Annotated in this window: 30 protein-coding genes; 7 read left to right on the top strand and 23 right to left on the bottom strand. The window is 40.7% G+C overall.

Going from position 1 to position 47139, the window contains the following annotated elements; translation table 11 throughout:
- The 23 genes from QVP90_RS04340 to QVP90_RS04450 form a co-directional block, all read right to left on the bottom strand.
- Window positions 1-2537 (bottom strand): rhamnogalacturonan lyase (locus QVP90_RS04340; protein ID WP_288203952.1); only part of this gene is annotated, 2537 nt, incomplete at its 3' end.
- 6 nt (window positions 2538-2543) lie between these two features.
- Window positions 2544-4256 (bottom strand): RagB/SusD family nutrient uptake outer membrane protein, encoded by a 1713-nt coding sequence (locus QVP90_RS04345; protein WP_007478932.1) that lies wholly within the window; start codon window positions 4254-4256, stop codon window positions 2544-2546.
- 17 nt (window positions 4257-4273) lie between these two features.
- Window positions 4274-7411 (bottom strand): SusC/RagA family TonB-linked outer membrane protein, encoded by a 3138-nt coding sequence (locus tag QVP90_RS04350; RefSeq protein ID WP_021935747.1) that lies wholly within the window; start codon window positions 7409-7411, stop codon window positions 4274-4276.
- A gap of 17 nt (window positions 7412-7428) precedes the next feature.
- Window positions 7429-9048 carry a fasciclin domain-containing protein gene (locus tag QVP90_RS04355; RefSeq protein ID WP_005926585.1) on the bottom strand — a complete coding sequence of 540 codons (1620 nt, stop codon included), beginning with the start codon at window positions 9046-9048 and terminating at the stop codon, window positions 7429-7431.
- A 5-nt stretch (window positions 9049-9053) separates the two neighbouring features.
- On the bottom strand, window positions 9054-10607 hold the full coding sequence (locus tag QVP90_RS04360; RefSeq protein ID WP_007478935.1) for a fasciclin domain-containing protein: 1554 nt from the start codon (window positions 10605-10607) through the stop codon (window positions 9054-9056).
- 19 nt (window positions 10608-10626) lie between these two features.
- Window positions 10627-12111, bottom strand: coding sequence for a RagB/SusD family nutrient uptake outer membrane protein (locus QVP90_RS04365; RefSeq protein WP_007478936.1), 1485 nt, complete (start codon window positions 12109-12111; stop codon window positions 10627-10629).
- Between the two features lie 14 nt (window positions 12112-12125).
- Complete coding sequence (locus QVP90_RS04370; RefSeq protein WP_007478937.1) at window positions 12126-15398, bottom strand: SusC/RagA family TonB-linked outer membrane protein; 3273 nt, start codon at window positions 15396-15398, stop codon at window positions 12126-12128.
- Window positions 15399-15414: 16 nt separating this feature from the next.
- Window positions 15415-17673, bottom strand: a complete 2259-nt coding sequence (locus QVP90_RS04375; protein WP_021935748.1) for a fasciclin domain-containing protein — start codon at window positions 17671-17673, stop codon at window positions 15415-15417.
- 15 nt (window positions 17674-17688) lie between these two features.
- Window positions 17689-20607 (bottom strand): LamG-like jellyroll fold domain-containing protein, encoded by a 2919-nt coding sequence (locus QVP90_RS04380; RefSeq protein WP_021935749.1) that lies wholly within the window; start codon window positions 20605-20607, stop codon window positions 17689-17691.
- A gap of 152 nt (window positions 20608-20759) precedes the next feature.
- A complete protein-coding gene (locus QVP90_RS04385; protein ID WP_021935750.1) occupies window positions 20760-22757 on the bottom strand; it encodes a T9SS type A sorting domain-containing protein in 1998 nt (665 codons plus the stop codon).
- Between the two features lie 439 nt (window positions 22758-23196).
- Window positions 23197-23820, bottom strand: a complete 624-nt coding sequence (locus QVP90_RS04390) for a hypothetical protein (protein WP_021935751.1) — start codon at window positions 23818-23820, stop codon at window positions 23197-23199.
- A 24-nt stretch (window positions 23821-23844) separates the two neighbouring features.
- The gene (locus QVP90_RS04395; RefSeq protein WP_005926610.1) at window positions 23845-24108 is read right to left on the bottom strand and encodes a glycoside hydrolase family 38 C-terminal domain-containing protein; all 264 of its coding nucleotides are present in this window, start codon (window positions 24106-24108) and stop codon (window positions 23845-23847) included.
- Window positions 24102-25112 (bottom strand): hypothetical protein, encoded by a 1011-nt coding sequence (locus QVP90_RS04400; protein WP_021935752.1) that lies wholly within the window; start codon window positions 25110-25112, stop codon window positions 24102-24104. The genes QVP90_RS04395 and QVP90_RS04400 overlap by 7 nt, the downstream gene beginning before the upstream one ends.
- 330 nt (window positions 25113-25442) lie before the next feature.
- A complete protein-coding gene (locus tag QVP90_RS04405; protein ID WP_021935754.1) occupies window positions 25443-25769 on the bottom strand; it encodes a hypothetical protein in 327 nt (108 codons plus the stop codon).
- A 311-nt stretch (window positions 25770-26080) separates the two neighbouring features.
- Complete coding sequence (locus QVP90_RS04410; RefSeq protein ID WP_005926618.1) at window positions 26081-27379, bottom strand: glycoside hydrolase family 88/105 protein; 1299 nt, start codon at window positions 27377-27379, stop codon at window positions 26081-26083.
- A gap of 23 nt (window positions 27380-27402) precedes the next feature.
- Complete coding sequence (gene rhaD, locus QVP90_RS04415; RefSeq protein WP_021935755.1) at window positions 27403-28212, bottom strand: rhamnulose-1-phosphate aldolase; 810 nt, start codon at window positions 28210-28212, stop codon at window positions 27403-27405.
- A 236-nt stretch (window positions 28213-28448) separates the two neighbouring features.
- On the bottom strand, window positions 28449-29480 hold the full coding sequence (rhaT, locus tag QVP90_RS04420; protein WP_005926624.1) for an L-rhamnose/proton symporter RhaT: 1032 nt from the start codon (window positions 29478-29480) through the stop codon (window positions 28449-28451).
- 92 nt (window positions 29481-29572) lie between these two features.
- The gene (locus QVP90_RS04425) at window positions 29573-30829 is read right to left on the bottom strand and encodes an L-rhamnose isomerase (protein WP_187373825.1); all 1257 of its coding nucleotides are present in this window, start codon (window positions 30827-30829) and stop codon (window positions 29573-29575) included.
- Window positions 30823-32283 carry a rhamnulokinase gene (gene rhaB / locus QVP90_RS04430; RefSeq protein ID WP_025819182.1) on the bottom strand — a complete coding sequence of 487 codons (1461 nt, stop codon included), beginning with the start codon at window positions 32281-32283 and terminating at the stop codon, window positions 30823-30825. The genes QVP90_RS04425 and rhaB overlap by 7 nt, the downstream gene beginning before the upstream one ends.
- 98 nt (window positions 32284-32381) lie before the next feature.
- Window positions 32382-33911 carry a glycoside hydrolase family 28 protein gene (locus tag QVP90_RS04435; RefSeq protein ID WP_007478946.1) on the bottom strand — a complete coding sequence of 510 codons (1530 nt, stop codon included), beginning with the start codon at window positions 33909-33911 and terminating at the stop codon, window positions 32382-32384.
- A gap of 69 nt (window positions 33912-33980) precedes the next feature.
- Window positions 33981-35816, bottom strand: a complete 1836-nt coding sequence (locus QVP90_RS04440) for a rhamnogalacturonan lyase family protein (protein ID WP_021935756.1) — start codon at window positions 35814-35816, stop codon at window positions 33981-33983.
- A 9-nt stretch (window positions 35817-35825) separates the two neighbouring features.
- Window positions 35826-38570, bottom strand: a complete 2745-nt coding sequence (locus QVP90_RS04445) for an alpha-L-rhamnosidase (protein WP_264380790.1) — start codon at window positions 38568-38570, stop codon at window positions 35826-35828.
- A gap of 33 nt (window positions 38571-38603) precedes the next feature.
- Window positions 38604-41132 carry a glycoside hydrolase family 88 protein gene (locus tag QVP90_RS04450; RefSeq protein ID WP_021935758.1) on the bottom strand — a complete coding sequence of 843 codons (2529 nt, stop codon included), beginning with the start codon at window positions 41130-41132 and terminating at the stop codon, window positions 38604-38606.
- A gap of 365 nt (window positions 41133-41497) precedes the next feature.
- Here QVP90_RS04450 and QVP90_RS04455 point away from each other — a divergent pair, with 365 nt between their 5' ends.
- The 7 genes from QVP90_RS04455 to QVP90_RS04485 all read left to right on the top strand — a co-directional run bounded on the left by QVP90_RS04455 (window position 41498) and on the right by QVP90_RS04485 (window position 47029).
- Window positions 41498-42742: a hypothetical protein gene (locus tag QVP90_RS04455; protein WP_227096847.1), complete on the top strand. Its 1245-nt coding sequence runs from the start codon at window positions 41498-41500 to the stop codon at window positions 42740-42742.
- Window positions 42743-42748: 6 nt separating this feature from the next.
- Entirely contained in the window at window positions 42749-43510 is a 762-nt protein-coding gene (locus QVP90_RS04460; protein WP_021935760.1) for an RHS repeat-associated core domain-containing protein, read from the top strand.
- Between the two features lie 242 nt (window positions 43511-43752).
- Window positions 43753-44184, top strand: a complete 432-nt coding sequence (locus tag QVP90_RS04465; RefSeq protein ID WP_005926654.1) for a hypothetical protein — start codon at window positions 43753-43755, stop codon at window positions 44182-44184.
- Window positions 44185-44197: 13 nt separating this feature from the next.
- Window positions 44198-44428 carry a DUF7336 domain-containing protein gene (locus tag QVP90_RS04470; RefSeq protein ID WP_224203749.1) on the top strand — a complete coding sequence of 77 codons (231 nt, stop codon included), beginning with the start codon at window positions 44198-44200 and terminating at the stop codon, window positions 44426-44428.
- Window positions 44429-45085: 657 nt separating this feature from the next.
- A complete protein-coding gene (locus QVP90_RS04475) occupies window positions 45086-45586 on the top strand; it encodes a hypothetical protein (protein WP_005926662.1) in 501 nt (166 codons plus the stop codon).
- A 287-nt stretch (window positions 45587-45873) separates the two neighbouring features.
- Window positions 45874-46776, top strand: a complete 903-nt coding sequence (locus QVP90_RS04480; RefSeq protein WP_229103545.1) for a hypothetical protein — start codon at window positions 45874-45876, stop codon at window positions 46774-46776.
- 58 nt (window positions 46777-46834) lie between these two features.
- On the top strand, window positions 46835-47029 hold the full coding sequence (locus QVP90_RS04485) for a hypothetical protein (RefSeq protein WP_224203747.1): 195 nt from the start codon (window positions 46835-46837) through the stop codon (window positions 47027-47029).
- Window positions 47030-47139: the final 110 nt, after the last annotated feature.

Genomic DNA, 47139 nt, shown 5'->3' on the forward strand with positions numbered 1-47139 from the left:
GGAATGTCCAGATTGGATTTCGTAACATCGTCATCGATGCCGAATGTCAGATTTCCATTCTTATACTGCAATCCCATCCACTTTCCGGTAGCACCGGTCGAAGCATTCTTTGTGTGGCTGCCTTTATGGAACAGATACCAGTCGACACCGGTACCGCCGTCGGAACGGAACCACAACTCAACACTGAAATCCTTAGTTCCCAATTGCAGGTCATCATAAGAGGCTTGTTCCATTCTGCGGTTGGCAGGAGTTGCAGGCAACTCCAATGCTTGTTGGCGAACACCGCTTATCCATGTAGGAGTGAAATTAACCGCTTCGGCCCTTCCATATACCGAATTGACAGCCGATGTACCGGTAGTCTCATCAAACGGGAAATAAGCCAGTTCGTTCAATACCACCGGAGCTTTCACCTTAATCGTTCCGGAAAGGGTTGCCACGGTAAGCCCGCCGACACTCTCTATAGTATATGCATAAGTACCTGTTGCTCCCGGAGTTCCCTCAATCGTAAAAAGGCACTCTTCTTTATCCACCGTAGCGGTAAGCCCTTCCGGCAACCCGGTAATTTTTACATCTTCGGCATTCTTCCAAGAATATGAAATAGGAGAAATCGCTTCGCCCAATTCTACCGACTGATTCAAAAAGCCGATTCCTTTCTTTGCAAATGAAGCATTTTCCGTGTCCCAATCTCCTAAGTAATAGCCTAAATGAGGAGGTTGATTGTAAGCAACATTCTGCCAGGCAACTCCCATACGATAAACGTGATCGTGCATCAGAGTCGTTATTTTATATTCAGTAGGTATCACCGTTGTGAAAACCAACAGGTCGGAACACGTCTTCGAATCCCACAGAATGACCTCTTCGCGCCAGTCGCCAAAGATATCGGCACTCAGGTTGGGAGTGGCTTTGGTAGAATTGCAAGAAGCGGCATTGCTATAATCGGACAGAGTAATCATACGATTCACTTTCGTACCGTTCCACTTGTCTATCTTCACCCCATCCAGCAATTCATCCTGCAAATCACCGTCCCAATATACTCTGAAGTTCACTGAAGGACGATTCTTAGTCGCGATTATATTTCCTTTGCAATCGTACACATTTCCATTGGCCGTAGACCACATTTCAAACCCACGATAGTTCGGGTCGATATCCGCAGCAATGCCACGTCCCACATCCGTTCCGGTCTTCTCGCCGAAGATGACTTCACCCGTTCCGGCGGAATGCATCTCATATCCATAAGCAGCCGTTTTTTCTTCATGAGGTGAAAATACTTCCAGTCCTTCCAAATCGGGATCCAGATCGGAAAGATGAATGGCATCTCCATGCCCTAACCCGGTGCGATAGAGTGTTTTTCCATCATGATCGATGACACAGGCACCATAAACGATCTCATCACATCCATCGCCGTCCACATCGGCTACCGACAAGTTATGGTTTCCCTGTCCGAAAGCACCCGAACCGGATACTTTGGAGTCATGTGCCCACCGCATCGTCAGTTTCGTTCCGTCAAAGTCGTATGCAGTCAGTGAGGTACGTGCATAATATCCACGACACATCACCAGACTCGGTTTTACTCCATCAAGGTAAGCGACACATGCCAGATAACGTTCCGAACGGTTCCCGTATCCATCGCCCCAATCGTTGATATTTCCGCGAAGAGGACTATAGGCAATTGTTGAAATCTCTGCTCCCGTCTGCCCGTTAAAAACAGTCAGATATTCGGGACCATCCACTACGATCCCGGCCTTGCTTCCGGAAGAGCGGTAATCGGCATTAGGATCATCACTGCCCATAATTACAAATTTGCCCTGACCATCGATTGTTCCCGGTGCCGTCTTACAAGCAATTTCGGCCTTGCCGTCACCGTCCAGATCGTATACCATAAACTGAGTATAGTGGGCACCGGCACGGATGTTCTTTCCGAGATCAATTCTCCACATAAAAGTGCCGTCCAATTTATAACAGTCCAGATATACATTTCCCGTATATCCATAGAAAGAGTTATCACGCGAATTGGTAGGATCCCATTTCACTATAATTTCATATTCTCCGTCTCCATCCACATCGCCTACGCTGCAATCATTCGGAGTATATGTGTACTCCTGCCCGTCGGGATACGTTTCACGGGTTTTATCTTTATCTGTCTGAACCACATCATAGGGCAGAGTCACTCCGCCTTCCGGACGTTTCAGAGGAATTTTCTTAAATTGCTCTGCCCATACGGTCACTTCTTTCGTTGTCTCGGTCGTTGTACCATCCAATATTCCTTTAAGGACATAACGGGAATCGACCGTACCGTCTTTATCGACATAATTAGTAGTGGTTACTACCGGAGCAGCCGTAATCTTCACGCCATCCCGGTAGATATCGAAACCTAATTTTCTTGTATCCGTGGCCAGACTGCGCCAAGACAGGAACACACCGTCGGAAGACTTCACGGCAACAACGCCTCTCCCCAACTTTTCCTGGGCCTGCCCCCAAAGAGGCATCATCATGCCTCCAAGGAGCAAAAACCATAATACTATGCTTAATTTCTTCATTCGATCTTACTTATTCAACTTCAAATCATATTTTATAAACCAGTTCTCCTCAGTTGCTTCCAGATTGCTGCCTACAGAAGTCGCAGTAGTATATTTCTCAGCAACCTTATCCGCCCATATCTTACGTGCCTTGTCGCCCCAGCGTCTTGCCGAACGCAACATCGTGTAATAAGTACGTGCTTCACCGGCAGACTCCAATCTCGATTCTTCTACAAGCAGCGAGTCTACCATCCAATGGGCATATTCGGGTTCAACAATCACATCGTTGGTGGTTTCGTCTTCTCCCAATATCCATTCTCCCACAGCCGGTACATTCACACGACCACGAACGCCCTGACAATTCAACTGACTTTCTTTACCTACACACTGATAAAGGCAAATAGGATAGTCAGAGAATGGAGGATCGAACATATTAGCATTCTTATTATAGAGCGAGCCGAAATTCTGTCGGGCAGAAGACTGACCGTTAAGGAATTGCAGTGCTTCGCGATAACGTCCCAATCCGGCGCAGGCTTCGGCCAGCCATAAGTGAATATCAGCAGCTTTATAGTAACACAAGGGTACGTCATTACGATAAATATAATCACTGGTAGTATGAGCCCCCAGGAATTTATAAAAAATCAATCCTTCCGTACTTTCTTTATAAGACTTATTGATACCCCGATATTTCTGGTCATTAGCTCCGCTCTTTTCCCAACGGGTTACGGCAGCCGCAGCCGGACGCAGATAATATTTATTGGGATAAGTATTAGAGAAATACTCAATTACATGGTTCGTCTGCTTTTTGCTATAATCATAGAAAGCAACGGAGATATGGTCCTGACGATTATACGAGGTCGTTGAAAACAACTGACTCCATGATCCCTCATACTTTGACTTATTCAAAGTAAAACTGGCCTCTTGAGTTCCCCCTGTACGAATGATACTCACACAGTTATCCCATACCTTCTGATAATAAACAGCGTTCTCCTCATCAGTATTCTCTTTTTTAGTCTTATACAAATACAATTCTGCCAACAAACACTCGGGAGTGGGACAAATACGGTTCCATTCCAATGATTCGGGAGAGTCGCCTTGACCCGGATATAAAGTATTAGACCAACGGATATCTCCTTTCCCATTGACACCATTCATACCCGTTTCAATCAGATCGATGCATTTATCGATAATTCCATCAAACTTAAGCACCGGATATTGAGACAAATCCTGATAAGTGGCCAAAGGATCATCCAGATAAACCGCTTCTCCATAAATTTTAGCAAGCATCAGATATGCCCAAGCTTTGTATCTCAATGCTCCACCTATAATACCATTATAATCACTTGTCGACAATACAGTAGGATACTTCTCTTTATATTCAAATACATGCTCCAGATAGTCATTACTATTCAATATCACGGCATAAAACCCTTTAGGATCAGCCAATGCATTATCAGAGAACGGCTGTTGCAAATCCTTGTAATTATAAACGTCCCACATTTCTACCGGAGCATTAGTAGTAGGTTCCAACAGGTCTCCACGAAGGCCTTCCAAGAACATTGCCTGATCTACTACATCCTGCACACAGGCAGCCAACCCCATATATCCGGTATACAACTCATAAGAAGTACCGATATAATCTTTTTCCAGCAATGTATCATCCGTATTAGGTGCAAAGAAATCATCGCACCCGGACAACAGGGGAAATAACAAAGCCAGGAAATATATTTTCTTTTTCATAATCTTCACCTTTAATATTAGAATTGAACTTTAAAACCTAACTTCACAGTGCGTGGAGAAGCTATCTTACCGTAATCAAAGCCACGCATAGAGCTATCATAAGAGTACATTGTTTCCGGATCCATACCCAGATATTTGGTAGCAGTAAATAAGTTCTCGGCAGCAACAAACACGGTAGTCCCGGCAAACAGATTAAACTTATAGCTTACCATCAACTCTTTCAGTTTCAAATAAGAAGCATCCTCTATCCAGCGATCAGAAAAGCGACTGTTTTCCATCGGGTCACCGTATACGGCACGAGGAATATCCGTTATCTGGCCTTCATACATCCACCGCCGCGTTACGGAAGTCAACTGATTGGAAAAATCAGACATGGATTCCATGGTACGTCTTACGGCATTATACATTTTATTTCCTTTGCTATAACCAAATACGGCTGATACTGCCAGCCCCTTGTATTGGAAATTAGTATAGAAAGTTCCATAAAAGTCTGGAAGGGCGTTACCCAAATTCACGCGATCCTCCTTATCTATCTTACCATCACCGTTCTGATCGACAAAACGCATATCACCGGCGGCAAAAGCAACCCCGATAGCATTAGTCAATGCCTGTCCGTCTTTTCCGGCAGCAACAACAGCGTCATCCGTTGCAAACACACCATCCGTCTGATAGCCATAGAAAGAGTACAACGGTTGTCCCACTTCAGAAATAACGGCAGAGCCATCACTCATGGAAAGAATCATCGAATTCTCTCCGCCCAAACTCTTCACTTCATTCTTATTGGTAGAAATCGTACCACCTACATACCATTTGAAATCGCGATTCTGAATCAAAGCAAGCTGTGCACCAAATTCGATACCTTTATTAGAAACTTCGCCTAAATTACGGTACATGCAATCCGTTCCATATACCGAAGAAATCGTTACAGGCATAATCAGGTCTTTGCTTCTGCTGTCGAAATAATCCAAAGAGAACGTCAAACGGTTATTAAACATAGCCACATCCAAGCCTAAATTCCAGGTATTTGTTCTTTCAGGGGTAATTTTCACACTGGGTATCCCTGCGCGTACCAATCCGGAAAGCCCTTTAAATACTCTGTTCAAATAGTAATATTCGCCGATAGAAGATGCAAAGCGGCTATTACCGGTCATCACATATTCCGTACGTAAATTCACATCGTTCAAGAAAGTAACATTCTTAAACAATGTATTGCGGATGTTCCAAGCTGCATTGACAGCCGGGTAAAGATAAATACGAGCCGCGTCAGCCCCCACTGCAGATGAACCGTCTGCTGCCAGATTGGCGCCAGCAAAGAATTGATTATTATAATTATACTTCACAGAAGCATTATAATTCATCCAATTCCATTTATTTATATATCCAAAATAGTTACGTCCGATAGATTGCACATTGTTCAGTGTCTTATAATAGTCATTTGCGGTGTTGTATCCACTTCCTGCGTTATAATCAATGCTATTCATTGCAATTTGTCCACCCAAAGAGGCGGCAATTGTATGTATATGGGCAATCTTTTTAAGATAAGATAAATTCAAAGCATAATATGTGTTCAATGTCGTTCCTTCTGCCGAACGTACTGTGTTTTTGGCTAACTGATTATCCAAAGGCATGATTGTCATAGAACTCATCCCGGGAACAAATGCATCTTCCTGTTTCAAATTATAATTTAATCCGAAGGTGGCTTTCAGTTTCCAATTCTCATTGATGCGGTATTGCAACCCGGCATCAAGAAGCACATCATAAGCGTGCTCTTTCATTTCGACATCGTTAACGACTGCCAACGGATTACTTACACTATTGTTCACAATCAATGCTCCGTCTTCGTCACGAATGGATGCAAAATCGGGCAAAAGGTTATTCTTGTCATCTTTGTTATAAGGCGAAAATAACGGACCTTTGCGTAAAGCAGTCAGAAGAGGATTGGTTTCAAGCACCATTCCCTGCTCGGCCACCCGATTATTAGTATAAGCAAACGAAATGGTCGAGAACAAAGAAACGTTTTTACTCAATGTCACATCCGCATTCATACGGGCATAATATTTCGACGAATTCGTCTCTTCCACTGTTCCTTGTTTATTTTTTACTCCAATAGAAAAATCATATTTAGCAATAGCATCACCACCCTTAATTTTCAATACATTATCCGTAACAAAAGCATTCCGATAAATCAAATCCTGCCAATCGGTATTGTTATTATACAGATACTTGTAATAAAATTCAGGATCATCTTTCAAATACGGAAAAGCATTCAACGCATCAGACATATCTTCATATTTCGTCAAAGCCACATTTCCCATCAAGCTTTTATAATCGTCTACGCCCAATACCGGCAATGTAGAAGTATTCCAGGATAATCCGTATTGGCCTATAAACTCTACTTTAGTATCCAAATCGGCTGCTTTATCCGTTTCAATCATTATTACTCCATTGGAACCTAAAGAACCATACATGGCGGCATCGGCACCTTTCAAAACCGTTATGTTTTCTATATCCTGAACATTCAGAATATTAAAAATATCCTTAGAGTATCCACCGATAATACCCGATTCATTCATATCAGGCATATAAGGTACTCCATTAACCACGATCAACGGAGTAGAATTGGCAATCATCGTATTCACACCACGGATACTAAAGAAACTGCCTTCCTGGCTCTGTCCGCTTTTTGATATCAATTGAAGCCCCGGAATGTTTCTAAACCCCTCCTCAACGTCTGTCAAGTTTAAGTTCAACCCATTCTTACTTACCGAACTCAAGTTTGTCGACTTATTCTTCTGAACGACCATTCCGCGAAACGGTAACGTCACTTTCTCGGAATACCCCTCCATGTCTTCGGGTATCATTACAATCTGTACCTGTTCACGATTAGCAACCGGTTCTTCTTTGGTATAGAAACCGGGACACCATACCGAAATTGTGGCTTTTGCCGGTACGCCATCTACAGAGAAACGCCCAAGACTGTCACACTCCACAGTTTTGTCCACACCCGATATGGTAATTATTGCATCAGGCAAGGGCCGGTTAGCATAGGAACTAACCACTTTACCCGAAACTTTTATTCCACCTTTCTGTGCCATTAAATTTGAAAGGCTCAGGATGGAAAAGAATATTATCAATATAATTTTATACTTATTCATTGCTCTAATGCTTAAGATTAATAATTATTAGCCGAAGGCTTCAATGCCCAGTGATAAATGCGTAACTTTTTACTATCACCTTTATAGAACTCTACACGAATTCGGAAAGAGCTCATACCATCACCTTTGACAGTCACAGTACCGACCAATCCACCTAATCCGTCCCACTTCACTATTTTATCACCGTACAGGTCGGCCGTTGTCTCATTTACACGGTCAAAATTCCACGGAGTAGATGATACGATAGAAAGATTAGAACCTATTAATTGCATATTAGCATCCGGTGAAGAAGTCGTTCCATCCGTATCACCGTCAAAATAAACATTGACATACGGGTGACCGCTACTATGGAATCCCATATATAAATCGTATTCACCACAAGGAACTTGCATAATTCGTGCCCGATAAGGATCCGTATCTTTATCTCTATATCGTTCCAACGGAGGAAATTCCACCCAGAAATCAGAAGCTTCTTCATCTCCATTCAAATCCAAAATGTAATAGTTCGACAAAATCTCCGGTTTCGGAGTCGCAGAATCCTCAAAAATAGAAATCTTAGTCGTATTCATGAAAGTATAATACTGTTGCTGTTCCGCTTCAGTCAGATATTCATAATAATGTACCAACGATTTAATACGAGTCAAAATATAATTAGTAGGAATCTTTACCTCTGTCATCTTATACAAAATACCATTACTTAATTCTTCCATACTACTTTGATCAATCTCTTGAATTCCAGGCCGCCATATTCTTCCAAAAGCAGAAGAAATATCAGCATCAGTGAAGGTTTTCAATTCTCCGGTGTAGAAAGCCGCTTCTTTTATCCAAGTCATAGCATTAGCCGAATCTACTGCCGTAACCGTTTTTCCCATTGCTTTATACTGTGTGTTCAACTTTGTAAAGCAATCTTTCAACACCTCATTATCCGGAAGAAATAAAGTAAACTGCTTAAACTCTGAATTGAACTGTGCTTTCTCAAACAAGGGATTATAAACATAGAACACAGAATCGTATACCGTATTACCGGTTATATCTACTCCTGTTGGAATTGAGTTGGCTTTATCAAAAAGCATCTCATTATTTTTCATTATAGAATCACGGAACATAGAATATTCATCCGGTAATGATTTAATGTAATCAAACATATTTATTTTTGATTTCATCAATTCACTGATTACATGCACTACGCCGTTCTTCAAACGGTAGGAAGACTCCACCTTCGAACGGTTTACGTACACTTCTTCTCCTTGTCTGGTTATTTGCAGATAAATATTGTTCAAAGTAGGAATGCGAAGCCCGTCCTTTAAATCACTTTGCAGAAAAGGCAGATAATTCATGTGGTATTTCATACGTAAAGTATCATCCTTTTCTATACCCGAAGCCGCCATAGCATCGTCATTTACTACCCAAAGGGTTAATTGCTGATCTTTTGTCAGCTCTTCATCAAGACCGCACAACTCCAGTTCTTTGTAAAATGCATTATACTCATTGTGTTCTGCAAAAAACTCCTGAAGGGTCTGATCCAATTCTTCTTCCTTGGATCCGTCATTGCCATTATAATATTCATCCCATTTATCTCCGCAGGAAATGAATACCATTGCAAACAGCATACATAAATATATGATTGACTTATTCATAACTTTTATTCTTTAACAGGTTCGAAGATTAAACAATCCAAATAAGACGTTTCGGTACTTCCCGAAAGGAAACGTACTGTATGCGTCACAGATTCTGCGAATTCCACTTCACCGACCTTTACAGTAGAATAGGAACTTTTAGAGGTAGACTCACCGGTAGTAGTTACCTGTCCGCCCACATATTCACCATCAATGATAACAGCCCATTTTCCACCTTTCTCTTTGGCAGCGACATTATAATGCGCTAAAGAAACAGTGTATTTGCCTGCAATAATCATCGGAGTACGCATTTGTATCCATCCATATTTGGAGAAACGGAAGCGCAGGCAATCATGATTTACACATTTATAAGCTACCTCATTCTTATTGGCCAGATAATAGTCAAAATTGGAAGAGGAGTATGCATAACATGAAGGATAGTCAAATCCCAAATAATTGTAAAGGTAAGTCGCAGATAAATTGGCCAACTGGAACTTCTCACAGATGGCTCCTAACTCTTCATAGTCCGTCAAATCCCATTTCACGGTAGTAGCTTTCGGAACAACTTCTTCCAACAGCCCGTCTACTACATGAATTACACCATTCTTACAATTGATATTCTTCTCTGTAACAGTAATCCCTTTCTGCGTCCCTTTATCATAGTTCAAATAAAAAGCATCATTCACCAAATTACAGCTCATCAATGAATTCGAAGCAGCCATTGTGATATTTTTAGAGGTATTGTTATCAATATCCGCATTCAAGTCAGCATATGAATAAGCCGTAGTAGCAATGTGATAAGCGACATAACGGGACACAAGGTTTTGTTCCTCATCGTAATTTGTATCGGTCTCTCCTAAATATGCAGCTAACGAAGCAATATTTAATTCAATTCCAGCTTCGGTAAATACAGCATTGGGGACAGCAAAAAGCGTATAACGTCTTTTCACGTCATTCACATAAAGAGTTGACAGCATATCCTTATATCCGGTCACTTCCAACAAATTCTTCATAAACGAAAACTCTCCTCCCAAATTATCCACAATCATACCTGTAACAGGGGTCAGCACCGACTCTAACGTATGGATTACCGCGTTGGTCGTCATCGTATTTAATCTCTTAATCCGGGCTTCGTTGTTAATATACATCGCTTCAAGTCCACCGTCGCGCATATCCAAGCTTAGATAATCACCACTGGCTGTAGAATCAGGAAACATCCCGTCAGAGAAGTCTGAAGAGGTATACTGATGAGATGCGATAGTATGATAGCGCACCAAATTTGCAGCCTCTTCCTTGTTCAATCCCTGAACCGATGAAATTCCTTTCTTTTGTAGAAAAGCGCTCATTGCGTCATTGTCGGGAACAAAACAAGTATAATCCATTTTCAAATTGACTGTATTAAACAGTCCTGTATAGTTCAATAGATCGACCCACAAAGAATAAGTCGAACTGTTAGCTTCCATATAACTGGCTGCCGGCATCTTATCTGTTTCTCGGAAGGCCTGGTTCTCGAATGGATCGGAACATCCCCCCCATATCAACGAGAATACTGCAGCAAATAAAATCATTATGCGTTTCATATCGCTATTTTATATTATATTAGTTACTAATACTCTGATAATAATCACTCTGCTCCAATAAAGGATTTTTGCTCAACTCATCCTCCGAATAAGGTAAATACCAAGAGCCCGAGTTTGCTAAAGTAGCACGTCCTAACGACTGTCGAGAAGCACCCACTGCCTTTAAAGCTTGTTCGACAAAAAGCGTCTTATATTGGGTATCATTCAATTGTTCACTTCTTAATCCGATACGCAATAAGTCAAACCAGTTTTTACCTTCACCAAAAAACTCTTTCTGACGTTCTACTAATAAAGTCTCCAGCATTACCATACGATCATCACTTAGGGTTGTCTCTCCCAAACCTGCACGTTCGCGAGTACGATCTATCAAATCGGCAGCATCTTCGTTGTGTCCTTGCATGATAAGTGCTTCCGCTTTCATCAACAACACATCCGCCAAACGATAGATGATATAATTCTGATCATTTTCGGAAGCTGCCCGTGCAGTCGTTTTATCCACACCCAGATATTTCCAGATATATCCGTCCGCATTATAAGTGTAATTTAATCCACGAATATCATTGGACTCCATATCGAACAGTCCGTTCACATACTCTGTTATTTTATAATAGCCGTCACTTGAACTTTTAAACCAAGTTTGAAAACTATTGGTCTGGCTTTTCGGATTGCTGTATTGTATCTCAAAAATACCTTCATTACTATTGCCCGGGAAAAAGTTCATAAATCCGTTATTAATCAAACCGACTCTACCGGAACTAATGACAGAATTACAATGTGAAATACAATTATCATAATCACCCATCCACAAATACATATCGGCCAGCAATGCATGAATACCCCACTGCGTAGCACGTCCTTTGGTATTAATCGGATCATCATTATCCACTTCCGGAAAAAATTCTTTTGCATTAGGCAAGTACGTTTCCAAATCACTGATACATGATTTCAGAATGGTAGTGCCATCGGTCTTACCCATCACATACGGTGCACTGTCATCTACATAAGGTTCAACAACAAACGGAGTATCCTTAAAGGTGCGTACCAAATAAAAGTATGCCAATGAACGTTGGAAGAAAGCTTCCGCCATAAATGAGCGACACATATTCCTATCAAAAGAAGGGTCTTTCTCTACAACGTCCGATGCATATTTAATAACGGCATTCGCCATTGCAATTGCAGCATACGGTTTACTATAATCACATAATTTGTTATCAGGCAAAATATCGAAGTCACGGAGTTTACGACCTGCTTTTTGCAAATCTGAACCGGATGTTGACAGATAATCCAAACCATTGCCACGGGCTTCGCCCCACAATAAAAACGTTTCGACACAACTTCTAAGATTCACATACCCGGCAGCAAGTACCGCCTCCACGTCTTCTTTTGTTTCCCAATACTCAAAGCTACTTTGATTGTTTTCCGGAAGCACCGTCAGATAATCCTCGCACGATGAAACGGAACATGTAACTAAAAGTCCTAAAATATAATATTTAATCTTTTTCATCACTTCTTCCCTATTTAGAAATTCAAATTTAAGCCGAACGCAATCTTAAATGGTTTTGGTGTATTATTTGAGTCAATAGCCACCTGCGCTACTGTACCGTCATTGGCAGCCTTTAAGTTAACCTCCGGGTCCTGTCCTTTATATTTTGTCCAAACAAACATATCATAACCGGTTGCATAGAGTTCCAACTTATTCACTCCTATCGCTTTCATCCATTTGGCCGGCATTTGGTATTTCAAAGTCACAGTCTTCAAACGTAAAAAAGAAGCGTCTTCAACAAAACGGTCTGAACCTAAATAGTTATAGCCTTTGTCATACAAAGCTCTTGGAATATCTGTATCATCCCCCTCACTTCTCCAACGTCTCAATACAGCTACACTCTGATTATTCTTTCCACGCATATTTTCCATATCCATACGGGCCTGGTTGATAACCTTCTGCCCGGCACGCCCATGGAAAGCAGCTACTAAGCTGACTTTTTTATAACGAAGAGTAAAATTAAGACCGCCGGTCAACGTCGGATTACTATTACCCAAATACACAATATCGTTTTCATCGATCACACCGTCACCATTCACATCTTCATATCGTGCATCACCCGGATAAACTTTCTGGTCACCATTCTTCATTACCACCGGATTACCATCAATATCCAAAATACGCTGTCCACTGGTATTTACAGCATAGGTTTCTTCTACATTCTGGTATACACCTTTATATCTATATCCATAGAAAGAACCCAGCGGGTCACCCATCATTACACTGTATGCATAGTTTTTATTTCCGAATGTATATAGTTCATCATTTTTATTTTCGGGTAGTTCCAGAATTTCATTCTTATTTTGTGATATATTAAATCCAAAATTAAAACTCCAATCTTTCGTTTTAACAGCTGCAATGTCAATATTAAACTCCCAACCTTTATTCTGAATCTTACCGGAGTTATACCAAGCAACAGTGGAAAGTCCTGTTGAGCTGGGCACTTTCATTTTTTTCTGCAACAAATCATCCGTGACTTTCTTATATAATTCAAATGTAAAGTTCACTTTATCAGAAAATAAGCCAAAGTCCACACCGATATTGTTAGAAGTAATCGTCTCATACTTCAGATGAGTTAAATCCGGACTTGCAGGTTTTACAGCATTCATATCGCCATAACCGGGAGTCACCGCTTCGAATGTTCCGATATACGGAGATGTTCCGGAAGGTGCATTACCAGACTGTCCCCAACTATAACGTATTTTGATTAAAGAAATAAATCCTAAACGCTTGATAAACTCTTCTTCACCCAAATGCCAAGCTACACCGAATGTCGGAAATCCTTTCCAACGGCTACTTGCATCCATAGCAGAACTGGCTTCCATACGATAACCACCGTTAAACATATACTTCCCTTGCAGAATATATTGTGCATTCAGCGTACCTCCCATATCGCGATTTACCGTACGTCCGGAACCACCTTTCAAGATAGTACTACCTGCAATGGGCGATGTTATCCCCGAAGAAGCTGTATTGGCAGCCTTACTACTATAAGTACTGGTCGTTTTATCTCCTGTCTGGAAAATAGCACTCACCAAGAATTTATGATCATCGCTTACTGTCTTATTATACACTAAACGGTTTTCAGTAGTTAAGTATAAAACATCTTTACCGATATCATAATTCAGTGCAGAAGAACTGTGCTCAAACGCAACTCCCGTTACACTTTGAGGTAAGAAACGATTAATTTTCGAAAACTGTCCATTGAAACCTACCGTCCCAAAATAATCCAGATCTTTAAATAATTTTGCATGCAAAACGAAAGTCATACGACTGTTTGTTGCAATTGTACGATTAGTGGCCTCATTAACCATCGCTACCGGATTATATACTTTATCATTAGCAAAAGTCATACCGAATGATTCATAAGGAGTGAAATATTCACCGGTACGCTGTCCGTCTGCACCAATCACATAAGGACTCATATTGGGCATTTTCGTCAAAGCATGTCCACGTACAGATGCTTTTTTCAATTGATCGGTGTCATCTGTATAAGCTGCATCTGTCACTCCGCGTGAGAAGCTATATTGCAAAGAAATATCCAACTTGTCAGAAAAACGGTAATCCGTATTGAATGACGTACTAAAACGCTCGAAAGCAGTACCGATTGTCGTACCTTCCTGATTTAAATATCCCAATGAAAGACGATAATTTGCTTTATCACCACCACCGGATACAGAAAAAGTATTATCTGTAGTATAACCGTTTTGAGTTATTTCATCCAACCAGTTAACATCTTGATTGTATTCATTAAAATATTGCCATGCAGGATCAAAACCAATTTCTTTTGTATTGTATAAAAGTTTCAGATACTCTTGTGACTTAGAAGACTGAGCTCCTAAATCGGATACTGTATTATAAATAGCATCCTGAATCATCGAAATGTACTGATTTGCATTCAGCATCTTCACTCCGGTACGCTCCTTGCTAAATTCATATTTTGTATTGAAGTTAAACTGCAAACGTCCTTTACTACCTCTCTTCGTTTTAATCAGTAAAACACCATTAGCACCTTTAGACCCCCATACCGCAGTTGCAGCAGCATCTTTCAACACCTCAATAGACTCTATATCTGCCGGAGATATATTCAGTAACGAACCGTAATCTTCGGAGTTGGCCGAAGCAAAACTAAAATCATCGTCTACATCTACAGGCAAAGGTACACCATCTACCACAAACAAAGGTTGACTGGAAGCATTCAATGAAGAAGTACCGCGAATACGGATTGAACTACCGGAACCCGGATCAGCACCAGTCAAAATATCCACATTCGCCATTGCTCCTTGTAAAGCTTCGGTTACAGAAGTTACCGGAGCCGTATCCAAACTACCCAAACTTAGTTTTTGCGTAGCCGATATCATTTCACGGGCAGACTGTCCCATTGAATTTCGTTCTATCTTCTTTGCTGTAATTTCTACAGCATCCAAAGACATACCTTCTTCATCCAAAGTTACATTAAGCTCTTTTTGCCCGGTATATTTAATCGTTTGTGTTTTATATCCTATAAAAGAGAATACAATAGACAACCCTTTCTGATCAGGGATAGACAATCTGTATTTACCATTGATATCGACGATGCAACCACCCAAAGAACGGTTCGAAGCATTCGTGACATATACATTGGCCCCCATCAACGGTTCATTAAAAACTTTATCCATTACTGTACCCGTCAACACTTGTTGCGCCCATATCGATTGTACGCAAGCCAACAGTAGCAATGTCAAGATTATATTTCGATTCCTTTTCATTTTTCTCTATTCTATATTAATTCAATAAATCCAATACACCATCTATCACGTAAGCTGCACCGTCAGCATAGATATAAGGGAAATAGGAAGTTACATTCACTTCATTGCCTTTCGCATCCCTCAACTTCATACTGCCATCTGCTTCATTGATTAGTGTAACTGTAATGCTTTCTTTCTTCCCATTTACAGTTTTGGTTCCAAATGTCGTAAGTACTTTTTCTGTCCGCTTACCTGTAACAGGGAAAGGATAATCTACTAATCCACTGGAAGAAACATCAATAAAAAGGCTGGTCACATACATATTTCTTTGATCCATAGAGCCAGTTACAGGAAATCGTTTGGGACCGGTAGTCATATCTGCCATTACTGCTTCATTGGTTGGGATAAAAATGATAAAGCGGTTACCTTGTATAAAACTAAACGCATTATCTCCTTTTCCAACGTTTGATGCATTCAAATACACATTGATCCCTTTATAATCATTCATGTTTTTGTCTTGCATGACACGATCTTTAAAGTTCGCCTGTTCCGGCAATAAGGCAACCGTCGTATTATCTCCTTCCAAAGCATAGGATGCCCCGAATTCTCCGTAATCTTTTATCAGCTTCGCAGTGGGTACAGATACTTCATTACCTAATGCTTTTGAATTCCATGTAGCCGAAGAATAGATTTCATCATTAACTCTATACAGATATTCGAAATCATTATAAGAGCCATAAATTATCTCTGTACCACCATTACGAGTAGAAAGCACATTATCCATTACATGTGCACCTGCTATTTCCTGTGCCTGAGTAGTATTCAGATTACCCAATGTCCCGTCTTCAGCATTAGCAACTTGTATTTGTTCATCATTAATTATATAAGGATTTCCTTTCAAGTATTGGATGAAGTCACCATTATACTCGGTTCTTTTCAACATGTCGTCACTCGGAAAAAATATATTAAATTGAGTCTCGTTTATCGATTGGATCTTACTTATAAGACCACCCCTATGAGCTATTAAAGCAAAAATATTATAATCCTTATTACAAAGAGCCGGAGCCATCGGAGATTCAAAAGGCTCAGGAGTGATCACATTGCCCTTCATTCCCCCCAAAATACCATTTGTACAAACTTTCACATAGTCAGGTTCTGCTATTGTGACACCGTCGTAAAGATCATTCATATTAATAATCGCAGACAGAGCAGTCGATGTCATCATTTTACCCCTATACTCTCCGGCATGCGCACTCATAAAATAATATAAAGGAACATAATTAACCTCCTCCAATGAAGAAAAAGAATTTGCCCAATATTTTCGATAGAATTCATCAATTGCTGCATTATCAGGGGCCAACACTGTAAAAGAAATAGAAGACAAATAATTTAGCTGAGCATAATCAGGAATAGAATATTCTGACAAATTCGTCCATTCACATGCTATGGAAGGTAAAGAATAATGAGAATGTACAAATAAAGAATCACCATTACCATAATCAGCTGTAGCATCTTCATCGTATTCATATTTCACAAAGCGATCATACATAGCAGCGAACTTGGTGTATTCCGAACCTTCGTGGCTCATTTCCGTATACAAAGTTTCAAGAGGTTCAAGTACCTGATCGACTACATATAAATAACCGTTATCCGTTACTATTTCATCACCGACAATGCCGGCATTAGAAATATTAAAATTATTCGTTCCACCGCCATAAGTCGATCCCGGGAACATTTTCTCATACTCATCTTTAGGCGAGCTACTCCAACCGGACAATGAATAATTTGAAATGACAGGAATAAAGCGATCCTTATGCATAATCTTACGAATAACACCGCCGTTCGCATAATCCTTCACTGTAGAGATAGCATCGCGACTTTTAGTTCTAAACTTAAAATAAGTCCCCGGATTTTCCAATTCGGCATCTATCCCATTCGGATTATAAAACATAAAGTTTTGTTTCGTATATGAATAGTAAATCAAATGATACCCTATCAACTTATCCAGTTCTGTTTGAGAAATATCCTCTACTGAACCATAATTATGTTTAGTCAAATAAGCACTAAAAGCATCATCGGTAGGCGCCATTACGGTAACAATACCTTTCCCTTTTACCAGGCTTGCATAACTACTCCGATCCACCGCTTTCATGAAAATAGAGAAATTACCTCTATCTTCCATCACTTCATAAGCATTTCCTTTCAACCAATCCGGAATCTCATAATACTTATCGATTTCTCTCTGGCAAGAGACCAGAGAGAAAAAGAAAAGACCCATTAGAAAATATTTCTTCATCTTATCGCTATTTATTTATTTCACAATTTTACCAACCCATGTCTTACCATCCAGTTGCAACATGTAGATATAGTATCCAGCCGGGAGTTTACCCACATCCTTCACGTGAGCCATTCCGCCCTGAACCATTACCTCTACTTGGTGAACAACCTGCCCGGAAGCATTCATTATCGTTATTTGAGCAGGCATATCTTCTACATTAATCACAGGAATATAAAACTCGTCAGCAAACGGCATCGGATAAGCCAATCCCGCTGCAGGAGTATCCATTCTATTAGAGTGTATGCCCGTACCCGTGTTATAGTGATCTGCAATTTCCTCTGCAGTCAATACTTCATTATAGATAGAAAGCTCATCCATCAATCCTTGGAAACCATTTTCGTAAGCTGTATTACAGTTTCCAATCGCCATTCTTTCTACCGTACCGATATTACCGGTTTTATCTGCGCCGGATGCAACTAAGGAACCATTTGCATACATTCTCAACTCCTTGGCATCAACATCGCGTACACAAACCAGATGTACCCATTCGTCATTGAAGAATTTAGCTGTAGCCCCAGTTACATTTACATCCGTCTTAGTTACATTATCATCGATAGCCCAAGTCAAACGGTCATTTTTTGAATTCTTTTGATACTGTATACCGAACCATCTGCCTGTTGCACCTTCATAACTATTATCCGCATGACTACCTTTGTGTAACAAATACCAATCGACAGAACCACCTGCCGACTTAAACCAGCATTCAATACTAAAAGATTCGTTTCCTAACTCCAATGCATCATAATGCTCTTGCACAAACGATGCATTCACAGTATTAAAGTTCACAGCATTATTCCGAACACCTGTCACCCATTCCGGAGTAAAGTTCTTGGCAACTGCTGCTGTTCCGAATTCGTTATTCAAAGAGGCACCTTCCGTTTCATCAAACGAATAATAAGCTACCTTTCCACGTTTAGGTTTTGTACCCGTAGTAAAACTCCATACATCTCCTTCATTCGCTCCTAATGCATTTTTGGCATCAATGCGCCAATAATAGGTAGTCGCAGGCTCTACATTTACAGTCGCTACCATCTGGGTAGTAGCGTCTACCACCTTCTCCATTGTAGTAGCCGATTTTCCAAGATAAACAGAATAAGATACCGTACCAGCCCATACTCCCGTTTTATTTTCCCACGAAAGACGTACCGTACTGTAATCTGAAATGGTAGAAGCATTTTCCGGAACAGGATTGATAGAAGCGACCGGCGGAATAGGAACTCCACGTGTAGTTACTTCCAATACGGAAGAGTATAATGACTCTAATTCTCCATTAACAGTTTTGAGACGAATATAATAAGTCGTATTAGGAGTTAGTGATTCTAATTTATAAGTAGTTACATCTGTATTCAGCACAACCGGAGTAAAGGTTTTATTATCTGCAGAATATTCCAAGATAAGAGCAGTTGATTCCGATGCGTTATTCTGCCATTTAATAGAAACATTATCAGTTCCTAAACTGGATAATTGTACATTTGTAGGATATTTTACATAATCCATTACCGGACCATCAATACTATTTATGTAATTTTCAATATTCAAATATCCATTAGCGGCCATTTTTACCGCATCAGTAGGATCATTTTTATCCAACCCGTTAGCTTCTTCCCAAGCATCAGGTATTCCATCATTATCAGTATCCAGAGGACGGTTTCCTGCAAAAATATTCCCTACACCATTTGTCAATCCAACTTCCGATTCCGAATTTAACAAAGCTCCTTTAGTTCCTAAAGAAAGTAGTTCATCGACCATATAGCCATCTACTTCGTCGCGTGTCGGCAAAGAAGCTCCTGCATTTTCCACAATCCAATTATAAGCTTCTACGGCAGTAGTTTCTCCCATAATAACCGGATGCTTCTCCGCATCAGTCGACACCACTATTTTCTGATCTCCTTCCAGCTTTCGTCTGGAATAATTAGAAAAATCAAAATCTTCAGGAGATTTTACGAAAGTAACATTCAAACTCGTAGGATCACTCCCATCTCTGAGAAAATCCTCCTCCGTTGCCTCATAACCATTTAAGACTCCGTCAACATTATAATCAATCATATTGCCTTTCTGATAAACTTGAAAAGCAGGTTTAGCCCTTACAAAAGCTTTTGTTCCGGCTACCGGACCTTTTATAAAATAATTATTAGTAATTACTCCCCAAGAAGAAGCATCTGTATCACCCAGGATATAACATCCTCCATCACCCCAGTTATACACTACATTATTAACAAACTGGTTTAATCCCTTTACCTTCGGATTGCGAGTTTTATTGTCAATATATAGATTTCTATACAAACTGATTCCACCATTAGACTGTATCAATCCACCGCAAGCATGTGGCATAATTCCTTGGCCGATTATAGAGTTTTGAATCGTTATATTATAAGGTTCATACCCTTTGTCGTCCCAGTTTATAGAGAAATTCTCATCCAATCCCCATGCTGCCGAAATATGATCAAATATCATATTACTACCATTAGCAATACCTGCTGCATCTTTTCCGGAATCACCTTTCAATCCCATACGCATACGTAAATGACGAACAATGATATTATCAGACGCAGAAAAAGAGACCCCGTTTCCATATATCGTAATACCATCACCCGGTGCTGTTTGTCCGGCAATCGTTAGATTTTTAGAAAACACAAGGCGGGATTTAATATTAATAATTCCCGAAACATCAAATATAATAACACGGTTGGGCTTACTGATTGCATCACGTAAGGAACCTTCTCCGGAATCATTCAGATTAGTCACATGGTAAATTTCCGGAGATTCACTGGCTCTTGCACCTTTTGCAAAACGTCCATAACCTTCAGCGCCAGGAAAAGCCAACTGTTGTGCATACAATCCTCCTCCCATACAAAGCGGAAAGAGCAATGCGGTAACAAATCTCTTATACATAAATTTAATCATAATTTTGTGATACGCAGGAAAGAGAAGAAGATGTAGTTTCTCATCAGTACGTAATATAAGAATTAAAAAGGAAAACAAATATACGAATCAAAAGAAAGGCGGACTGAATAGATACCGCCTCTCCTTTTTTATTAGTTGTCTTACAAAATCACTTTCTTCGTTACAATACCAGCTATTGTTTTTACTTTTACAATATACATACCCTGTACTGTATTCATTGGAATTATCGAAGCATTAGTGTTAGCCACTACCTGTCCCTGAGTATTCATTACTATCACATTTTCTACACCAGCACCTTTTACTACAATGCTTCCATTCTGTGCATAGACAGCCAATTCATCAGCAACATTAAAATCTTCAAGACCCGTACCGGAGCCACTACCTTTAGCTGTAATTACTATCTTATATCCCATCACCGGAACTTCTGTAGCAGTTTCTCCTTCACCCTCGGTTTTAGTTCCTGATTGATAACTCTCCTCTGTAGCAGCCAATGTCAAACTAACAGGGAACCCTTGGAACTCAACCTCATAAGTATCACCTTCCGGCTTAATAGCAGCATCCAAAATAGTAAAAGAGTCACCATCTTTAATGTCAAATGTTTCAGCAGCCTTTACAATAATCTTATTGCCATTAAACGTAGCAGTATTATTAGAAGTCAACTTATCATAACTTGTAGCATTTGCAAGTTCAAATTCCACCGTACCACCATTTTTTACAGTTAACGGTGATTTTAAGCTCTGTCCCTCAATATCATCCAAAATTAATTGACCGATACCTTGACAACCAACTTCCAATGTTCCACCATCTACGATAACTTCACTTGTTATACGTCCATTACCACCGCCAATAGCACCTTCATAAATAGCCATTGCAGTTTTTTCACTTCTACACAATGCAGTAATTGTCGGATCATCAACCGGAGTATTGATATAAGCACGACCTTTTTTTACATGTAAGCCCAAGAATACCTTACCCGTATCAGAGTTTTTAGTACCTGTGAAAATATAAGTACCTGTACCTTCTTTTATTACTCCAAATGCATTTTTATTTGCTTTCGTATTATCTCTCAACCAGAGAGGAAGATTTGTTACATCTGTATTTGAATTACCTATTGACCACCAAATTACCGGATTAGAACTTCCGGAACCATAACCAGAGAGGAAACCACCCTCTTCTGCATTTAACTCACCTATAGCAAAACAACGCGTACCACTAACCCCTGTTAAACCGGCATCTTCTTTCAACGTTACTTTTGTATTAACCAAAGTAGAGTCTATCCCTTCCATATCTGCTACTCCAGTAAATGTTTTTGTAGTATTGAATTGTAATCCGAAAAAAGCCGGAGCTTTACCTTCTGCATACTCAACAGTCTTATTAGCAGCAACTACAAGATCCCCTTCAAAATCATCCCAACAAGTCATGTCTTTCTTACCGGCCTTGTCATCAGTAATATATGTACGTTCACCACCGGCATAAATAACTAATGTTCCTTTTCCATAAAATTTATTAGTGAACTGAAGATAGCGACCTGCCCAAATAGAGCCCACTTTTCCTTCAGGGATACCAACAGGAACAGTAAATTGGCATGCAGGAGTAGAGATTTCACTCATAGCTACACCAATAGACCCGTTATCGAGCACAATTGTATCTCCAAAAACATTGGGAGAATCTTTTTTATCAGAATTTACTTGACCACCCCTTACAATTGTACCACCTTTCAGTTGATTGAGAACATTTAATGTTAACGTACCTGTACCTTCCTTTATCAAAGTTCCGTCTCCTACTATTTTATCCGTAGCTTTATCTGAACTATATGAAATGGAATAATTCTTATCACTATCAAATTTAATACCGCCTACTTGCATTTCACCGCTCACTTTGATTGATTCTACCGTTTTAGCATTACCATCAGCATCAGCAAACGCACCACCACCATTGAAAACTGCCATACAGCCTTCTTGCCAACCTGTAGGCAAGTAAAACCCACCTAAATCTTCTCCCCATTCAGAGTCCATTATACTCCAAATTCCAGTATTACTACTATTCTGCCAGAACAACTCCTTCGGGGCTTCTTGGGCATTAACTACAGACACAGACGCTGCTAAAAGCGCTACACTAAGAAAAGTATTCTTTCTCATAGTTTTTAAATTATTAGTTTAACAACAGTTATTTATTAGTTAAATTGATTATGATGCAAAAATACGCAGTTATCGAACACGGGGCCATATAAATTTTGGCTGAATTGATACAAAAATTGATTTTTATGATTTCATATTAAAGGAAAGGAGGGGCATACAAATCTTTTATCTTTCTATCATAGCAAAGTGTATAAACTCATTTTAAAACGTAAACCAAACATAGGAATTCAAAGAAATATAATAAAAATGACCTCAAATATCCCGGTTTTCTAACTGAGAAATATACATTCAATTATTCCTTCTTCAGATTCTAACAAACTAACCCTAACACATAAACCTCGCGTTAACAATTCACAGTTTCAAAGAATCAAGAAAGATATTGTAAAACAGCATCACCCTAATACTCAATTGCCCAATATACGTTGAAACCCAAATTAACTCAACATTCAAAATTTCTCCCCTCCTTTATTTTTTTAAACTCCAATTTCAACGTAACCTGTCCATAAGGTTTCATTACCAACTCTTCATCAATCTTTTCACTATTAACCTCTCCCGGTCTACAAAGAGAGATTCTCTTAGAATTCTTATGTGGAAATAATAATTTCACATTTTCTTCTCCGTCAGATAAAGAACGAAGACGAACAATCAATACACGATCTTTGTCCAAAGATTTAAGTATTGTCGGATAAACCTTCGGATTATCAATTGCAAGCAGAGGTTGCACACATGGATCTTTATCCGCTGTTACATAAACTAAAGGTTGAGATTGTTCTAAGCCAAAACGGTTTGCTTTTGCTACATCATATTCTTCATGAGGTAAAATACGATATCTAAACGTTACAGGACCATCTTGAGTTAATGGAAAATTCGTATGCCAATGGTTGTTCGTCACCCACGAATAGATCGTAGAACTGGGTTCCAACTTAGTTACCCAATTACCTTGTCCACCCCACCCCATCGAAATATTGGCATGCCTGTCACCATATTCAAACAGAGGGGCATCCAAAGCACACCAAGTAACACCGTGTGTTTCATTGGAAATATCCAACCATCGTTGTAGCACAAGCCAATTTCTGTTTCCTTGTACTCATTGATCTTTTTCCACTTCCATAATTCCCCAAGGAATGTCGACACGGGTTTTAGAACCGGGAATATTAAAGTTAAAACCAAAATGTATACCGTCTTTTTCGGTCAAAGGTAGTTTATCCACTACATTTGTTATCTCTGCCCATGGCTGGTTAGCCAATAATCGAACAGAACGAGAGATGTTACGGCATCCTTTAGCCTTGGAGACCACACGTAATTCTACGGCTAACGGTCCTTTTTCTATTACTGAAATATTTGTTACCATATCTGCCAAGGGTTGGTTTTCATTCGCAGGAAGCCAAGTGAAAGTATCAGCTCCATCATTGCCCACATAATCATAACCGTTTTTTTATCAACGAAACCAATTTTACCTGTCTTTGAATCAATGTGAAGCTTTAAAAATTCATTCTCTAAACTCCCACTATCTACTTTGCAATCTCCTGTAAGTAAACAATCACCTTCAACCACCCGGTAATGACAAGAACTTAGAGCCGGAACACCTGTTGCAAGAAATAGCAACTCACCTGTCGACAAGCGTTGGGAAAGTACCTCTTCACCATTGGAATCCAACACTTTATTTCCTTTCAGGTTCTCTGCCTTCGACAAAGCGATAATTCCATCATGCATCCAAGTATGCGTATTAATAACTGCAATGCCGCCATTAGAAAGACCCTCTTTAGGCCCCAATGCACCATCCGATTTATCAGTAATGGGGGCCAATGACTCTGCCATCATATCCTGAGACCTGTTCTCGGCTTCGTGAAAATAGGATTGTTTGACTTTCCAGATCGCATCTTGAAAATAGGGTTCAGTAGGATTCTCAAAACACCATGTATGTTCAGAACCTAAAAGTATATATCTCCAACCTTCGTCAAATCGAGAAGCCTTCTTGCCATCCGCCAACAACGACCAAACAGTTTCTGCTTGCACCAGTCGTTCTTTTGCTGTCCTATTCTTTGATGTTAGTCCGGCAGCCGTCCTGATGCCGTCTGTCCAATACTCCGTATAATCTCCGGTCACTACCGGTAATTGTTTCCCATATTTTTCTTCTATCATCGACATAATTTCATGCCCACCACTAATAATTACTTTAGGATAAGCATATTTTTCATTCCAAGCTTTTACAACAAAAGGCACATCAGCATCCAGTGGACTATTATCCCACAAAGTCCAGGAAAGTACAGTAAAGTCATAAGGATAGTCACTATTTTCAAGTTCAACCAACTTATTCGTAAAATCAACATTGGCATTTCCTGTCTTAATAGTCAAAGGTACCTTCTCCGGATCACGCTGTCCAAACCAAGGTCGTCCGGTCGTCCAACCCTTCTGAACAATTCTTCATCTGAGCAAATACTTGTATTTAAATTCAGATAACTGGCATCTATACTTAGTTGTCCTTTTTTAATTGCATCAATAAGACCTTCCCTCTTTTCCGGATTAGATTCCCATAAACGTTCAAGTGGCCAACTAACTTCCGGATTCCACACAAACCGTGCTCCCGATAGAAAATCCTTTGTTTTTTCTGCCAACTTGATCCCTTCTATTATGTTATTTTTATGAAGCCGTTCTGCATTTTTATGCGTATTCGTATAACCAATATCACATAGGATCAATGGTTAATTTTCTCTTGTACTTTTCACCCGCATAAGTAAATGTAAAAGCAACTTCCGCTTTTTTCCCCACAGGAAGTTCTGAAGGTAATAAAAGTTCGATACGAGTAGAATCTTTCGCATCCAATACAAAATTACTCTTTTCCCTGTAACCTTTTGCAGCAACATCAACCAGACAGTTACCTTTCAGACACTCACCCTTCAAATTTATCACAACAACACGTCCGGGTGTTCCATCCGCTCTGTATCCATAAACCGATTGGACCTTGCAATCAATATCAATCAAATTCCCGGCCCAAATAGATGATGAGAACATATAATATAGTAATAAACGGAGGCAATTTATAAAAAAATTCCGCATAGCAAAGCCGATGGGCTAAAATATTTTTACACCCCAAAAAACAAACACCATTATCATTCAATATCATATTACTAAAACAACAGACAAACAGAGAAATACTTTCCCCAAAAAACAAATAAGAAAAACCTATGCGATAACTAACTCCATTTTACAACCGCATAAAATATCTTTAAAACTCAAAATGGGCAATCGGAAATATTTTTCCAACCACCCATCTTTATCCAAAATAAAATTAACGAAAAAACAGTAAAGTTTCTCCTATTCCATCATTTCTTCAACACAATCTTATCGTATTGCTCTTCAGCTTTTATTTCCGTATACTTAGGCGCATCTATCATCTCTATTAATGCACGGAGGACAGGGCCTTCTCCCATCGGGTCATTTTCTTGAGTAGGACGATTATAATAATAAGCCACAGAAGGCATAATACCGGTACCAACACAAATAGCAGTAACATCACCATTATCGGTAATCTTCTTCATCATACCCTTCAAACCTTGTTCCGCTACATAAATAAAATCAGGATGCAACCAACCTTCTTTAACTCCACGAGCAATACCGAAAACAAACATGGCTGTTCCGGTAATTTCCTCATAAGAATCTTCTTTATCCAACAGTTGATGCCACAAGCCATTTTTTCCCTGATATCGGGCTACTCCACTCGCCTGACGACGAAAATTTTCAATCACCGCATCACGCATCGGATGATCCTCAGGCATTACACTTAATAAATCGGCTTGTGCCATAAACACCCAACCGTTCGCACGACTCCAGTGAGCCACCCCATGTTCTTTTGTATCGGTGTGATAGCAATGATAATAGATATTCTTTTCCGGACACCACAAGTAACGGGTATAATTCAATACCTGATTGGCGGCATCATTAAAATATTTCTCATCACCGGTCATCTTCCCCATACGAGCAAGGAAAGAGATAGCCATAAAAGCATCATCCGCCCAAATTGTATTGACATGTGGCCAAAGCCGGGCAATCGTTCCATCCACAAGACGGGGCTCGGCATAATTCAAATGGTCGGCAGTTTCATTTACATAGCTCAAAAATGCTTCATTAGGATGCCGCATCTGTAGTTCTATCAAACTGGCCCCCATCGGTCCATTGTCATCCAGACGCTTACCACGAAAAATCATATGCCAGCTAAGTTTACGAACCGCATTCCAGCCACCATCCTTAAATGCCTGATCGTATTGGCGACGAAAGAAATCAAGGTTACCTTCATTAAACACGAAGTTCATGTTCTTCAGGACATACTTGTCATACTTCTTATCACCTACCTTATCAGCCAATTCCATCAATGCAATGTTGGTTACCCCATTTGTGTAATGCCAGTTGTTATACTTACAAGCCACTTTTACATCCATTGACAGAGGAAGTTTTTTCACCGATTTATAAACTTCTCCCGTCTTGGTGTTCTTGAATTCGTATGTAGTACTATCTAATATTCGATCGGCAATTTTCAACGCAGCCTCTTTTGCCGTCATTTTAGTCTGAGCGGAAAGAGAAATAGTACACAAGAAAAGAGCACAAGATATAAAGATTCGTTTCATGGATTAATAGATTCTTTTTATGATTATTTAGGCAGATCAAAAGCGACTGTCATTTCATGCATTTGTTCTTGAGACATACCATCCGGAATGAAACCCATATTACGCGCATTGATATAAATCTGTGCAGATTTGCTCAACACATCAATCTGGTCGAAAGCATCCATGATATCTTCACCAACAGCACAAGCACCATGTTTTTCCCACATAACCACATCATAATCATTGAGTTCTTTAATGGTGGCTTCCGCCAATGCTACAGAACTGGGCAATGCATAAGGAATAATCCCCAAACCACGCGGACAAAAGGCCTTCGTTTCGGGTATCATACTCCAAAGCAGATTAGTCAATACATCTTTTTCCAAAAAAGGTTTGTGATGCGTCATAGCGATCAATTCAATGGGATGTGTGTGCAAAGATGCTTTATAGGTAGAGCCCTTACTAATAAGATAATTGTGCATACACAAATGCGACGGTAACTCGGAAGTAGGCAATACCGGGTGGTCGGCAATGATAACGTAATTTGCACAATCATCGAGAATACGAATAATGGAACCATGTTCCATCGGCCAACGCGCCAAATCACGCATACGTTTATTAGTTCCCTTGCAATAGAAATAACAACCTTTCAGATAAGGTAATACGGTACCGATAGATTTTACTTCACTAATAGGAGCCAAATTGCGTATTTCATCATCTACAAACTCTGTAATATTCACAACGATATTGCCACCATTACGTTCGGCCCAGCCTTTTTGCCAAAGATATCCGGCTACTTCGGCAGCCTTATCTACTTCATTAGTAAGAGCCGGACGATTTTCCAAAATTGATTTCATCTTTTTATCTACGATTTATTCCCTGTGGTCATGACCATTATTTGATCTTTATGCCATAAGTACGTTAACGATTTTCTATTTACGATTAAAATAAGAGCCTGCTTAAAATATTTTCCTCCTTAAAGTTTCTACCTGCTCAATTAAAGATTGTTTTTATATACAGACCAAAGAACAACTACTAACCGGTATTTTCAATTATAAACGGTCAGAAATCGTCCAATTGTCTAATTTATTATTTATGCTTGTGCCATCGCCACTACTATAATGGAAGAAATAAGAACAATTAACCCGAGAATCAAAACACCGATTGTCGAATTGCTTACCCCTTTCCATTCTTTCAAAAGAATACCCCAAACATTACTGAAAGTAACATTCAGCGACATCAGAATACTCCATGAAAACGCCAATAGAACAGGGCTTTCCGTCAGGAAACTTTTCCCCATTTCCAAGCCGAAGAACTGTGAATACCAAAGTACCCCGGCAAGGGCACAAAACAGCAGATTATTAACCAGTTGCCCACTCTTAACAGAAAAATATTCCTTACCGGTCTTATTCTTAATATTCTGTTGTATACAATACACTGCATTGGTGAAAAATCCCCCCAAAGTTACTAAAAATATAACCGGAAGACCAGCATACAAAGCCTCTACTCCGTTAGCAAGAGCTGCTTCCTTAATAGGTGTACCGGCATCCAACCCAAGAGCAAAACAAGCACTCATCACACCTGCCAACAAAGCAACCAGTAATCCTTTTGTCAATGCAAAATCTTTAACAGCCGCTTTCTTCTCCTCCTCAGTCATATTTTTGGAACGCAAACTTCCGGCATAACCGATAATCGCAATGCCAGCTAAAGTGATACACACACCGATAAGCAACATCAAACCATCGCCATGAAACAAATCTTTTCCGGCAAAGATAGCAGGAAAGAGCGTACCGAAACCGGCACAGGTACCCAAAGCAATACTTTGTCCTAAAGCTACGCCAAGATAGCGCATACTGAGTCCGAACGTTAGCCCTCCGACTCCCCATAGTACTCCATATACCATAGCAGGTACAGCACCACCGGAGCTCCACAAATCCATCAGGCTACTCTCGGCCGGCACAGCCAACAAAGCACCCAACAAAGGAAACACGAGCCATGCAAAAATCCCTTGTACCAACCAAAAACTTTCCCATGACCAGTTTTTTACTTTATTAATAGGTACATATGAGCTACTCTGCCCAAAACTGCCAATGGCTATAATAATAAGGCCTATCAGTGTATTCATGTATTTAGTGATAAGTGATTAGTGATAAATGATTAGCGACAGGTGATGAAAGTAGTGATTGGAAATGCTACTTTCATCACTAACCACTATTCTTATTCTCTTTTCGAAGTTACCTCTGTTTCGTATTTTTCTATCTCTGCAATAAATTCCTCGCCAACCGGAACATTATTCTTCAAACAGAACATATCCCACACAGCATTCCACGGAAGCGATTTAGCCTCTTCGAGCAGAGCCAGACGTTCGAACAACTGATCATTGGCTTCATATTCACGCAACTTAGCAATCGGTTCCAGTAATCCTTGCAAGAAACATTTCTGCGTAGCACGGCTACCAATCACATAAGCACCGATACGGTTAATGCTGGCATCAAAATAATCCAAACCGACATGTACACGGTCGAGAGCATTACAACGCACTACTTCTTTTGCCAGATCCAGCGTTTCATCATTCATGATAGTCACATGGTCACTATCCCAACGGATCGGGCGGCTAACGTGCAACATGATTTCCGGAGTATAAAGCAACAGCGAAGATATCTTATCAGCTACACTTTCGGTAGGATGGAAATGGCCGGTATCAAGTGTCACTATTTTATTACGGCTTGCACCATATCCAATATAGAAATCATTTGAACCTACCGTATAACTTTCCAGACCGATACCGAACACTTTCGATTCGATACAATCTTTCATATTCTTATATTCAACAGCAAAGATCTGATCCAAAGAATCTTTCAGCAGTTCGCGATAAAGCAGACGATTCACCGTGATATCCTTGCTCCCGTCGTGTACCCATAAATTCATGATACAAGGATCGCCCTGGCGCTTACCCATCTCTTCGGCAATTGCACGACAACGCTTGGTATGCTCGATCCAAAAATCACGAATACCTTTATCCGGATTCGACAATGAAAGGTTTCCACTTTTCGGATGAGAGAAAGAAGTAGAATTAAAGTCCAACTTCATACCATGTTCCGCTCCCCATTGTATCCAACTCTCAAAATGTTTCGGTTCTACCTGATCACGATCGACAAACTGACCACCGAAATCACCATAAATTTCATGTAGGTTCAAACGGTGAGTTCCGGGAATATAAGAAGCAGCTTTCAATATATCCTGTCTCAATTCTTCTATATTACGAGCTTTTCCCGGATAATTACCGGTAGCCTGAATTCCTCCGGTCAGCGAACCACTCGATTCGAATCCCGTTACATCATCTGCTTGCCAACAATGCAAAGATAGAGAAATCTTTTGCAAATCTTCCAATGCCTTATTAGCATCGACACCTACAGCCGCATAACGTTCAACCGCTATCTCGTAAGCCTTCTTAATCAGTTCTTCTTTCATGATACTATATTTTTAAAGTGTATATAAGCTTGTCCCCAATTTTCCATATTTTGGGGTTGGTAAGTTTTCAAAGGAATAGAATTATGAATGAGCTTTCTCATTCCCGGCACATCGGCAGCTTCACCTATCGCCATAGCCTGCATCATGACGTTGCCGAGAGCAGTCGCTTCTGACGGTCCGGCTACTACCGGAATACCTACCGCATTCGCCGTAAACTGATTAAGCAATTCATTGCGGCTTCCCCCGCCTATCACATGAAGTGTTTCTATCGGCTGAGAAGCTAATCCGCGCAGATCATCCAATACCTGGCGATAACGCAGTGCCAGACTTTCAAAAATACAACGTACAATCTGCCCACGAGTTTCCGGAACCGGCTGATTCGTATCCATACAATATTTACGGATGGCATTTTCCATATCATCGGGATTCGCAAAAAGTGCATTATCCGGATTGATAAGGCTACGGAAGGGCTCCGCCGTTTCGGCTTCAGCGATCAATTCCGGATACGAAGTCTCTCCCCATCCGGCACGGCAGCGTTCCAGCAACCACATTCCACAAATATTTTTCAGCAAACGGATCGTTCCGGCCACTCCCCCTTCATTCGTAAAATTCAACTTCTCCGTTTCTTCGGTAATAGCCGGCGCATCGGTTTCTATCCCCATCAACGACCATGTCCCACTACTTAAATAAGCAAAATTCGGATTTAATGCCGGGACGGCAGCCACTGCCGATCCGGTATCATGTCCGGCTACAGCAATTACAGGAACAGCTCCCAATCCGGTTATTTTTTGTATTTCTTTTGTCAATGTTCCGACTTTCTCTCCCGGATACACAAAACGTCCGAAATGCTCTTCCGTCAAACCGACCGCTTTCAATAATTCCGGTTCCAATTTGCGGGTTTGTGCATTTACCAATTGTGCCGTACTGGCAATCGTATATTCCGTTACCATCTCTCCTGTCAGCATATAGCTCAAAGCATCCGGAATAAACAAAATTTTATCTACCGCAGCCAGCGCACTGTCATTATTGCGTCGCAAGGTATCCAACTGGAACAACGAATTAAAATTCATTATCTGAATGCCCGTTAACTTATACACCTTACTACGGGGAATGCGCGAAAATAGCGCTTCCGGCGCCCCGTTTGTTTGGGGATCGCGATAAGCATACGGCTGGCGCAACAAATGCCCATCCTTTCCGACACAAACAAAATCGACTCCCCAAGTATCGATACCGATAGAAACGATCTTCACATCTTGCTTGCCCGCAACCAACTTCAACCCATCTATAACATACTGATAAAGTGCATAAATATCCCAATAAAAGTGTCCTCCAACCTCTATGAGGTGGTTGGGAAAACGATTCACTTCTTCCAATTCTAATCCGCCCTCAGAGAAAGAGCCTAATATCGTACGGCCACTGGTAGCTCCCAAATCAACCGCAAAAAAACAATTTCTTATCATGTCCTATATAATGTTGAGCCTATTCTTTCTATAATGACGCAAAAATAAAGGATTTGTACCCTATTCACGCTGTACGTTTTGACACAAAGGATGTCTTATTTGACAATTTGATTCACTCCTTCACAAAAGCGGGTTATCAACTTTTCTCCCTTTTCATGGTGAATCGTCACATTCTTCAATGTTATATTCCGGCTATATACGAATTCGGCTCCTATTTGGGAAGTAATATCCAAGTTCTCAAGCGTAATGCCATCGATCGGCATTTCCGGGATGCCATTGAAGAAAAGCGCCCTCCGGGCATTAGAACATACCAGATTCGAAATATGGATATTCCGGAAACAAGGAGTCGTTTCATCCACTGGCAGAGGATCTACCTTCAACGGTACTTTCTCACCACTTTCCAACACTTCAACAGCCGACTTACCTCCATAATACAAGTTGAAAGTAACAGGTTCCGTAGGAATATCCATCATGGAAACGTTGCGTACCCAGATGTTTTCAACAATTCCACCCCGTCCACGCTTACTCTTGAAACGAAGCCCTACATCAGTACCTAAAAACTGGCAATTACTCACAGACACATTACGTACTCCGCCACTCATCTCACTGCCTACCACGAATCCGCCATGTCCTTTAAACACCGTGCATCCGTCTACCACCACATTTTCACAAGAGCGGGCACGACGGCGTCCATCCTCATCCTTTCCACTCTTCAAGCAAATCCCGTCATCCCCCACATCGAAAGTAGAGTTTACAATCAAGGCATTCTTACAAGATTCCAAATCCAGGCCGTCACCATTTTGCGCATAGCTCGGATTACGCACCTGCACTTCTTCAATCAGTACATTTTCACACATCAACGGATGCAGATTCCACGCCGGAGAATTCTGAAAGATAACACCCTGCAGCCATACATTCTTACACTCTATCAAGCTCACCATCACCGGCCGAAGAAAATGACGCACGCTCTGCCATTCTTCCTCCGTCGTCAAGTTCTGAGGTACATTCATATTGCTGATCGTATCTCCTTTCAGTGTCTGCGGATAAGGGAACCAATAAGTGGGCCGTTTGTATACTCCCCCCCGGGCTATCGTCTGTTTCCAAACACTTTCCGTCACTTTTTCCCGTTTCAAAGGACGCCAAAAGTGTCCATTCCCGTCAATGGCCCCTTGTCCGGTGATAGCTACATTCGTCAGGTTACGTCCCGAAACAGGAGATTGACACCTGCGGGTATCCAATCCTTCAAAAACAGTTTCAACCAACGGATAAAGCTCCACATCCGGCGAGAAAAGCACTACGGCCCCTTTCTCTATGTGAAGATCGATATTACTTTTCAGCACAATAGGACCGGTCAGCCAGATACCTGCCGGCACAATCAAGTGTCCGCCTCCGCGAGACGATAATGTTTCGATAGCCTTTTCAAAAGCTTCGGTACAGAGCTCCACTCCATTGCCGACAGCACCAAAATCCGGCAGCGACACCTTCAAATCGGGAAATCGGGGTGCTTCCACCTTTGGCATTGCAAAGGGGAGATTCGTGTATATTTCTTCATATTTATAAGTTTGCGCCCAAGACGACAATACCGCCCACACACAAAGAAACAAAACAATTGAAATTCTCTTCATTCGACTTTTTTATATTATGTGACTTAGAAACAATTTTGATCTTATAAAATTGCCCTTAGGGGCTCTCAATCATTCTCCAAGATAATAAGAAGGTACCGGCGATTGCGGATACCCCATGCTCCGATGTGTAATATAACTCCGATAAAGTGCGTCCTGCATCAATGTTACCCGACGGTCTTTTGCCGGAATACAAGTATGATAAATACGCAATTCTCCGGGAAGCGCAGTTATCAACTCCTCCCGCCAATCGCCCTCCATATCGGCTATCATCAAAATGTCCCCTTCGATCCCTTCTGTCAGCGTCTCTCCTTTCCATTTCCAGATGCTTTGTTTTCTGCCGTTCGAAGAAGAACCGGCTCCCCAACGGTTATTATCCCCCCGGAATGTTTCACGGAGCAGATCGGCATCCCACCAAATCCAATTCCGGCATCCTGGCACTTCCGCATTCGTTGTATTCAATTTCTTTCCATCCGAAGTTAACAGATATTTATCCGTACTTCCACCTTTACGGTCTTCACTGGCAAAACATTCCAAACCGGGATGTTCCGGATCAAAATCCGCCACCATGCCATCCCCCACATGATAGGTAGCATGTCCGATTCCCCATATCAGCTGTCCGGTACGAGCATTCACCACAGATACTCCGCGACCGTCTTCTTTCTTGGGTTCGCTCACCATAAACACCTGTAAGTCTTCCTCATCAGGACGTAGCTTACACAAATAAGCCTTATCGCTATGTCCCAACCCGGACGACCATAACAAAGTCCCGTTATCATCAAGCATACAAGACCCCAACAATATCTCATCCCGACCATCGCCGTCCACATCTCCGGTCACCATGCTATGTGCCCCCATACTACGTACTACGGGATTTTCTTCATCACCATCCCAACGCCACATCCGTTGCAGCTTCCCCTCTTTCAACTGCCAGGCATCCACCACCATCAGTTTATAAGTGCCACGAGCTGCAAGAATACAAGGTGTTTTCCCATCCAGATAAGCCATTCCCATCTGATTCCTATTCTGGCGAATAAGATTTCCGTACCGGTCATTCCGTTCCGGCCAGTCCACCCGGTCTATCTCTTTCCCCGTCATCCCATCCAATACGGACAAGTATTCACTTCCACCACAAACACGGCTTTTTTCATTCTTCACATAATCATCACCGGCCGTCTTCACCGCAACTTCCGCTTTACCATCCCCATTGAAATCATAAACGATAAAAGGCGAATACCAAATACCCGGCTCGATGCCCGGTCCCATATCATACGTCCAAAGCCATGTACCGTCGCTCAAATAAGCCGAAATTTTATATGTCTTACCGGTAGTATCTCCCGGCATGCCCGGATCTACATTGGTTTCGGGAGTACGGATGATATAATCGTAAATGCCATCACCATTCAAGTCGGCCAAAGCAATCTTACCTGCTTTGGCATTATCTTTCAAGCGAATGGAAGTATAGTTCTTACTCTTCCCGGCCTCTACTTCTATTTTTTCGGATGCAACGGGGTTCTGCCCTTTCAACACAGGCACCACCCAATAGGAAGCTACTCCCTTCACAGGTGCGTTGTCTACAAAATCACAAGTACGCAGTATGGGCTTATTCGTCAAACGGCAAGTTTTGCCATTTGCTTCACGATATACATGAAAAGCAGTAGCAGGCGCATCCGTATTCAGCAACCGCCAACTTAGGTAAACACCCTTCCCGTCCTGAGAAGGCACTGCATACAATCCACGGTTCAACCGTTCCGTAACCCGTTCTATGGCAAACCCTTCCACCAATGGTTTGGCTTCATGCCGGGGATCCAGTATCTCGTACATATATTGTCTTTCGCGAGGATCTTGCGCAAAAAGAGTAGCCACTGCAAAAGAAATGCAGAGCACAAAAGCAATTCGTCTGTTCATGATAAAATATTAAAAACGTACTTCTTTCATCGGAATCAATTTTACCGGACCTAACAACCCGCTCGGCACGGGCTGCCAATTCTCATACCCGGACTTCTTATACTGAAGACTGACTATGTTGGCATCCTTAAAAATGCGCCAAGGTATCTGCCTCCTATCCATATCGGCAATACGATTGGCCGGTAAATTAGTAACTTCCACTTCCAATATATTTTCACCCGGATGCAAATATCTGCCAATCAGGCAACGATAAGGAACCGACCACAAAACAGCAGCCTCTTTCCCATTGACGCGGATACGGGCACTTTCACGCACATCCCCCAAATCGAGCATCCATTCGGAAATCGCAGAATCGTCAAGATGAAATTTAAGGGAATAACATGCAGTTCCCATTGTGTTTTTCACTTCATTTGCCGACAGTTCCGTCCACGAATCCAATTCTACAGAATCGGGAGCAGCGGTCACAACCGGTATACTTTCCACAAAGTGGAATCCCCATCGATCCGGTACTTTTTCTCCTTCGGATGCCGGATGCCAGTAATTCCATGCAGAAGCTTGTATATCACTCCCGGCAAAAGTCTTCAAAAGCAAAGACTCTCCCGAAGCCAGTTGCAAATACACCTCCGTACGCCCGTCGGCCTGACGAACAGCCGCCTTGCCACTTTCACCATTCACCGGATTATAAATCATAGCAGACTCTGCCTGCACCCCTAAAGGAATCCATCCTTCCGTATCCTCCGCCTTCAATGCAGAAATAAAATAATGATTACCTTCTTCATTGACACGCCGAATACAGCTTAATCCGTTTTCCGTTTTCATCGCTTCCGGCAAAACTCCAGTTTCTGCCAATGTACGCTTATAGTCCGTACCGAATATAATACGTCCTTTACGCACCTTATCTTTCTGTTCCATCAACTTCCGGAAAGCTGCACGGCGTGTCTCCAACCGGGCATATCCGGGCACATCCTGCGGGAATTGCTCCAAAAACACAATCGTTGCCCCTTCATCTGCCAGACTCCATAGTTTAGTAAGCACATCATCCGGCATTAAACGGGCACCGGGAATAAGCAACGCGCGATAAGCCGTCCCCCCAGAAGTGACCAGCTTTCCATTGACACAAGTAAGGCTACGTATAAAATTATCGGAAATATAATCCAAATCATATCCCGCATCATTGATCCGATGCACCGCATCGATAAAACGGGGAGCACGCTTCGCCATCTTATGAATGTCAAACATCAGCAGACGCCCGTCCTGCTCCTGCCACATATCATAAACAGGCAGATAGATCAGAAAATCATTATCCGGTTTTCCCATCTGCAAAAAGCTCTGGCAACGGGCTATGTAATCAAAAAATGCCGGTGCATCCCGCCAAATACTATTCGTAGGGCTCATATCGACAGCAGCATAGAATTTCCATCCCGGCCATGCAGCCTCAGCAGGCGAATAAGTGGTACCATGAAAATACGTATGATTCACGCCCGAGATAAACATCAGGTCGATATCCGGCTTACACTGCGAAAGTGAAGTCCGGAAATGCTCCGTCAGCCAAGTAAAGGTTTCGGAAGTCGTATAGGGCTTGCCGGCTATATGAGCAGCCGAAGATGCATATTTCAACATGGACAGATCCGAATCGTTGGGGCGTGTCAATGAATCCTTGCGCAATCCCCGGATATTAAAATCGGAAAGCCCGAACCCTTCACATTCGGGAACATCCACCGTGGCATATAGATCAATCAGATTACCGGGCGATCCATGTGCCTGATTACGGGTTTTAGAGCCATGTGAATGCGCCCACTCCGTCCATTGCCGGGTAAAATTCTCCAATAACAATTCCGCCATCGTTTCCCGGTAATCAGAGATGATACGGGCAACCGTATCCGTCCGTTTCTCTGACAGGAATTCCGGAAGATGTTCTTCCAATTTATAGCCGCGACGAATGGAGAACTCATCAAAAAGATTCTCCGTCCAATCCGCCTTATATACCTCATAAGAATCATTGAAGAAATTATGCGGATAGGGCGTTTTCGACGACTCGAAAGCACGCTCGAAACGCTCCAGATAATTCTTCACGGCACGGGCGGACAAATGATCCATCACGTATCCCTCACCGCCGGGGGCCGCCCGTTTCACTTTCTGGAAAGTTTTCCCACAAAAAGCAGCAATCAGTTTCCAATCACCCTTCGGTGCTTTCCATTGCAGTCTGCCGTCTTTTGTCACCTTATCCGTCACATCAATACACCGGCCTTTATCAGAATAAGCCATAAGCCGGCTCAACTTTGCATAAGGCAGTTGTTTGGAATCGGCAACCACTATTTTTTCTTTAAACGGCTCTCCGCCCTTCCATTCATATTCAGTGATGAAAAGCTTACCGGCAGCATCTTCTATCCCGACTTCCGGGCCTCCAAAAGGCCATCCGGTCCCAGTGTTCATATCAATCTGCATCCCCAGGCGGGCAGCTTCACTCTCCGTATATTGCAACATCTCCATCCAAGGGGACGAAAGAAATGGAATCTCATTTGCCTCATTCCCCTTGACCCCATAAATAGGGGTGATTTCCATCGTTCCCATCCCTGCTTTCGCATAGGCGTCCAGATTACGGGTTAAGTTTTCTTTATCTACGGCGCTTCCCATCCACCACCAGCGTGCGGCAGGTTTCGCTTCTGTCTGTATTTCCGGCCAGTCCACCTGTTGTGCCCCCATCGAAGCGCACATCAGCAGTCCTCCCAATAAGATCGTTATCTTTCTGTTCATTATTTTATTTTTATCCGTCATCCAAGTGCGGTACTATTTATTCAATTCAATGCATCCCATGATGAAAGGGCCGGTAGCCTTTGCATCATTATCACGCATTTTCTCTCCGATATAATATTCGAAACTACCGTCACGATACGGATGTCCGCCCAAGCCGCCTACCTGGCAACAACGGGTCAACGTCAGTGTACCATCCGCATTTTCTACCAACAGTTTATCTTTCAATCCTTTAAAGGCCTTCTCTGCAACTGCTTTGTATTTTGCATCGATATATCCTTTATTCACAGCTTTTGCATAGGCATACATGCATTGTGAAGTAACGGATGCTTCCGGAAAGTTCCCTTCACGCTTAGGCTGGTCAATCACCTGATACCACAAGCCGGCCTTATCCTGATATTTTGGGAGAGTATCCGCCAAGCCTTGTATCCAGCTTATCATATCGGCACGTCCGGGATGTTCTTCCGGAATATAATCCAACGCATCGACCAATGCCATAAACCACCAACCGATACTACGCCCCCAGAAATTAGGAGAATGTCCGGTTTCCGGATTGGCCCAACGCTGGCTTTTGCTCTCGTCCCAAGCATGGTGATACAAACCGGTTCCGGCATCATAAGTATGTTTATGGCAAAGCGCGAACTGCTTCACCGCCTCATCGATCCACTCCGGACGATTGAACTCCGCACCATACTGTGCCATGAAAGGAGAAGCCATATACAAACCATCCAGCCACATCTGGTGCTGGTAAATCAATTTGTGCCAATATCCTCCCTCCAGTGTGCGCGGATGTCTTTTCAATTGTTTTATCAGCTCGTCCATTGCCTTTTTATATTTATCGTTTCCCGTCTCGCGGTAAACATCGAAAAGCACTTTTCCCGAATTGATGAAATCCAGATTATAAGTAGACATATCATATAAATGGATTTCTCCTTTTTCATTGATAACAGAATCGGCCCAGGCTTCCACATAATCAAAATAATGCCGTTCACCCGTTTGTCTCCACATCCGGAGCATGGCACAACAGCCCACTCCCTGTGCATATCCGAAAAACAGACGTCTCCCATGATCCAGTTGATACGCCTTCGGAAAACGACGCATCTCCGAATCGGCAAACCAGCGTGCATAAGTATCGGGAGCAAAATGATCGGTACGGAAAGGGACTGCCGGAAGTCCCGCCTTATTATAAAGATTCACCCGGAAGAAATTTCCATAGCCATAACGTACTGCTACCGGCTGGGGAACCTCCGGTGCTGACAATTCCAGTTTACTGCCTTGAATGGCAGCCGTAGCAGGATAAAAGCGGGCATCGGCTCCGGAGATAAAGAATCCTCTTACCGGAGCATTTTCCGGAGTTTGCAATCCGCCTTCCGCATAATCAAAAGTCAACGTTACTTTTCCGTCTTTCACTTTCATACTCTTATAAAGCGGCCCCGAATAAGCTGTTTTTTTACCATATTGTTTCGCCAAAGCCCAGGCAGCCAAGCGTTCACCTGTCACCCGCTTGTTGCGCGGATGAATATCCGTAGAATCACCGGCATCTGTTATTACTACCATACCTATATTCTTCAAACCGCTTTGCCAGGTTTTCAATTGTGCTTCACGAATGCCTGCCGGTTGTTTGTAGTGCGGTGCAATCTGTACGAAATAAAAGGGCATATCAGCCTGCCCCCATTCCTGCCGCCAACTGTTTATCAGATTAGTGAACACCTTCTGATATTTTTCATGACGGATTGAATTGGACTCTCCCTGATACCAGATATTTCCCTTAATGGTATATCCTTTGATCGGGGCAATCATACCGTTCCACAACGTGGCCGGTACTTTGCATTTGTCTTTCTCACGCTTCACGTTTTGCGGGGCAAACTCTTCCATGACATCGGCATACAAAGGATTGTCTTTCATCACCCTCCTCTCTGTCCACGATTCGGCATGGGTACCTCCCCAAGTGGACTGAATCAGTCCGACCGGCATCTGCAATTCTTTATAAAGTTTACGACCGAATATAAAGCCGACAGCCGAAAATTCTTTCACATTTTCCGGAGTACAAACCAGCCATCGGCCGATGCAATCCTCTTTTTCTCCCTCAGGAGCCAGTTGATGCTCCACATGGAAAAGCCGGATGGAAGGATAATCGGCATCCTTCATCTCCTCCGTTTCATTCAGTATACCTGTCTTCCATTTTACATTCGGATCACGAGCTACCGGAAATTCCATATTCGACTGTCCGGTGCAAAGCCATACTTCACCTATTAATATATTATGTATTGTGATTGTGTTCTCTCCCTTTACGGTCAGCGTCTGATTATCCATCACACCGGGAGTCTTGATTTTCACCTCCCAATGTCCGTCAGTGGGTGTCTGCACCGTATAAATGTTTTTATCCCAAGAGGTAGAAACCGTAACTTTCTCACCCGGACGCGCTTTTCCCCAAAAACGAACTTGAGCCTTTTGTTGCAATACCATATTGTCCGATAAGATAGCGGGAAGTGTAATCTTGCCTTGTACAGGCAATGTACCGATATAGAAAAGTAAAAATATAAAATACCAAAACTGCTTTTTCATGTGTTTTTGATAGTTTAAAAGATTAATGGAATTATTGATGACGCAAAAATAGGCAGAATCGACCGAAGTATCGGTTTGTTTTTTGATTGTAATCTTATTCTTTTTGTCGTTTCATATCAAAAAAACAATTACCCTTAGAATGCTCTACTACATAGAGCATATTCATTTTTCTATAAATCAACCGATAGACTTTATTTAAAATACAAAAAAAGTTAACGGCCATCAGGAGTTTAAGTAAATAAAGTTACCTTTGAAAAATCCTTAAAACAAATGCTATGATTAAGGTAGTTTTACATAAAATAATTTATTGGAGCATAATATTAATCACAATACTCCGAGCAAGTTCTTTGTTTTCCCAAGTTCCAGTGATATCAATTCCTCAACCGGCAGAAATAGGTCGTTTCGATAACTTCCGCCAAACTTCTCCCCAAAAGCCATCTGGCATATCATCTTCCCGTGACGCCTTGATTCAAAGGCAAAATGAGGCCATCATGCGTGAGGTAAAAGAAAACGAACGTAGAAGAGCAGCCATCAACCGCCAATATGCTATTCAGAAATACATGAAATCCAACTCAATCCCTTTACCGGATTTTTCCCCAACTCCCGGTTCAGAATGTTTTCAAAGTGCCCGTGAAGAGATACTTGAAATGCTTGAAGGCAAAAAGGAGATGAGTCTAAAAAGAGCCGTATTCGTGACGGAAAACGCTTTTTTCGGGAATAAAATGAAATATGAAGAGTTTGATGCAGCCATTCAGAATCTAAAACACATTTGTCTGCTGAAAATGCAGGAAGAAAAATTAGATAAGAATGACGGGTTAGCAAAGTTAATGATGATCTTTCGTATTCTGTCGGAAGTTATTGAAGTCAAAGAGCCCGGTAGTGAAAAAACAATCATTCATCACCCGATGAAATATGATTTTGAAGATTATCGCGCAGATATTAACACCAGTAATTATATGGTATCAAAGCTTTTAGCCAAGAATACAGGACAGTGCCATTCCATGCCTCTATTGTTTTTGATTCTTGCCGAAGAGTTGGAAACAGAAGCTTTCTGGTGTTTTTCACCGAGCCACTCTTTTATAAAATTCCAAGACAAGCAAAACCGTTGGTATAATATAGAGCTAACTCAAGGTGCTGTTGTCACAGATGATTTCTATATGAATAGCGGTTTCATTAAATCCAAAGCTATCCAGACAGGTATTTATCTGAATCCACGGACTATGAAACAGACCATTGCCCATATGCTCAATGACTTGTCTGCTTATTATATTTCCCGTTATGGCTATGATCATTTTATAGAAGAAAACAGCAATTTAGTTTTGCGTTATTCTCCTTCTGATTTAACGGCTTATCAACATTACGCAAACATCTGCACTGTACAAGCTCAATATGTAATTGATGCTTGCGGCAGACCTCCCAAAGAACAGCTTCCGGAATATCCACAGGCACACCGTTTATTTAAAAAGATGCTTCAATCCTATGAGAAAATAGACAGTCTGGGCTATGAAGAAATGCCGGCCGAGATATATCATAATTGGTTAAAGCAAGTTGATAAAGCCAAAACATTGCCGGAAAACCAACCTTCACCAATTATCCAAATCAAAAAATAGATGTGTATGAAACGAATTAGCACCTTACTACTGTTCCTGCTCACGCTACTGACAGGATATGCACAAAACCCTTTTGCCACTTACGGCTACAAGCCGAAAATGGCCACTTTAAGTAATGGACGTTTTGATGAATTTCACGATAAGGATCGGATCATAGAAATCGGTTCTGTCAAGTTTGATACAAAAACAAATAAAATAGTAGGACCGGCTGAATCTGATACTTTAGATACCGTTATGGATATTCAAACGGTCAGCCGGTTTATTTCGATTGATCCTCATGCAGAAAGGTATTATTCGATTAGCCCGTACGCATATTGCAATAATAATCCTATTAGATTTATTGATCCGAATGGTCAAGATGGTTGGGATGTTGTTGTTGGTTACGGAATAGGCCTTGTCACAAACATTATTCCCGGTAGTGGTACTTTAAGAGATACTTATACTCCCAATGACCCTTCCGACTATAATGATGCACTACAAGGAATAGATAATGCATCCATATTAATTGGAGAAGGAATGATAAAAGCCGGTGGCACAGGTATGGCTGTCGGAACTGGGGCAGTAGCAGTCGGAGTTACCGCTACTGTTGGTAGTGGTGGTAGTTTAGCGATTGGTGGGGTACCCGTAGCTAGTGCTGGTGCCGTATTGATTAAAGCAGGTGCAACCACTGCAGGAACAGGTGTCGTTTTAATGGCTAATGGAAAACAAAATCAAGATGCAGGATATAATAGAGGGAAAAAAGTATCAGCGAAACGAAAGCCGCTTTAAAAAAAGCAAAGGAAATAATAGGTTTATCTCCAGAAGAAAGTTTACCCAAAAGTGAAGGAAAATTTGGTAGCCCGCAAAGAGGAGATAGTAAAAAAGGGTATCGTTTAGATCCAGCTCATCCTAATGCCCAAGAAGGCACCCCAGAATCCCAACCCCATATCAATTACTGGGATTACACTAAAGGAAAAAGAGGAAATGGAGGAATAGAAGGTGCTATACCAATAATTATAAAATGACATATTATGGATTCTTTTAAAATAAAATTATACGAACAGGAATATAATAAACCATTTCCTTCTTTTAAACATTTAACTATTAGAGAATGCGAAGTCATAAAAAAGAAATTCTTTTTTGATTTTCAAGTAGACAACGATTTAAAATTAGTTAACGAGATAAGAAGAAATGAAATTTACATCAACAATTTCGATGCAAATAACGAACAAGATTTTAATATAAAAAAAATATTTCAACACTTAGATAAAGATGTCACTTTTAAAGTATATATTAATTGGTTTCGTTTTGATAACATAGATCAAATGAAATTTAATGACTTTTCCACTTATTTTTATGATATTTGGTTTCCTAGTGTTGATGATATAGATCTATTTGATGAAAGTTATTCTTGGATTGTTTCTATTAGACATGATGGCATGATATATGTTTGGAACCAATGATTATTTTCATATTATGAAAAAAGTATATTATGCCTTGTATCATGTTTATGAAGATGAGCAAGCAAATAAAGATGAAGAAAAGTTCATAGGATTATTTTCCACAGCAAGGAAAGCCAGACAAGTTATTGAGGAATTGAGGTATCTTCCAGGATTTAATAAATTTCCTAAAAAGAATTTTGAATTATATCATGTAGAAATAGATTTCTCTAATTGGAAAGAAGGATTTACAACAATATATTACTAATGGACAAGTTTTACAAATTAGATTATAGGCATCCGACCCGTGTAGGATATGAAGAATTGTCTATCGTTTTTTTTTCTTCATTAGATAAAGTGAGAGAGATAATAAATGACCGAATGTTACAACCGGGATTCAAAGAATATTCGTGCGATTGTTTCATTGTAACTGAGATATTTGCAGATGAATATAGATGGAAAAAAGGGTTCGAAAGTACAAAGGGACGGGATATTGAATTATAATATTGCCAATATTTACTAAAAATTATAGAGTGCGACAATATCTTTTATGGATAAAGTTTCGGAAGACATAAATCGTATTTTAGCAAAATGAGACCCTATTGAAATCGATGACAAAGATCATTTCCATTATACCGGTTAGAATAGAGAAGTCCTACTGTTAGATTCACTGAGCATTTAAATTCAAACACTGCAAGAGCAACATTGAATTATCAAGTGGTTTCAGGAGCTACTAATTTAACTCAAATTCAAGCAAGGATTTGGGAACAAACTTTAATAAATCAATATGGTTTAGGAAAAAATGGAGGATTGCTTTTCAATAAAATCAATTCCATAGCGCCTAAATATTGGGGACAATATGGGATCAAATAAAATTATTTCCAAATAAAAGATTTAGTATATTTCTATAAAAACGGTCAAAACTATGGTAAGAATATATACAAAAATAGGAGATGTTTTCTCTGCAAAAACAGACGAGAAAACTAAAAAATATTTTCAATTAATAGCTTATGATTTAACACAACTAAATAGTGATGTTATTAGAGTATTTAAGGAACGATATCCAATAAATTCAAATCCTGACTTATCAAAAATAGTAAGCGGTGAAATAGATTTTTATATACATTGTACAACAAAAGCAGGTATAAAGATGAACCTTTGGAACAAAATTGGTAATAACAAGAATATTGGAGAAACCAATCATATATTATTCAGAAGCACAAACGATTATGGAGTAAAACCTGGCGAAAAGCCTATAACAGTCTCTACAGAATGGTGGGTGTGGCGAATTAATGAAAAACAGAAATATGTAGGAAAATTAGAAAAAGAATATCAAAAATCATATATTGGATTGATAGTAAGTCCATTCGTTCTTTTAGAACTGATAAAAGATTATAGATATTCCATAAATTATCCCTCGTTTTGAAAAGGGATAATTTACAACCAAACATTACAATCGGAATTCAAAGAATATTCGCGCGATTGTTTCATTGTAACTGAGATATTTGCAGATGAATACAGATGGGAAAAAGGGTTCAAAAGTATAAAGGAACGGGATATTGAGTTACAATATAGCCAATATTTATGAGAATTTATTAAAAACAAACTTTAATGACAAAAACAGGATTTTTAATATGCTTTTTATTTATTGTTAATAAAGCATTTGCACAAGTTGACAATTTCTATTATACCAGCTATAATAAGATAGACTCAATGTTAACAGGCAAAAAAGAGTTGAATTTGAAAGAAGCTATATTTACAACTGAAAATGCCTACTTTGACGGTAATCTAAGCCACTATAGATTCGAGAATAGTTTACAGCAATTCACATCTTTTATCAAGTCACTCTCTACAAATAAGTTAATCAGTTATAATCATACTGATTTTCATTCAGTTAACACTCATGCTGCTATCTTTCGGATGATGACAGATACAATTCCGGTACACGTTTCCGACACTACCTTATTATACCATTTACCTTTCCAATATAATTTTGATGATTATGCAGGCAAAAAAGAATGGAGCAACATGTTTGTCTCTACTTTAATGGTTACACGTAAAGGGAATTGTCACTCATTACCCCTATTCTACAAACTGCTGACCGAAGAATTGGGTGAGAAATCGTGGTTGGCATTAGCGCCCAATCACGCTTACATCAAACTACACAACCAAGCCGACGGTTGGTATAATGTGGAACTGACTTCGGGACAATTTCCTACTGACGTATGGATAAAAGCTTCCGGATATATCCATACCGACGCTATTCGAAACGGTATTTATATGGATACACTTTCTTTGAAAGCTACAGTTGCTATTTGTATGACGGATCTGGCTGAAGGTTATAAGCATAAGTTCACTTCTACCTACGAACCGGAATTCATACTGCAATGCTGCAATCGTACCTTGGAAGCATTTCCTAATTATATTAACGCTTTATTACTTAAAGCAGAAACATTATTCGAGATGTTTACGAAAACAAAAAATGAAAATTATTATCGGAAAGCAGAAAATATTTATTCACATATCCATCAGTTAGGTTATCGCAAAATGCCCGAAAAGATGTATCTGAAATGGTTACAATCGATAAAGGAACATCCCGGCACACACCATCAATAAAAATCAAGAAAACATCCCATATATGTCCCTAATCAACCAATTTAACAAAATTGAAAATATGAAAGCTATTTATAATCACATGAAATTTATAATCAAAAATGATTTTCCAGAAATAGGGGTATATTTATATGTTTTTCAAAAAGGCAAATGCATTGCGGATTACTTACAGGACGACAGCTCCTTGTGTAAAGAAGTTGCACTGGAGGAATATGGAGTTCCTATGGATATTTGGCAAGAAAGTGAAGATAATTAAAATCCAAGGTATTTTTTTTATAGAGATAAGTAAAGAATTACCAGAAGCATCAACTCACACAATAAATAACTTTTATGTGCAAAGTTACTACAAAAAAGTGAAATGCGGAA

Origin of the sequence: Bacteroides sp. CAG:189 (genome assembly GCF_000432295.1) — a bacterium.
Taxonomy (GTDB): Bacteria; Bacteroidota; Bacteroidia; order Bacteroidales; family Bacteroidaceae; genus Bacteroides; species Bacteroides salyersiae.

Coding starts and splice junctions, on each gene's coding strand:
- QVP90_RS04385 (WP_021935750.1), bottom strand. CDS start 22,757: ATGAGAAAGAATACTTTTCTTAGTGTAGCGCTTTTAGCAGCGTCTGTG.
- QVP90_RS04460 (WP_021935760.1), top strand. CDS start 42,749: ATGAAACGAATTAGCACCTTACTACTGTTCCTGCTCACGCTACTGACA.
- QVP90_RS04435 (WP_007478946.1), bottom strand. CDS start 33,911: ATGAAGAGAATTTCAATTGTTTTGTTTCTTTGTGTGTGGGCGGTATTG.
- rhaT (WP_005926624.1), bottom strand. CDS start 29,480: ATGAATACACTGATAGGCCTTATTATTATAGCCATTGGCAGTTTTGGG.
- QVP90_RS04410 (WP_005926618.1), bottom strand. CDS start 27,379: ATGAAACGAATCTTTATATCTTGTGCTCTTTTCTTGTGTACTATTTCT.
- QVP90_RS04470 (WP_224203749.1), top strand. CDS start 44,198: ATGAAAAAAGTATATTATGCCTTGTATCATGTTTATGAAGATGAGCAA.
- QVP90_RS04450 (WP_021935758.1), bottom strand. CDS start 41,132: ATGAAAAAGCAGTTTTGGTATTTTATATTTTTACTTTTCTATATCGGT.
- QVP90_RS04440 (WP_021935756.1), bottom strand. CDS start 35,816: ATGAACAGACGAATTGCTTTTGTGCTCTGCATTTCTTTTGCAGTGGCT.
- QVP90_RS04485 (WP_224203747.1), top strand. CDS start 46,835: ATGAAAGCTATTTATAATCACATGAAATTTATAATCAAAAATGATTTT.
- QVP90_RS04380 (WP_021935749.1), bottom strand. CDS start 20,607: ATGTATAAGAGATTTGTTACCGCATTGCTCTTTCCGCTTTGTATGGGA.
- QVP90_RS04405 (WP_021935754.1), bottom strand. CDS start 25,769: ATGTTCTCATCATCTATTTGGGCCGGGAATTTGATTGATATTGATTGC.
- QVP90_RS04355 (WP_005926585.1), bottom strand. CDS start 9,048: ATGAATAAGTCAATCATATATTTATGTATGCTGTTTGCAATGGTATTC.
- QVP90_RS04345 (WP_007478932.1), bottom strand. CDS start 4,256: ATGAAAAAGAAAATATATTTCCTGGCTTTGTTATTTCCCCTGTTGTCC.
- rhaD (WP_021935755.1), bottom strand. CDS start 28,212: ATGAAATCAATTTTGGAAAATCGTCCGGCTCTTACTAATGAAGTAGAT.
- QVP90_RS04350 (WP_021935747.1), bottom strand. CDS start 7,411: ATGAATAAGTATAAAATTATATTGATAATATTCTTTTCCATCCTGAGC.
- QVP90_RS04465 (WP_005926654.1), top strand. CDS start 43,753: ATGGATTCTTTTAAAATAAAATTATACGAACAGGAATATAATAAACCA.
- QVP90_RS04360 (WP_007478935.1), bottom strand. CDS start 10,607: ATGAAACGCATAATGATTTTATTTGCTGCAGTATTCTCGTTGATATGG.
- QVP90_RS04370 (WP_007478937.1), bottom strand. CDS start 15,398: ATGAAAAGGAATCGAAATATAATCTTGACATTGCTACTGTTGGCTTGC.
- QVP90_RS04445 (WP_264380790.1), bottom strand. CDS start 38,570: ATGAACAGAAAGATAACGATCTTATTGGGAGGACTGCTGATGTGCGCT.
- QVP90_RS04375 (WP_021935748.1), bottom strand. CDS start 17,673: ATGAAGAAATATTTTCTAATGGGTCTTTTCTTTTTCTCTCTGGTCTCT.
- QVP90_RS04475 (WP_005926662.1), top strand. CDS start 45,086: ATGGTAAGAATATATACAAAAATAGGAGATGTTTTCTCTGCAAAAACA.
- QVP90_RS04480 (WP_229103545.1), top strand. CDS start 45,874: ATGTTAACAGGCAAAAAAGAGTTGAATTTGAAAGAAGCTATATTTACA.
- QVP90_RS04365 (WP_007478936.1), bottom strand. CDS start 12,111: ATGAAAAAGATTAAATATTATATTTTAGGACTTTTAGTTACATGTTCC.
- QVP90_RS04395 (WP_005926610.1), bottom strand. CDS start 24,108: ATGGTAACAAATATTTCAGTAATAGAAAAAGGACCGTTAGCCGTAGAA.